General features: G+C 69.4%; 53 protein-coding genes and 2 tRNA genes (2 of these 55 only partly in view). 21 read left to right on the top strand and 34 right to left on the bottom strand.

The genetic code is table 11. From position 1 onward, the window contains the following. The 5 genes from MFF06_RS08970 to MFF06_RS08950 all read left to right on the top strand — a co-directional run. On the top strand, positions 1-293 hold the end of the coding sequence (locus tag MFF06_RS08970) for a TetR/AcrR family transcriptional regulator (protein ID WP_238202993.1). The gene continues 346 nt to the left of window position 1, outside the view; only the last 293 of its 639 coding nucleotides appear in the window; the start codon falls outside the window, past its left edge; it ends in the stop codon at positions 291-293. 78 nt (positions 294-371) lie between these two features. Continuing rightward, entirely contained in the window at positions 372-833 is a 462-nt protein-coding gene (locus tag MFF06_RS08965) for a DUF2852 domain-containing protein (protein WP_238202992.1), read from the top strand. A gap of 148 nt (positions 834-981) precedes the next feature. Further along, positions 982-1,617, top strand: coding sequence for a uracil phosphoribosyltransferase (upp, locus tag MFF06_RS08960; RefSeq protein WP_238202991.1), 636 nt, complete (start codon positions 982-984; stop codon positions 1,615-1,617). Positions 1,618-1,707: 90 nt separating this feature from the next. Further along, a complete protein-coding gene (locus tag MFF06_RS08955; protein WP_238202988.1) occupies positions 1,708-2,724 on the top strand; it encodes an NAD(P)H-quinone oxidoreductase in 1,017 nt (338 codons plus the stop codon). Between the two features lie 110 nt (positions 2,725-2,834). Then, the gene (locus MFF06_RS08950; protein ID WP_238202986.1) at positions 2,835-3,134 is read left to right on the top strand and encodes a hypothetical protein; all 300 of its coding nucleotides are present in this window, start codon (positions 2,835-2,837) and stop codon (positions 3,132-3,134) included. A 117-nt stretch (positions 3,135-3,251) separates the two neighbouring features. Here the strand turns inward: MFF06_RS08950 and MFF06_RS08945 are convergent, their stop codons facing one another. From MFF06_RS08945 to MFF06_RS08915, 7 genes are all read right to left on the bottom strand, one after another. Continuing rightward, complete coding sequence (locus MFF06_RS08945) at positions 3,252-4,133, bottom strand: 3-hydroxybutyryl-CoA dehydrogenase (RefSeq protein ID WP_238202985.1); 882 nt, start codon at positions 4,131-4,133, stop codon at positions 3,252-3,254. Between the two features lie 211 nt (positions 4,134-4,344). Further along, positions 4,345-5,289 carry an electron transfer flavoprotein subunit alpha/FixB family protein gene (locus MFF06_RS08940; protein WP_238202984.1) on the bottom strand — a complete coding sequence of 315 codons (945 nt, stop codon included), beginning with the start codon at positions 5,287-5,289 and terminating at the stop codon, positions 4,345-4,347. A 73-nt stretch (positions 5,290-5,362) separates the two neighbouring features. Next, positions 5,363-6,112, bottom strand: coding sequence for an electron transfer flavoprotein subunit beta/FixA family protein (locus MFF06_RS08935; protein WP_238202983.1), 750 nt, complete (start codon positions 6,110-6,112; stop codon positions 5,363-5,365). A gap of 161 nt (positions 6,113-6,273) precedes the next feature. Beyond that, the gene (locus MFF06_RS08930; RefSeq protein ID WP_238203092.1) at positions 6,274-6,846 is read right to left on the bottom strand and encodes a cob(I)yrinic acid a,c-diamide adenosyltransferase; all 573 of its coding nucleotides are present in this window, start codon (positions 6,844-6,846) and stop codon (positions 6,274-6,276) included. A gap of 107 nt (positions 6,847-6,953) precedes the next feature. Further along, positions 6,954-7,586, bottom strand: a complete 633-nt coding sequence (locus tag MFF06_RS08925) for an acyloxyacyl hydrolase (RefSeq protein WP_238202982.1) — start codon at positions 7,584-7,586, stop codon at positions 6,954-6,956. A gap of 137 nt (positions 7,587-7,723) precedes the next feature. Then, positions 7,724-7,909: a twin transmembrane helix small protein gene (locus MFF06_RS08920; protein WP_238202981.1), complete on the bottom strand. Its 186-nt coding sequence runs from the start codon at positions 7,907-7,909 to the stop codon at positions 7,724-7,726. Positions 7,910-8,036: 127 nt separating this feature from the next. Beyond that, positions 8,037-8,861 carry a zinc-ribbon domain-containing protein gene (locus MFF06_RS08915; protein ID WP_238202980.1) on the bottom strand — a complete coding sequence of 275 codons (825 nt, stop codon included), beginning with the start codon at positions 8,859-8,861 and terminating at the stop codon, positions 8,037-8,039. A 289-nt stretch (positions 8,862-9,150) separates the two neighbouring features. Here MFF06_RS08915 and ftsE point away from each other — a divergent pair, with 289 nt between their 5' ends. The 3 genes from ftsE (at position 9,151) to MFF06_RS08900 (ending at position 11,912) form a co-directional block, all read left to right on the top strand. Beyond that, positions 9,151-9,861: a cell division ATP-binding protein FtsE gene (ftsE, locus tag MFF06_RS08910; RefSeq protein ID WP_283207254.1), complete on the top strand. Its 711-nt coding sequence runs from the start codon at positions 9,151-9,153 to the stop codon at positions 9,859-9,861. Continuing rightward, entirely contained in the window at positions 9,858-10,820 is a 963-nt protein-coding gene (locus MFF06_RS08905; protein WP_238202978.1) for a cell division protein FtsX, read from the top strand. Before ftsE ends, MFF06_RS08905 begins: the two co-directional genes overlap by 4 nt. 318 nt (positions 10,821-11,138) lie before the next feature. After that, the gene (locus tag MFF06_RS08900) at positions 11,139-11,912 is read left to right on the top strand and encodes a YdcF family protein (protein WP_238202976.1); all 774 of its coding nucleotides are present in this window, start codon (positions 11,139-11,141) and stop codon (positions 11,910-11,912) included. Between the two features lie 35 nt (positions 11,913-11,947). Here the strand turns inward: MFF06_RS08900 and MFF06_RS08895 are convergent, their stop codons facing one another. The 3 genes from MFF06_RS08895 to MFF06_RS08885 all read right to left on the bottom strand — a co-directional run bounded on the left by MFF06_RS08895 (position 11,948) and on the right by MFF06_RS08885 (position 13,487). Continuing rightward, the gene (locus tag MFF06_RS08895) at positions 11,948-12,277 is read right to left on the bottom strand and encodes a hypothetical protein (RefSeq protein WP_238202974.1); all 330 of its coding nucleotides are present in this window, start codon (positions 12,275-12,277) and stop codon (positions 11,948-11,950) included. Next, positions 12,278-12,745 (bottom strand): PTS IIA-like nitrogen regulatory protein PtsN, encoded by a 468-nt coding sequence (gene ptsN, locus MFF06_RS08890; RefSeq protein WP_238202972.1) that lies wholly within the window; start codon positions 12,743-12,745, stop codon positions 12,278-12,280. A 142-nt stretch (positions 12,746-12,887) separates the two neighbouring features. Beyond that, positions 12,888-13,487: a ribosome hibernation promotion factor gene (locus MFF06_RS08885; RefSeq protein WP_238202970.1), complete on the bottom strand. Its 600-nt coding sequence runs from the start codon at positions 13,485-13,487 to the stop codon at positions 12,888-12,890. Positions 13,488-13,653: 166 nt separating this feature from the next. Between MFF06_RS08885 and MFF06_RS08880 the strand changes: the two genes are divergently transcribed. Further along, positions 13,654-13,818: a hypothetical protein gene (locus tag MFF06_RS08880; protein ID WP_238202968.1), complete on the top strand. Its 165-nt coding sequence runs from the start codon at positions 13,654-13,656 to the stop codon at positions 13,816-13,818. Between the two features lie 15 nt (positions 13,819-13,833). Here MFF06_RS08880 and MFF06_RS08875 read toward each other — a convergent pair whose 3' ends face one another. The 4 genes from MFF06_RS08875 to MFF06_RS08860 form a co-directional block, all read right to left on the bottom strand. Continuing rightward, the gene (locus tag MFF06_RS08875) at positions 13,834-14,115 is read right to left on the bottom strand and encodes a hypothetical protein (protein WP_238202966.1); all 282 of its coding nucleotides are present in this window, start codon (positions 14,113-14,115) and stop codon (positions 13,834-13,836) included. A 261-nt stretch (positions 14,116-14,376) separates the two neighbouring features. Further along, a complete protein-coding gene (locus MFF06_RS08870) occupies positions 14,377-14,934 on the bottom strand; it encodes a hypothetical protein (protein WP_238202965.1) in 558 nt (185 codons plus the stop codon). Positions 14,935-15,414: 480 nt separating this feature from the next. Next, a tRNA-Pro gene (locus tag MFF06_RS08865) sits at positions 15,415-15,491 on the bottom strand. Between the two features lie 79 nt (positions 15,492-15,570). Beyond that, positions 15,571-16,278, bottom strand: a complete 708-nt coding sequence (locus tag MFF06_RS08860; RefSeq protein WP_238202964.1) for a 4'-phosphopantetheinyl transferase family protein — start codon at positions 16,276-16,278, stop codon at positions 15,571-15,573. Between the two features lie 86 nt (positions 16,279-16,364). On the opposite strand from MFF06_RS08860, the gene ligA reads away from it, so the two are divergent. Continuing rightward, positions 16,365-18,782, top strand: a complete 2,418-nt coding sequence (ligA, locus tag MFF06_RS08855) for an NAD-dependent DNA ligase LigA (protein WP_238202963.1) — start codon at positions 16,365-16,367, stop codon at positions 18,780-18,782. Positions 18,783-18,837: 55 nt separating this feature from the next. Next, positions 18,838-19,674, top strand: a complete 837-nt coding sequence (locus MFF06_RS08850; protein ID WP_238202962.1) for a 3'-5' exonuclease — start codon at positions 18,838-18,840, stop codon at positions 19,672-19,674. A 4-nt stretch (positions 19,675-19,678) separates the two neighbouring features. On the opposite strand, the gene MFF06_RS08845 is transcribed toward MFF06_RS08850, so the two are convergent. Continuing rightward, entirely contained in the window at positions 19,679-20,731 is a 1,053-nt protein-coding gene (locus tag MFF06_RS08845; RefSeq protein WP_238202961.1) for a threonine aldolase family protein, read from the bottom strand. Next, on the bottom strand, positions 20,728-21,600 hold the full coding sequence (locus MFF06_RS08840) for an amino acid ABC transporter substrate-binding protein (RefSeq protein ID WP_238202959.1): 873 nt from the start codon (positions 21,598-21,600) through the stop codon (positions 20,728-20,730). The genes MFF06_RS08845 and MFF06_RS08840 overlap by 4 nt, the downstream gene beginning before the upstream one ends. Positions 21,601-21,780: 180 nt before the next feature. Here MFF06_RS08840 and MFF06_RS08835 point away from each other — a divergent pair, with 180 nt between their 5' ends. Then, a complete protein-coding gene (locus MFF06_RS08835; protein ID WP_238202957.1) occupies positions 21,781-22,752 on the top strand; it encodes a LysR substrate-binding domain-containing protein in 972 nt (323 codons plus the stop codon). Here MFF06_RS08835 and MFF06_RS08830 read toward each other — a convergent pair. From MFF06_RS08830 to rpsT, 5 genes are all read right to left on the bottom strand, one after another. Beyond that, entirely contained in the window at positions 22,725-24,923 is a 2,199-nt protein-coding gene (locus MFF06_RS08830) for an FAD-dependent oxidoreductase (RefSeq protein WP_238202955.1), read from the bottom strand. The genes MFF06_RS08835 and MFF06_RS08830 overlap by 28 nt on opposite strands. 103 nt (positions 24,924-25,026) lie before the next feature. After that, entirely contained in the window at positions 25,027-25,530 is a 504-nt protein-coding gene (locus MFF06_RS08825; protein ID WP_238202953.1) for a hypothetical protein, read from the bottom strand. Positions 25,531-25,583: 53 nt separating this feature from the next. Continuing rightward, positions 25,584-26,792, bottom strand: a complete 1,209-nt coding sequence (locus tag MFF06_RS08820; RefSeq protein WP_238202951.1) for an acetyl-CoA C-acetyltransferase — start codon at positions 26,790-26,792, stop codon at positions 25,584-25,586. A gap of 221 nt (positions 26,793-27,013) precedes the next feature. After that, complete coding sequence (gene dnaA / locus MFF06_RS08815; RefSeq protein ID WP_238202949.1) at positions 27,014-28,534, bottom strand: chromosomal replication initiator protein DnaA; 1,521 nt, start codon at positions 28,532-28,534, stop codon at positions 27,014-27,016. A gap of 884 nt (positions 28,535-29,418) precedes the next feature. Then, a complete protein-coding gene (gene rpsT, locus MFF06_RS08810) occupies positions 29,419-29,685 on the bottom strand; it encodes a 30S ribosomal protein S20 (protein ID WP_238202947.1) in 267 nt (88 codons plus the stop codon). Positions 29,686-29,956: 271 nt separating this feature from the next. Here rpsT and MFF06_RS08805 point away from each other — a divergent pair, with 271 nt between their 5' ends. Together MFF06_RS08805 and MFF06_RS08800 are read left to right on the top strand one after the other, a co-directional pair. Then, entirely contained in the window at positions 29,957-31,012 is a 1,056-nt protein-coding gene (locus tag MFF06_RS08805; RefSeq protein ID WP_238202945.1) for a hypothetical protein, read from the top strand. A 123-nt stretch (positions 31,013-31,135) separates the two neighbouring features. Continuing rightward, positions 31,136-31,720: a hypothetical protein gene (locus MFF06_RS08800; RefSeq protein WP_238202943.1), complete on the top strand. Its 585-nt coding sequence runs from the start codon at positions 31,136-31,138 to the stop codon at positions 31,718-31,720. Positions 31,721-32,178: 458 nt separating this feature from the next. Here the strand turns inward: MFF06_RS08800 and ccmB are convergent, their stop codons facing one another. Further along, entirely contained in the window at positions 32,179-32,847 is a 669-nt protein-coding gene (gene ccmB / locus MFF06_RS08795; RefSeq protein ID WP_238202942.1) for a heme exporter protein CcmB, read from the bottom strand. Continuing rightward, a complete protein-coding gene (gene ccmA, locus MFF06_RS08790; RefSeq protein ID WP_238202940.1) occupies positions 32,844-33,491 on the bottom strand; it encodes a heme ABC exporter ATP-binding protein CcmA in 648 nt (215 codons plus the stop codon). Before ccmA ends, ccmB begins: the two co-directional genes overlap by 4 nt. 120 nt (positions 33,492-33,611) lie before the next feature. Here ccmA and MFF06_RS08785 point away from each other — a divergent pair, with 120 nt between their 5' ends. Further along, the gene (locus MFF06_RS08785) at positions 33,612-33,794 is read left to right on the top strand and encodes a hypothetical protein (protein ID WP_238202938.1); all 183 of its coding nucleotides are present in this window, start codon (positions 33,612-33,614) and stop codon (positions 33,792-33,794) included. Between the two features lie 186 nt (positions 33,795-33,980). On the opposite strand, the gene MFF06_RS08780 is transcribed toward MFF06_RS08785, so the two are convergent. Then, positions 33,981-34,754: an RNA methyltransferase gene (locus MFF06_RS08780; RefSeq protein ID WP_238202936.1), complete on the bottom strand. Its 774-nt coding sequence runs from the start codon at positions 34,752-34,754 to the stop codon at positions 33,981-33,983. Between the two features lie 173 nt (positions 34,755-34,927). Between MFF06_RS08780 and MFF06_RS08775 the strand changes: the two genes are divergently transcribed. Continuing rightward, on the top strand, positions 34,928-36,142 hold the full coding sequence (locus tag MFF06_RS08775; protein WP_238202934.1) for an NADP-dependent isocitrate dehydrogenase: 1,215 nt from the start codon (positions 34,928-34,930) through the stop codon (positions 36,140-36,142). Between the two features lie 97 nt (positions 36,143-36,239). Here the strand turns inward: MFF06_RS08775 and MFF06_RS08770 are convergent, their stop codons facing one another. Both MFF06_RS08770 and MFF06_RS08765 read right to left on the bottom strand, forming a co-directional pair. Beyond that, the gene (locus MFF06_RS08770) at positions 36,240-36,677 is read right to left on the bottom strand and encodes a DUF3429 domain-containing protein (RefSeq protein ID WP_238202932.1); all 438 of its coding nucleotides are present in this window, start codon (positions 36,675-36,677) and stop codon (positions 36,240-36,242) included. Positions 36,678-36,852: 175 nt separating this feature from the next. Next, positions 36,853-40,359 carry a tetratricopeptide repeat protein gene (locus MFF06_RS08765; RefSeq protein WP_238202931.1) on the bottom strand — a complete coding sequence of 1,169 codons (3,507 nt, stop codon included), beginning with the start codon at positions 40,357-40,359 and terminating at the stop codon, positions 36,853-36,855. A 375-nt stretch (positions 40,360-40,734) separates the two neighbouring features. Between MFF06_RS08765 and MFF06_RS08760 the strand changes: the two genes are divergently transcribed. Next, a complete protein-coding gene (locus MFF06_RS08760) occupies positions 40,735-42,525 on the top strand; it encodes an acyl-CoA dehydrogenase C-terminal domain-containing protein (protein WP_238202929.1) in 1,791 nt (596 codons plus the stop codon). A 345-nt stretch (positions 42,526-42,870) separates the two neighbouring features. On the opposite strand, the gene MFF06_RS08755 is transcribed toward MFF06_RS08760, so the two are convergent. From MFF06_RS08755 to MFF06_RS08740, 4 genes are all read right to left on the bottom strand, one after another. Then, a tRNA-Gln gene (locus MFF06_RS08755) sits at positions 42,871-42,944 on the bottom strand. Positions 42,945-43,111: 167 nt separating this feature from the next. Continuing rightward, the gene (locus MFF06_RS08750) at positions 43,112-43,345 is read right to left on the bottom strand and encodes a hypothetical protein (RefSeq protein ID WP_238202928.1); all 234 of its coding nucleotides are present in this window, start codon (positions 43,343-43,345) and stop codon (positions 43,112-43,114) included. A gap of 87 nt (positions 43,346-43,432) precedes the next feature. Beyond that, a complete protein-coding gene (locus tag MFF06_RS08745; RefSeq protein ID WP_238202926.1) occupies positions 43,433-46,666 on the bottom strand; it encodes a PAS domain-containing protein in 3,234 nt (1,077 codons plus the stop codon). Between the two features lie 217 nt (positions 46,667-46,883). After that, complete coding sequence (locus MFF06_RS08740; protein WP_370876631.1) at positions 46,884-47,966, bottom strand: YeiH family protein; 1,083 nt, start codon at positions 47,964-47,966, stop codon at positions 46,884-46,886. 129 nt (positions 47,967-48,095) lie between these two features. Between MFF06_RS08740 and MFF06_RS08735 the strand changes: the two genes are divergently transcribed. Both MFF06_RS08735 and MFF06_RS08730 read left to right on the top strand, forming a co-directional pair. Continuing rightward, positions 48,096-48,350 carry a hypothetical protein gene (locus MFF06_RS08735; RefSeq protein ID WP_238202924.1) on the top strand — a complete coding sequence of 85 codons (255 nt, stop codon included), beginning with the start codon at positions 48,096-48,098 and terminating at the stop codon, positions 48,348-48,350. Between the two features lie 105 nt (positions 48,351-48,455). Then, positions 48,456-49,106, top strand: a complete 651-nt coding sequence (locus MFF06_RS08730; protein WP_238202922.1) for an SOS response-associated peptidase — start codon at positions 48,456-48,458, stop codon at positions 49,104-49,106. 217 nt (positions 49,107-49,323) lie between these two features. Here the strand turns inward: MFF06_RS08730 and MFF06_RS08725 are convergent, their stop codons facing one another. The 3 genes from MFF06_RS08725 to MFF06_RS08715 form a co-directional block, all read right to left on the bottom strand. Continuing rightward, the gene (locus MFF06_RS08725) at positions 49,324-49,854 is read right to left on the bottom strand and encodes a hypothetical protein (protein ID WP_238202920.1); all 531 of its coding nucleotides are present in this window, start codon (positions 49,852-49,854) and stop codon (positions 49,324-49,326) included. Positions 49,855-50,119: 265 nt separating this feature from the next. Next, positions 50,120-51,469, bottom strand: a complete 1,350-nt coding sequence (locus MFF06_RS08720; protein WP_238202918.1) for an adenylate/guanylate cyclase domain-containing protein — start codon at positions 51,467-51,469, stop codon at positions 50,120-50,122. A 185-nt stretch (positions 51,470-51,654) separates the two neighbouring features. Further along, positions 51,655-52,935: an O-acetylhomoserine aminocarboxypropyltransferase gene (locus MFF06_RS08715; protein ID WP_238202917.1), complete on the bottom strand. Its 1,281-nt coding sequence runs from the start codon at positions 52,933-52,935 to the stop codon at positions 51,655-51,657. Positions 52,936-53,213: 278 nt separating this feature from the next. Between MFF06_RS08715 and MFF06_RS08710 the strand changes: the two genes are divergently transcribed. After that, the gene (locus tag MFF06_RS08710; protein WP_238202915.1) at positions 53,214-53,903 is read left to right on the top strand and encodes a collagen-like protein; all 690 of its coding nucleotides are present in this window, start codon (positions 53,214-53,216) and stop codon (positions 53,901-53,903) included. 107 nt (positions 53,904-54,010) lie between these two features. Beyond that, complete coding sequence (locus MFF06_RS08705; protein ID WP_238202913.1) at positions 54,011-54,553, top strand: cupin domain-containing protein; 543 nt, start codon at positions 54,011-54,013, stop codon at positions 54,551-54,553. A gap of 15 nt (positions 54,554-54,568) precedes the next feature. Here MFF06_RS08705 and selB read toward each other — a convergent pair whose 3' ends face one another. Further along, positions 54,569-56,000 carry the 3' portion of a selenocysteine-specific translation elongation factor gene (gene selB, locus MFF06_RS08700; protein WP_238202911.1) on the bottom strand. 476 nt of this gene lie beyond the right edge of the window, so 1,432 of the gene's 1,908 nt are visible here — the last part of the coding sequence; its start codon lies off the right edge, out of view; its stop codon occupies positions 54,569-54,571.

Genomic DNA, 56,000 nt, shown 5'->3' with positions numbered 1-56,000 from the left:
TCTTCGAGACGCGGGGGGTCCACGCCGCGCCCGAATCGACGGACCGGCCCAGCCCGTTCGATTTGCTGGTCGAGGCCCTTCAGGCGACCTTCACCGAGGGGTTCGCGGGTGTGACGCCGCGCTTCATCGCCCTGGAGGTCTGGGCATTGGCCCACGGCATCGCGACCCTCGCATCGGCGGGACATCTCCCCTCCGGCCCCGGCATCCCGGACAAATACGAGTTGCTGCGCGCGGGCGTTCTCGCCCTGGTTCACGGGGCGGCCCCCCGCGAGAGGTCCGCCCCCCGGGATTGAGAAGCCCGGCGGCCGCCCTTGAAAGCTGCTCGCGCCGTTCGCATGTTAACGCTGTTCACATGAACGCGGAGCTTGCCCGTGAACACGACCACGACCCCTCCTTTCGCCACCGGCCGCGCCTGCCGCTCCGGTCCCTTCCCCCGCCGGTCCTTCGAGATCGGCGCCATCGTCGTCGGCTTCATCTACTGGTGGCCGATTGGCTTGGCGCTCCTCGCCTGGAAGTTCGCAGGCTATCCGGCCTTCAACGAGTTGCGTGACAGTGCCCGCCGGGGCTTCGGCGGTTTCGAGAATGCCCGGCCCGTCTCGCGCTTCGCCCGCGCCTTCGAGGCCGCCAACCGCGGAAGCGGGAACGCCGCCTTCGACGAGTACCGCCGCACCGAACTCGACCGGCTCGAAGCCCAACGTCGGGCCCTCGAAGAGGAAAGCCGCGCCTTCGCCGCCTTCGTCGAGGAGCTGAAGCGGGCCAAGGACCGCGAGCAGTTCGATGCGTTCATGGCCCAGCGCCGGGCCTCCGGCCAGGACGGCACCCGCTCCGTCTGACGCCCGCGAGTACCTTCGCGACGATGACGGATCCTCCCACCGCGCCGGGCCCCACGGGTCCGGCGCGGTTTTTTCGTACGGCCGTCGCGAATCGTTGCGCCCCGGCGTCGCCTCCGGCAAAGCTGCGCCATCCGGATGGGGAGGGGCGATGTCGGCGGATCGGGTGACGGTGGTCGGGCATCCCCTGGTGCAGCACAAGCTGACCCTGATGCGGGACAAGGAGCGCTCGACCCAGGGGTTCCGGCGGCTTCTCAACGAGATCGGGATGCTGCTCGCCTACGAGGTGACCCGCGACCTCCCCCTCGAACCCGTCGAGATCGAGACGCCGATCGGGCCGATGAGCGGCCGCCAGATCCAGGGCAAGAAGCTCGTCCTCGCCCCCATCCTGCGGGCCGGGGTCGGCTTTCTGGATGGGATGCTCTCCCTCGTGCCCTCGGCGCGCGTGGCGCATATCGGCCTCTACCGCGACCCCGAGAGCCTGGAGGCGGTGGAATACTACTTCAAGGCTCCGTCCGACCTCGCGGACCGGACGGTTCTCGTGCTCGATCCGATGCTCGCCACCGCCAATTCCGCCATCGCCGCCCTCGATCGGCTGAAGGCCCGGGGTGCCGTGGATCTGCGCTTCGTCTGTCTGCTCGCCGCCCCCGAGGGGCTCGCGAAGCTGGGGCAGGCCCACCCCGATGTGCCCGTCTGGACCGCGTCCATCGACAGCCATCTGAACGACCACGGCTACATCGTCCCGGGCCTGGGCGATGCCGGCGACCGGATGTACGGCACCCGCTGAGCGGCCGCCGCGCTTGCCGCCGCGGTTGAAGCGCGCATCTACCCCCAGGAAACGACGGCCCCGGACGATGGGGCGAACGGGAGATCCCACATGGCCGCCAGTCCGAGCTTGCCCGAATCCATGCGCCGCATCCGCTACGACGGCACCGGCGCTCCGGACGTGATCGGGATCGAACAGGCGCCGGTGCCTTCCCCGAGCGCGGGCCAGGTGCTCATCGAGGTGGTCGCGGCGGGCGTGAACCGGCCGGATGTCGCCCAGCGCCAGGGGGCCTATCCGCCGCCGCCCGGCGCCACGGAGATCCCGGGCCTCGAAGTGTCGGGGCGGATCGTCGCCCTCGGCGAGGGTGTCCAGGGCTTGTCTCTGGGGGACGAGGTTTGCGCCCTCGTCATCAGCGGCGGCTATGCCGAATACGCGGTTGCCGAGGCGGGCCATTGCCTGCCGCGACCGGACGCCGTCTCCCTCGTGGATGCCGGCGGCCTGCCCGAGACCTTCTTCACCGTCTATTCGAACGTGATTCAGCGGGGCCGCCTCGCCTCCGGGGAGACGTTCCTGGTCCATGGCGGATCGAGCGGCATCGGCGCCACCGCGATTCAGATCGCCAAGCTCTTCGGCGCGACCGTCTTCGCCACGGCGGGCTCGGCCGACAAGTGCCGCTTCTGCGAGGACCTCGGGGCCCACGCCGCCATCGACTACAAGCAAGCGGATTTCGTGGAGGAGGTGAAGCGCCTGACAGACAAGCGAGGCGTGGACGTGATCCTCGACATGATCGGCGCGGCCTACCTCGCCCGCAACCTCAAGTCCCTCGCCCAGGACGGGCGCCTCGTGATGATCGCGCTGATGGGCGGGTACAAGGTCGATGGCCTGAACATTTCGACCATCATGACGAATCGCCTGACCTTCACGGGCTCCACCCTCCGGCCCCGGCCAAAGGCCGCGAAGGCCGCCATCGCCGACGGCCTGCGCAAGGACGTGTGGCCGCACCTTGCCAGCGGCCGCATCCGCACGGTGACCCACGCAACCTTTTCGCTGGAGGAGGCGAAAAGGGCGCACGAACTCATGGAATCGAGCGCGCATCTCGGAAAGATCCTGCTGACCACCGGGCGCTGAGCGTCCTTGCCAACCGGAACCGCCCCAGCGACCGCCGCGTTGGCGGCGGTAACGAGATTGTGTCGCGGCCGGCTGATGGCATGTCGCGTCAAGACAGCAAGGAGCGACCGATGGCCGAGAAACTGACCACGACGGAGGGCCGTCAGGGCGAGCGCAACAGCAAGCCGGTCCTGTGGGTGCTGCTGGGAAGCCTCGCGCTTATGGCCGTCGCCACGATCGGGCTGCTGACCTGGAACGGCGCCAATTCCCCGAAGGATTGGGCGTCTCAGAGCCAGGATGCGTCCCGCAAAGAGATCACCGGCTCCGTGACCGGTACGGGCGGCACGTCCACCTCGAACTCGACCGCGGTGCCGGGTGGCAACCCGTCCTATCCCCAGCCCGCGCAGAAGAGCGCGAACGACGCGAAGTAAGCTCTGAAAAAGGCCGGGTGCGCCGAGTACCCGGCCTTTTGCGTGCCGAGACTACGGCCCGTGCTCAGGTCGTCCGCCGTCGCTGCGCTACAGGTGTCGTGCTGGCCGGGATAACCCTCAGCGCGTCGGAACCGGGTTCGGACCGCGATAATCGTAGAAGCCGCGCTTCGTCTTCCGCCCGAGCCAGCCGGCCTCGACGTACTTCACTAGCAGCGGACAGGGCCGGTACTTCGAATCGGCCAGTCCCTCGTAGAGCACCTGCATCACCGAAAGACAGGTATCGAGGCCGATGAAGTCGGCGAGCTGCAACGGCCCCATTGGATGGTTGGCGCCGAGCTTCATCGCCGTATCGATGGACTCCACGGAGCCGACGCCCTCGTAGAGCGTGTAGATCGCCTCGTTGATCATCGGCAGCAGGATGCGGTTGACGATGAAGGCCGGAAAATCCTCCGACATCGTCGCGGTCTTGCCGAGCTTGCCGATGAACCCCTTGGCCGCCTCGTAGGTCGTGTCCTCGGTGGCGATGCCGCGGATCAGCTCCACGAGCTGCATCACCGGCACCGGGTTCATGAAGTGAATGCCGATGAACCGTTCCGGCCGGTCCGTCGCCGCCGCGAGGCGGGTGATGGAGATGGACGAGGTGTTGGTTGCCACCAGCGCCTCGGGCGAAAGGTGCTGGCAGAGGTTCGTGAAGATGTCGCGCTTGGTCGCCTCGTGCTCCGTGGCGGCCTCGATGACGAGATCGCAGGGCGATAGCTCCCCGAAGGTCGCCGCGCTCGTGATCCGCTCCCGGGCGGCGTGGCTCTCGGCCTCGTCCAGCGAGCCCTTCGAGACGAGGCGGGAATAGCCCTTCTCGATCGAGTCGATGCCCGCCGCGAGGCGGGCGGGATCGCGGTCGTTCAGCACAACGTCGAGACCCGCCGCCGCGCAGACCTGCGCGATGCCGCTGCCCATCTGGCCCGCGCCGATGATGCCGACCCGCTTGATCTCGATGACCATTTGAAGACCTTTTGCCCCCGATCCGCGCCCGTCGCACCGTCGGCCTGCGGAGGGGCCGGACGGTGTGCTGGCGCGAGCAACGAAACGCCGTCCGGCTATCTAGCCCAATCTCATGCCGCGAAGGAACCCGGCTGGCCCGTGCGGTGCAACAAACCCGGCAAAAGACCGTGCGGTCCCCGCCCCGCATCGGGGCGAGGACGAATTGGCGATGCTACTTGGCCTTGCCGATCTCGGACTGGAGTTCCGGCACGACCTGGAACAGGTCGCCGACGAGTCCGTAATCCGCCACTTGGAAGATCGGCGCATCCTCGTCCTTATTGATGGCGACGATGACCTTCGAGTCCTTCATCCCGGCGAGGTGCTGGATGGCGCCGGAAATGCCGACGGCAACGTAGAGATCGGGGGCGACCACCTTGCCGGTCTGGCCGACCTGCCAGTCGTTGGGAGCGTAGCCCGCGTCCACCGCCGCGCGCGAGGCGCCTACGGCCGCGCCGAGGCTGTCGGCCAGGGGCTCGATGAGCTCGTGGAACTTCTCGGAGGAGCCGAGGGACCGGCCGCCGGACACGATAATCCGCGCCCCCGCCAGCTCCGGCCGGTCGGACTTCGCGATCTCCTCGCTCTTGAAGGTCGAGCCTGCCGCCGCGCCCGCGCCGGAGGCCGCCTCGACCGGGGCCGCCGACCCACCTTCGCCCGTCGGCTTGAAGGCGGCGGCGCGGACCGTGACGACCCGCTTGGGTCCCGGTGCCTGGACAGTCTGGATGGCGTTGCCGGCGTAGATCGGCCGCTCGAAGGTGTCGGCCGAGACGACCTTGATGATGTCCGAGACCTGGGCGACATCGAGGAGCGCCGCCACGCGGGGCAGCACGTTCTTGCCCGTGGTCGTCGCCGCCGCCACGATGGTGTCGTAGGGGCCGGCCACAGCCGCGATCAGCGCGGAGACCGGCTCGGCGAGGTCGTGGTCGTAGGCGGCGTCCTCGGCCAGCAGCACCTTCTCGACCCCGTCGAGCTTGCCGGCGGCCTCGGCGGCGGCCTTGGCGGTGCTGCCCGCAACGAGGGCGTGGATCGGCGCGCCGATGTCCTTGGCGGCGCTGAGCGCCTTGAGCGTGCCGTCCTTTACCTGTCCGTCGGCGTGCTCGACAAAAAGAAGCGTGGTCATGTGTGGGGAACCCCGTATGCGGTGGGCCGCGCTCGACCGCCGGAGCGGGAGCGCGGGCGAGGGATCGTCAGGCTCAGATTACTCCGGCCTCGGTCTTCAACTTCTGGACGAGTTCCGCAGCGGACCCGACCTTGATGCCCGCGGAGCGCCCGGCGGGCTCCACCGTCTTCAGCACCGTGAGCTTGGGCGACACGTCGACGCCGAGCGCCTCCGGGTTCAACTCGTCGAGGGGCTTCTTCTTCGCCTTCATGATGTTGGGCAGCGAGGCGTAGCGCGGCTCGTTGAGGCGCAGGTCCGTCGTGACGATGGCCGGGAGGTTGAGTGTCACGGTCTGCAGGCCGCCGTCCACCTCGCGGGTCACGTCCAGGCTGCCCTCGCCCATCTCCACCTTGAAGGCGAAGGTGCCCTGCGGCCAGCCGAGGAGGGCGCCGAGCATCTGGCCCGTCTGGTTCGAATCGTCGTCGATGGCCTGCTTGCCGAGGATGACGAGCTGCGGGCTCTCCTTCTCGACAACGGCCTTGAGCAGCTTGGCGACGGCCAGCGGTTCGCAGGTAACGTCGGTCTTGATCAGGATGGCGCGGTCGGCGCCCATCGCCAGGGCCGTGCGCAGGGTCTCCTGGGCCTGCTGCGGGCCGATCGAGACGGCCACGATCTCGGTCGCCTTGCCCTTCTCCTTCAGGCGGATCGCCTCCTCGACGGCGATCTCGTCGAACGGGTTCATCGACATCTTCACGTTGGCGAGTTCGACGCCCGAGCCATCCGGCTTCACCCGGATCTTCACGTTGTAGTCGACGACCCGCTTCACGGGCACCAGAACCTTCATGGCGCTCTCGATCCTTCCCGTTGATCTTCTCGTCCGGGGCGGGGTCCGTCGCGCAGGGCGCGCGTCACCGGCCGCCTCGAAAGGCGGCGGGACCGTAGCGGCCACATTTCTGCCTTGTCAACGCAGGGCTGCAAGGCGCGTCGCCGCTGGCCCGCGTGCGGTCAGCGATTCGCGCCCGGAACCCAGAGGACGTCGTCCTCGCCGTTGCGGTTCGCGGCCCGGCTGGCCACGAAGAGGAAGTCGGACAGGCGGTTCAGGTAGCGCACCGCCTCGGGCGAGATGACCTCGCCCTCCGTCTCGGACAGCCGCACGGCGAGGCGTTCCGCCCGGCGGCACACGGTGCGGGCGAGGTGGAGCGCGGCGGCGCAGGGCGAGCCGCCGGGCAGCACGAAGGACTTGATCGGCGGAATCGTGGCGTTGAGGGCGTCGATGTCGCGCTCCAGCCGCTCGACCTGGGAGGGAACGATCCGCAGGGGTTCGTAGGGCAGCTTCTCCGGCCCCTCGGGCGTCGCAAGATCGGCACCGAGATCGAAAAGGTCGTTCTGGACGGCGCCGAGCATCCGGTCGAGGTGCTCGTCCGCATGGAGGCGGGCGAGGCCGATGCAGGAGTTGGTCTCGTCCACCGTGCCGTAGGTCTCGACCCGGAGGTCGCCCTTCGAGCGGCGCTGTCCGTCGGCCAGGGCGGTGGTGCCCTTGTCGCCGGTGCGCGTGTAGATCCGGTTCAGCGTGACCAAGACTGCCCCCAAGCGGTCCACGCCCCGGTCCGGGCGCGGCGCGCCGTCAGGGGGCTCGTACCGGTCGTCTCACGTCCGACGCCCGCTTGTCCACTCCGGCCGCGGCCTCAGAACGTGTAGCCGATCTTCCCGCCGTAATTCGTCAGGCCGCGGTTGTTCGCGCACAGGCCGGCGTTCGACATGTGCTCGATCGTGGCCATGATGCTCCAGTGCTCGGTGATGCGGTAGCCCAGCGCCGCCGCCTCGCGGAACAGCGGGGAGCAGCCGAGCGTGTTGAAGCCGTAGGGTGTCTGAGCCTTCGGACCGGTGTAGCCGTTATGGGCCGCGCCGCCGAAGAAGCCGTCGATGAAGACCTTGCGGCCCAGCGTCTCCGGGAAGACCTCGAGCGTCCAGGTGGCGCCGAGGTATGCGTAGCTCGTCCGGCCACCGGTGTTGTAGCTGCCGCCCACCGTCGGGCGCGGGATGAACGCCTGCCAGAACGGATCCTGGAACACGAGCGGCTTGGCGAACAGGATCTCGCCGTTAATGTTCTCCTTGGCGAAGCCCCGGGCCTTGCCCTCGGCGCTGCCGGGATCCTGCACCGCGCCGCCGAGGCGGAGTTCCGACACGATGCTCAGGGGCTGGACCGGCGCGTAGTAGGCGGCGGGCGCCGGGGCCGCGCCGAGGTCGGCCGCCTGGGCCGAGACGAACGACGCGCCGAAGACGAGGCCGATGACGGAGACGCGGGAGAGGGCGGTCATGCGAACCCGAGAGATCGACGGAACGGAAAGCGAAGTGCGCAACCGTAACATGAACATCTCGGCCGCAATGGGCCGTCATCCCGCAACGGCCCGAAAAACCCCGGCCTGCGGCTCCGGGGTCACACCTTCCGCCGCGTTCAGGCGGAGCGCCACCAGACGACGCCCATGATCACGACGATCGCTACGAACTGAAGGATCACCCGCAGGCGCATCAGCCGCTGGGAGATGTTGGGGCTCCCGCCGCGCATCATGTTGGCGAGGCCGAGAACGAGGACCACCGCGACGGCGATGCAGGCGAGGAGGACGACGGTGTTCGACGACATCAGGAGGATCCCGGGCGGCGCCTCTTAGGCAAGCGCAGGCGCAGCTATAACTCCCGGCGGCGCGGCGCGCAGCCCACCCCGCCATCCGCGATGTCGCGGGGTGGGCTGCGCAGCGGGATCAGGAGGCTCATTCCTCGCCGGACCGAGCGGGCCCCTTGGGCGCGGCGTTCGCGAAACGGAGGGTCACGACCCGGCCTTGCGTCGGCGGGTCGGCGAGTTTGGCGCGGAAGCGGGCGGATTCACCCGCGCCGAGGACGCTTCGGGGCGCCGGTGCGGAGAAGGTCGTCACGGATTTGCCGGCGGCGTCGCTCACCGTCACCGCGATCGGCGGCATCGGCACGACGCCCCGCCCGACGCCGACCACGTCGCCCTCGACGACGAGTTCCCGGGGCTGCTCGTCCTCGGCGGAGCTCTGGTAGGCCACGACGTCGCGGATCTCGAGGCCGCGCCGGTTCACGGGCAACCCGATGGCGCCGAAGAGCGCCGCGCTGCGCGGTATGACGCCCACGATCTGCGCGCGGGCGAGGCAGGCCACCGGCAGGCTGGCGAGGAGGCCGAGGCCGAGGAAGGCCGCGGGCGTCAGCGGCAGGGATTTGGCGCCCCGCGACGGGCGCTTGCCGCCGGCCCGCTTCGTCGGCTTCCGGGACGTGGCCGACTTCGTCCGCCGGATCGTGGCCGGCGCCCCGGCGGCGGCCTCTGCGGCGGCCTCTTGGGCCATCGCCGATTCGCGCACGGACGAGGCCGCCTCGGCCCAGGCCGCCTCCGACACGGGGTCGCCGGAGGCGGCGCCCGCGAGGACCTCCGCGGGCTCCTCGCCCTCGGCGAGGGCATCGGTGGGCGACAGGAACCACGTTTCCCGGCAGGCGGCGCAGCGCACGGACCGGCCTTCCGGCCCGATCTTCGCCGCGTTGATGCGGTAACTGCTGGCGCAGGTCGGACAGGTGATCAACATCGGCGGAGCACCCGGCGCGTCGGCCCCGGCAAATGAGCACGGGGCGAACGAAAAAATCTTGAGGAAGCGTGGCAGGACACGGTTAACCTGCCGTGAATCGCCCGCGGCGGCGGCGGGCCTTGAAAATCTCGGCCCGTCCGGCGAAGGCGGGACGACATTCACCCGATCGTCCGTGCGGCCCCCTCGGCGCCGTGCGGGCCATCGATCGAAGTTCGTGAAACGCGCCCCCCGGCGCGGGACCGGCTCCGGGCCCGGTTGAGGGCGGGGGCGGCGAAGCGGCGGGACGGCGTTGAACGTTCAGGCAAACACGAAGAGCCTGTTGCCGGGGGCCGAGCGGCCCGTGGTGCAGTTCGAGCACGTGGGGATGCGCTACGGCCTCGGGCCCGAGGTGCTGTCCGACGTGAGCTTCCGGATCGCACCGCGCTCCTTCCAATTCCTCACCGGCCCCTCGGGCGCGGGCAAGACGACTTTGCTGCGCCTCATCCTCCTCTCCGCCCGGCCGACCCGCGGCACTGTCGCGATCTTCGGCGAGGAGGTCTCCGGGATCTCCAGCGACAAGCTCACCGCCCTGCGGCGGCGGATGGGTGTGGTGTTCCAGGATTTCCGCCTGCTCGACCACCTCACCACCTACGAGAACGTGGCGCTGCCCCTGCGCGTGCAGGGCCGGTCGGAGACGAGCTATCGCGCGGAGGTGGTGGAGTTGCTCCGCTGGGTCGGCCTCGGCGAGCGGATGCACGCCCTGCCCCCGCTGTTGTCGGGCGGGGAGAAGCAGCGCGCGGCCATCGCCCGCGCCCTCATCGCCCGGCCGGACCTGCTCCTCGCCGACGAGCCCACCGGCAACGTCGATCCCGCCCTCGGGCGGCGCCTGCTCCGCCTCTTCCTCGAACTGAACAAGCTCGGGACTTCCGTGATCATCGCCACACACGATTTCGGCATCATGGATGCCGTCGATGCCCGGCGCATGGTGCTCGACAGCGGCCGCCTGCGGATCGAGGAATGAATATCGCTGCCAAGGCACGGGCCCGCGCCGGCGCGGCGGGCTCCCCCGATCCCACGCTGCCCGTCAACCTCCGGCGCAATGCGCCGCTGGTTCCGACGGACACGGCCGCCAGCCGTTCGCTGGCAGCGGTCATTGCGATCCTGACCTTTTTGGCCGGGCTTTGCGCGGGGGCGGCGGAACTCGTCGCGTCCAACGCGACGCAATGGCAGACCAGCGTGGCGCAGGAGGTGACGATCCAGGTGCGGCCCGGGGCCGGGCGCAACGTGGAGGCCGACGTCGCCCGCGCCGAGGCCCTGGCGAAGGAGGAGCCGAGCGTCTCCCAGACGCGGATCTTCTCCAAGGCGGAATCCGAGCGCCTGCTGGAGCCGTGGCTCGGCTCCGGGCTCGACCTCACCGACCTGCCCGTGCCCCGGCTGATCGCCCTGCGCATCGTCGGCGACAGGGCCGATCTCGGGCGCCTGCGGACGAAGATCGCCGCGGCGCTGCCCGGAGTCGCCACGCTGGATGACCATGGGCTCTGGCTCCAGCGCCTGTCGACGGCGGCGAACGCCTTCGTCGGCGTCGGCATCGGTATGGTGATCCTCGTGCTCATCGCCACGGGGCTGGCTGTCACCTTCGCCACGCGGGGCGCCATGGCGGGGAACCGGGAGGTGGTGGAGGTGCTGCACTTCGTCGGCGCCGGCGACGACTACATCGCCAAGGCTTTCCAGGCGCGCTTCTTCGGCCTTGGCCTGCGCGGCGGCGGCATCGGTGCAGGCTGCGCCATCCTGGCCTTCATCGTGGTGGGCTTGGTGATCCGTGCGACGCAATCGGGGCCGGCGGGGCAGGAGATCGAGGCCCTTTTCGGCGCCTTCCAGATCGGCCTGCGCGGCTATGTCTTCATCGCCCTCATCGGAGTGATCGCCTCGCTGGTCACGGGGGTCGTCTCGCGAATCACCGTGCGGCGCTACCTGGCCTGAAGGGCCTCACCATTCCGGCCCTGCACCGCCCGCCGGGGCGGTGTGGATTCGGAGGATATCCGCCGGACCCAGGCTCGTGCGGCCGGAGCGGGATCGCGGCTCCGCGAATCGACCGGATCGGCCCTCGCCCTAGATCGTCCAGCGGGAAGCGAGAATTCCGGCTCGCGAAGAGGTTGCGTCGATGGGGGCCGCACGGAGCGAAAGCGGCAAGAGACTTAACGAATTGGCAAGGGAATGGGTGAGTGATCTGTGGGCAGCCGGGGCGGCTGCCTCCACGGCGCCGCATTCGGCGCTAAGCTCCGGAGGATGAACCCGCGGATGACGCGCGCTCCCGTCTCCTTCACCGCCGATGCCATCGGCTGGACTTGGCACGGATGCGCGGCATCGCCCCGGTCCCGCGCGGTCCGCCATCCTTTGCGGACGCTGATCCTGGGCCTCGGCGCCGTCGTCGGCGGTCTGTGCTGCCTCGCATTCGCGGCCGGCTTCTTCCTCTTTGTCGCCGCCCTCGCCCGGCAGGAGCGTTCGCCCGACGGGCGGACGGACGGGATCGTCGCCCTGACCGGAGGGGCCCAGCGCATCGGCGACGCCATCAACCTCCTCGCCGCCGGCTACGGCCGCCGCCTGCTCATAACCGGCGTCAACGAGCGGACGAGCCGGGAGGAACTGGCCCGCCTGAACCCGACCCAGCGCGACCTGATCGCCTGCTGCGTCGATCTCGACTACCGGGCGCGCAACACGATCGGCAACGCCATCGAGACCCGACGCTGGATGCGGATGCACCACTTCAACACCGTCGCCGTCGTGACCTCGAACTACCACATGCCGCGGACCCTGATCGAACTCGATCATGCCCTGCAGGACAGCGACCGTATCGTCCCCCACCCGGTGGTGACGGACGGCTTCGATGCGGACACGTGGTGGCACAATCCGCCGACGGCACGGCTGGTGGCCTCGGAGTATCTGAAGTTCCTGGCCAGCTGGGTGCGCACCCGCTTCGAGACCGACCCGGAACGCTCCCGTGCCGCGATCCTGATCGGGCGCCGGAAGCCGGTGAAGATGGTCGCCGAACCGCTGATGCGCGGCGTGAACTGAGGCGCGCGGGCCCGGCTAGGGGTCCGGGGGGGGTATCACTCGCCCTTGCAGCGCTCGCGGATCGCCTGCGCGAATTCCTTCTCGGAAGTCTGGACCTGGGCGAGGCCCGTGGTCCGGTCGCTGCCGGAAAGGCAACGGCCGTAGACGGCCGCCACGCGGCGCATCGTGTCCACATGGCGCCGCCAAACGCGGCAGCTCTTGGCTTGGTCGGACAGGTCGGCCTGTTCGAGCTGGTCGATGGCTTGCCGCTGCATCGATTGAGCCACCACTACGTCGCGCGCGCAGGTGCCGTCGCCGCCCTGCGCGGCGGCGCCCACGACGGACGAGAGCAGGGCCACGACGAGGAGGGTCGGCCGTATCGGCATTCAGGCAGCCTCGGAGGCGGCGTTGCGGGTGAGGAGGGCGTAAAGCGCCCCCGCATCGCGGGCCGCGCGGATGCTGGCGAGCATTCCCGGCACGCGCAGGACGCGGGCGACCTGCGCCAGGGCCTTGAGGTGGTCCGCCCCCGCGCCCTCCGGCGCGAGGAGAAGGAAGGCGAGGTCCACCGGCTGACCGTCCAGCGCCTCGAAGTCCACCGGCCGGTCGAACCGGGCGAAGAGCCCGTGCAGGCGATCCAGCCCCGGCAGCTTACCGTGCGGGATCGCCACGCCGTCACCGATCCCGGTGGAGCCGAGCCGTTCGCGTTGGAGCAGCGTCTCGAAGACGGACCGGTCCGAGAGGGCGGGCAGGCGCCGTGCGGCCTGCCCGGCGAGGTCCTGCAACACCTGCTTCTTGGAGCGGGCACGCAGAGACGGGATCACCGCATCGGGATCCAGAAACTCGAGAAGTGGCATGGAGACCGTTGCCCCGTCGCCTGGCTCCAGTGGAGCCAGCCCCCTTCCAGACCGATAGGCAAGCCGAGAGGCCGGCATATCCCGTGTCCAATGGTCGGATGCAGGCGCCGGTTCCGGCTCTGTTCCGTCTGAGCCTGTGGGCTCAGGCTCCGGCGCCTGGGGGATCGACCCAACCGATGGCTCCGTCGCTCCGCCGGTATACGATGTTGACGCGCCCCGTGCCAGCATGGACGAAAACAATGACGGGCGATCCTGTCAGGTCCAGGGCCGTGACCGCCTCGCCGACGGTGCGGCGCTGCAGGGCCTTCGTGCTCTCGGCCACGATCGGCGGATGGGCGTCGCCCTCCACCTCGGGCTCGGCCTCGGGTTCATCGTCCTCCGGCGGGGCGAGGACCGCGTAGGCGGCTTCGAGGGCGCCATCCTTCGGCGAGTTGGCGTGCTCCTTCAGGCGGTGCTTGTAGCGCCGCAGCCGGGTCTCCAGCCGGTCGGCGGTCTGCTCGAAGCTGGCGCGGGGATCGTGGGCGCTGCCCACGGCTTCCATCGTCAGGCCGGAGACGAGGTGAAGCACGCAATCGGTGCGGAAGGCCGTGCCATCGCGGCGCAGTGTGACGTGGCCGGTGCATCCGTCCTGCATGTGGGTGTCGAGGTACTTCGACAGCGTCGCCGCCATCCTCTCCTCGACCCTGCTGCGGAGGCTCTCACCCAGGTCGACGCCGTGACCGGTGACGCGCAACGACCGCATGCTTCCTCCTCAGTTTTAGACCGCTCCGCGAATTAGAGAGCCGACTTCCGGCAAGTCAAATGATTCCGGGCCTGTCCGCGGGAGATCGGACCGTTTCGGGGACCCGCTGACCATCCGTTAACCATTGCGCCGCTAGCGTCGTGCCCGTTCCGCAGAGAGGTGTGCGATGACCGTTCTCCTCGTCCTGGCCGTCATTCCCCTGACGGTGGCGATCGTCCTGGCTCGTGGCGAGCCGGTTCGCACCATCAGTTGCCTATGCGCGATGAGCGTCGGGTGCTTCATCGCCTGCACCGGCCTCCTCGGCCTACTGCGCAACAGCCACCGGACCTGATTCCGGCCCCGCGGTTCAGCGCGCCCGCCTCGCGCCGAGGCGGGCATAGGCCGAGCGGTTGTTGCCATCGCAGCCGATGCAGATCCCCGGGTTCCACGGCCTGTCCACGCGCAGCAATCCCACGCTGAGCCGCTCCAGCGTCACCGATGCCGTGGCCTCCACGTCCCGGTCGCCGGGCTCGCGGCCATGCCTCGCCGGCTCGGCCGACGCACCTTGCGAAAGGGCGAGGACGATCAGGACAGGGGTGCAGCGCCGCGCACGAATGGCGCGCGCCGTCAGGGGATGTCGTCCGGGCATCGTGGTCTTCCGCGCGGGCCGCGGGCTTTGCCGTAATCGCAGGGAGAAGGGAAGCGGGCCTCATCCAGTTCCCGAGACTTCTGCAATCGGTGAGACAGGATCGCAACAGCGACTTATACGTACGATCATACCGGTGGATCGGTGATCCTCCACGGATAGACTTCGAGGAATCGGGCGGCGATGTCGCCGCCGCGGCACGGGCCGTGTCCAAGAGCCCTCCTCGCTCAGGACACAAGACGCAAGACGCGCGTTCGGCGGGTGTCAGACGTTCTCGTCCCCGGCGACGCCGGGCGACGCCTCGATGTCGGCTTGCTCCGGAGCGCTCGGGGCGTCCGGCGCGCGGGCGAGGCGCTGCGCGCAATCCCGCATGGCCTCCCGCGCATCGATGAGCGCATGTTCCAGATCGAGGACCCGCTGCCGCAATGCGACCATCGCGGCCTCGGACGAGTCGCTGGCCTGTCCCTGGGACTTCAGCGAGGTCAGGACGGCCTGGGCCGCGGAACGCGCCTCGTTGCGCTCCTCGATCAGCCGGTCGATCTTGCCTTCGGCGGATTCGGCCCGGCGCTTCCAGCCGTCCCGCGCGGCGGCGGCCTCGGCGGCTCGCAGGCGACGCTCGGTTTCGTCCAGCCGGGTGCGGAGAGCGGTCGCGTCCGCCTCGGCGTCGGACGCCCGGATCTCCTCGATTTCGAGGCGGTCCAGCGCGTCGCGGATGTTGCGGGCATCGTCCACGATGCCGTCATCGGCGAAGCAGTCGGCCAGGATGCGGAGCGCCCGGCGCTGTTCGTCGGTGAGTTCGGGCCGCTCTGCCGAAGCCGCCATGCGACGGGGATGAGTCACGCTGCCACCGCGATGTCGAGCCGTCCCATCAGGTTTAGCGACGCCGACGCGGCGATCCTACCGCCAACAGCCCCGGTTTGCGCGTCTCAGCCACGCCCTTGCTCCGTGGTTGTGCTTCGCTTCGTCCCGCTTGTCATAGGCCGAACCGGTTAACGGCGCGACCTCGCGGCGACAGCCTGCGCGTGCAGATGCGGCTTGAGCAAGGCACTTCGACGATCGGCTGCAGGCTGTGTGGGCAACGCGCACGCGATTGGTCAGCGGCTGGCGTGAGCAGACAACATGCCTAGCCGCCGCCACGGCTGCTCTTGTGTCCGTCCACCTCACCCTGCGGTCACAATCCGTAATGTCTGCGGACGACGCGCCTTCGGCGGTACCGAGCAACGGATCGGACACGCGGAACTGAACGCATTGAGGGGGCGAGGGACTCGGCGGCTTCGGGACCCAGCCAAGTCGTAGTTAGTGTGGTCGGAGTGGCAGGATTTGAACCTGCGACCCCCACGTCCCGAACGTGGTGCGCTACCAGACTGCGCTACACTCCGAAGGCCGGTGGGCGAGTTCGTCTCCGACCGGCGAGGCGGCTTATAGCGACGCCCTCACCGGGCCGCAAGCGCCCTGACGTCATTTCTCGGCGATGGTGTCCGCCCAGCCCGGTGCGAGGTGTTCGACCGTGATGCGCGCCGCCTCCGTGGTCACGGCCACCGTGGCCTCCGTCCCGGGCGGCGCGGAGATCTCCGCGAGGGTCCAGCCCGTCCCGATTCCTACCTGCCGCAGCATGAGCGGCGGCTTCGGTGGGACGGAGACGGAAAAGCGGGAGAGCGGGAGGGAAAGCCCCGTGCCGAGCGCCTTCACCACGGCCTCCTTCCGCGTCCATAGTCCGAAAAAAGAAGCCTCGACGGCGGGAGGGGGCAACGCCGCCAGCGCCGCCGTCTCGTCGGCGGCGAAATGGCTGCCGGCAATGCGCAGGGCATCCGCCAACGGTCGCCGCGCCTCGATATCGACACCGATCCTCGTCCCCCGTACGAAACCGATGACCGCGTGATCGCCGGAATGGGACAGGCTGAAATCGAGCAGCCCCTCCCCCGGTCCGACGAGGAAGGGGCGGCCGCCCTCTTCCCGGGCGAAGGCGAGGATCGACGGGGAGGCCGCCAGCGCCTGTCCCAGGATCATCCGCATCGCGGCGTGGCTCGCGATGAAGCGCCAACGGTCGGCCTCCCGCAGGAATCGCCCGGCGCGCTGCCTTTCCTCGCCGTCGAGGACGGCCTCGCAGGCGGGAAGGGAGGCCGGATCGATCCGCAGATCCACCACCACGACGGTCGCGTGCGTCATGCCGCCCTCCGGTTCTGGCCTCGAAGGTGTGAACGGATCGACGGTCCCTCCCTCCCCGGCCCGCGCCGATGCGCTAGAAGCGCCCCATGAGCGCCGCGCAGCCCGACCTGTCCCGCCTGACCCCCGACGAGGCCCGCGAGGAGCACGCCCGGCTCTCCGAGCAGATCGCGGAGGCCGACCGGCTCTACCACCAGGAGGACGCGCCGGAGATCTCCGACGCCGAGTACGATCAGTTGCGGCGGCGGCTGGAAGTCATCGAGGCCGCCTTTCCCGATCTCGCCGGGACTGGCGCGGCGAGCGCCTCGGTGGGCGCCAAGCCCTCGGAGAAGTTCGCCAAGGTCCGCCACGCCGTGCCGATGCTGTCCCTCGGCAACGCCTTCGCCCCCGAGGAGGTGGAGGATTTCGTCACGCGGGTCCGCCGCTTCCTCGGATGGCCCGACGACAAGCCCCTCGCCTTCACCGCCGAGCCGAAGATCGACGGCCTGTCCCTGTCGCTGCGCTACGAGAAGGGCCGCCTCGTCACCGCCGCCACCCGGGGCGACGGCGAGGTGGGCGAGAACGTCACGGCGAACGCCGCCACCGTCCACGACATCCCGCAGACGCTCGGCGGCAGCGGCTGGCCGGATGTCTGCGAGGTTCGGGGCGAAGTCTATCTGTCGCATGGGGATTTCGCCGCGATCAATGCCCGCCAGGAGGCCGCCGGCAAGCCCCTCTTCGCCAACCCGCGCAACGCGGCCGCGGGATCGCTGCGCCAACTCGATCCGGCGGTGACGGCCTCCCGCCCCCTGCGGTTCTTCGCCTATGCCTGGGGCGAGGTCTCCGACGCGATCGCCGGCACGCAATCCGGCGTGCTGGAAAGGTTCGCGGCCTGGGGCCTCCCGGTGAACCCGCGCACGCGCACCTTCACCGACACCGGGGGAATGCTCGCCCATTACGCCGCCATCGCCACGGACCGGGCTCATCTCGGCTACGACATCGACGGCGTGGTCTACAAGGTCGATGACATCGCCCTGCAGAAGCGGCTCGGATTCGTCTCGCGCTCGCCCCGCTGGGCTCTGGCGCACAAGTTCGCCGCCGAGGAGGCGACGACGGTGCTGGAGGACATCGTCATCAATGTCGGGCGCACCGGCTCCCTCAACCCGTTGGCCAAGCTGCGCCCGGTCACGGTGGGCGGCGTCGTGGTGTCGAACGCGACGCTCCACAACGAGGGGTACGTGAAGGGCGTCGGCGCCGACGGCGAGCCCATCCGCGAGGGCCGGGACATCCGCGTCGGCGACACGGTGACGGTGGTCCGCGCCGGGGACGTGATCCCCAAGGTGAGGGATGTCGACCTCGCCAAGCGCCCGGCCGATGCCAAGCCCTTCGCCTTTCCCGACCATTGCCCCGCCTGCGGCAGCCGCGCAGCGCGGGCGATCAATCCGCGCACGGGCAAGCTCGACGCGGTCCGGCGCTGCACCGGCGGCCTGATCTGCCCGGCGCAGGGGGTGGAGCGGCTGAAGCATTTCGTCTCCCGCAACGGCTTCGACATCGAGGGCTTCGGCGAGACCTATATCGAGGTGCTGTTCGAGGCGGGGCTCGTGCGCCAGCCGGCGGACCTGTTCCGGCTCGATTTCGAGAAGCTGAAGGCCGCCGTGGTGGCCCGGCGGGAAGCCCTGTCCGCCGAGCGGCGGGCCGGCGCCGAACCGCCGAAGAAGGCCACGAAGAAGAAGGGCGACGACGAGGACAAGGCGATCAAGAATCTCCTCGCGGGCGTCGAGGCCCGCCGCACGATCCCCCTCAACCGGCTGCTCTTCGCGTTGGGCATTCCGCAGATCGGCGAGGCGACCGCCAAGGCGCTGGCGAAGCGCTACGACGACATGCCCGCCCTCATCGCGGGAATCGAGGCGGCCGCGGAGGGTCAGGGCGGGCCGGACTGGATCGAGCTCACGACCGTACCCCGGATCGGCCCGACGACCCGCGACAAGCTGCTCGAGGCGCCCCCTCCCCCCGCCGAGGGTGAGGCTCCGGGTGAGCCGGTCCGTCTGACGGCGAGCCAGCGGGACGCCCTCGTGGCGCATTACGGCGACGAGGACACGGCCCGCGCGGCGATAGGCCGGGCGGCCGGCCAGATCCCGAAGGACGCCTACCGCGTCTTCGCCGACGACGGCGAGATCGGCCCCGTGGCCACCGACGCCCTGATTCAGTTCTTCGCCGAACCGCACAACGCGGACGCGGTGGGCGAACTCCTCGGGCAGGTCCGCACCGAGCCGATGGAGCGCGCGGGTGCCTCCAGCGCCTTCGCCGGCAAGACGGTGGTCTTCACCGGCTCCCTTGAGCGCATGACCCGCAACGAGGCAAAGGCCATCGCCGAACGCCTCGGGGCCAAGGTCTCCGGCTCCGTCTCGGCCAAAACCGACCTCGTCGTGGCGGGTCCCGGCGCCGGCTCGAAGCTGAAGGACGCCGAGAAGCACGGCGTGAAGGTCGTGAGCGAGGCGGATTGGCTCACGATGGTCGAGCAGGGTTGAAGCGGGAGTCGCCGGCGGCGTAAACCGGGAGCTACAGCCCGCCGCCCCTCGCCCCATGATCACCCTCGCCCTCGACTTCGAGACCGCCAACGAACGGCGCGACAGCGCCTGCGCCGTCGGCCTCGCCTGGATCGAGGGCGGTCACGTCGTGCGGCGGGTGAGCCACCTCATCCGGCCGCCGGAGATGCGGTTCTCGCCCGGCAACATCCGCGTCCACGGCATCCTGCCGGCGGATGTGGCGAACGAGCCCGGCTTCGGGGAGGTGATGGCGCCCTACCTCTCGGACCTGTCGAGTGGGGTGATCCTCGCCCACAACGCCACCTTCGACATCGGCGTGCTGCGGTCCGGCCTGCGGCGGGCGGGCCTCGCCATCCCGAACCTGTCCTACCTCTGCACCGTGCAGATCGCCCGGCGGGTCTTCCCCGCACCGGAGGGGTGCGGCCTCGGCAAGGTCGCCCGCCGACTCGGGATCGCCTTCGAGCACCACGATGCCGGCGAGGACGCCTATGCCTGCGCGCGCATCGCCCTCGCCGCCATGGCGGAGACCGGGACGGGGGATATCCACGACCTCGCCGACGCGATCGGCGTGCCCGTCACCCCCGTTCCGGGGTGGCTCGCGGACCGGGCGCCGGTGATCGAGCGGACAGCGTCGCCGAAGCCGTCCTCGGCCGCCCTGAGCTTCCTCATGCGCGGCTCCACCGGCAACCGCTACACCGTCACGTTGGAGGAGCGCACCAGCGGCGCGGTCCTGCGCTGCACCTGCATGGCGGGGCGCTTCGGCCAGCGCTGCCGCCACGTGAAGGCCCTGGAAATCGGCGACATCACCGATCTTCTCTCCGACAACCACACCGACCTCGCCGTGCTGGCGACGCGGATCGCCGGGGCGGCATGAGGCGTCAGGCGGCCCCGCCGTCGAGGCAGAGCCGGAAGGCGTCGAGCGCGCGGGGCACGTCGGCGGGTTCGATGTGCCGGTGGGTCACGAGGCGGAGGTGGGTCGTGCCGAGCGGGCGGACGCGCAGGCCCGCCGCATCGAGGTCCGCCACCCAGCGCTCGGCATCGCGCCCCGTGGCGGACACGTCCACCTGCACGATGTTGGTCCGCGGAATCGCCGCCGAGATCGGACCGCCGAGCGCGTTGAGGCCGTCGGACAGGTCGCGGGCGCGGGCGTGGTCCTCGCCCAGGCGATCGCCCATGGTCGTCAACGCCTCGAGACCGGCGGAGGCCATGAGGCCGACCTGCCGCTGTGTCCCGCCGATCATCTTGCGCAGGCGCCGCGCCGCCTCGATCACCGCCCGGTCACCGGCCAGCACCGCGCCGACCGGGGCACTGAGCCCCTTCGACAGGCACAGGGCCACGGTGTCCGTGTACCGCGCAAGCGCCGCCGGCTTCTCGCCGAGGGCAATGGCCGCGTTCGGCAGCCTCGCCCCGTCGAGATGGACGCGGGCGCCCCTCGCCCGCGCCAGGTCGGCCACGGCCTGCATATGCGCCAGCGGGGGCACCGTCCCGCCCGCCGCGTTGTGCGTGGTCTCCATCGCCACCATGGCCGTCCGCAGGGGGCTCGACGAGGGTCGCAGCGCCTCCGACAGCCGGTCGAGATCCATCGCGCCGTCCCGGCCCGGAAGTCCCAGCAGGAAGGCGCCGGTCAGCGTCGCCGCCCCGCGCTCGGTGGTGACCATGTGGGCCGAGGCTTCCAGCAACACCTGCTCGCTGCGCTGGACCTGCGCCAGCACCGCCAGGAGGTTGGCCATGGTGCAGGTCGGCACGAGCAGCGCGGCGTCCTTGCCGAGGATCGAGGCCGCGACCTCCTCCAGTTCCCGCGCCGTCGGATCGCCTTCCAGGCCGTCGTCGCCGAGTTTCGCCCGGCGCATCCGTTCATGCATCGCGGCCGTCGGGCGCGTGACGGTGTCGCTGCGCAGGTCGACCCGGTCGTCGCCGTCGAACTCGATCATCGATAGGCCGCCTCGTCACCGGAATCGGTGGGATTGGCGAGGGCGCGTTTCAGGACGTCGTTCATCGGCAATTCCAGGTTGATCCCCTTGGGCGGGATCGGCTGCTCGAAGTACTTGCGGTAGAGGCCCGCCACGGTGCCGTCCTTGATGAGTTCCACCACCGCCGTGTCCACCGCCGCCTTGAAGGCCGGATCGTTCTTCGGTTCGAGGATGCCGTAGGGCGCGAATTCCAGCCCTTTCGTCCCGATCACGAAGTCCTTCGGCTGCTTGGCGCCGGCGACGGAGGCATGGGCCAGGGCGTCGTCGTTGGCGGAACCCGCGGCGCGGCCGGTTTCGAGGAGCAGGAACGCTTCCGCCGTGTCCTTGGCCGGCAGGACCTGGATGTCGAGCTTGTCGCGGGCGCTCTCGCGCACCACGACACGCTGGGTCTGGCCCCCCGCCTGCGCCGAGATCGCCTTGCCCCGGAAGGTCGAGAGGTCGTTCACGTCCACCGTGCTGTCCTTGCGGGCGACGAGCACCACCTGCGTCACGAAGGTCGTCGGCGCGAAGCTCACCAGCTTATGCCGCTCCGGCAGATTGGTCGCGGTCCCGCATTCGAGGTCGATGGTCCCGTTGTCGATGAGCGGGATCCGGGTCGCCGACATGACCGGCGTGTACCGTACGTCGAGGGCCTTCAGGCCCAGGGCGGCCTTGAGCTTCTGCGCGACATGCTCGCATATCTCAAGGGTATAACCCACCGGCTTGGCATCGCCATCGAGGAAGGCGAAGGGCGGCGAGGCATCCGGGAAGCCAAGGGTGATGCGGCCCGTCTCGCGAATCCTGTCCAAACGACCGCTGCCTTCCGCCGAGGCGGGAGCAGTATTGAGCATTCCCAATCCGCAGACCACAACTGCAGTAAGGATTTTCTTCACCGCTCCACCTCCGGTTGCTCGACGGCGGCCCGTCTTCGACGGGGAATACGGTCGTCCGAGAGCTTGACGGTGCGATGGTAAGCTGGCTGCGAAACCGGCGTCCAATTCCGATTCACCACCCGCCCATACGGAAATGATATGACCTCCCGGCGCATGAGCTTCCGCCATATCGAGGCGTTCCGGGCGGTGATGGCCACCGGGTCGATGACGGAGGCGAGCCGGCGGCTGCACACGTCGCAGCCTCAGGTCAGCCGTCTGATCGGGCAGCTCGAAGGGATCACCGGTCTGCCGCTGTTCGACCGGGGCGGCAGTCGCCTGATCCCGACGCTCGACGGAACGCGGTTCCATGCGGAGGTCGAGCGTGCCTTCGTCGGCCTCGCCAGTCTGGAGGCGGCCGCCGGCCGCATCCGGGCCTTCGGCGCCGAGCGTCTCCGGGTCGCCGCCATGCCCCGGCTCGCGGGCGGCCTGCTGGCGCGGGCGGTCGCCCGCTTCCAGCTAGACCATCCCGGCGTCGTGGTCGCGATCCATTCGGGCGACGACGAAGCGGTGAACGAATGGATCGCCACGGGCTTCTGCGATGCGGCGATGACCATGGTCTACGGGGCCATGCCCGCGGCGGACCTCGACCACGTTCTGACACTCGATTGCGTGGCCGTCCTACCCCTGGGCCATCCGCTCGCAAATCGCCCATTGCTGACGGTGACGGACCTGCGGGGAGAGCCCTTCATCGCCGCCTCCCTCGGCAGCGCCCTGCGCGACCGGATCGATGGGATGCTGGCGGCGGCCAGAACCGAGGTGAGCGTCACGGCCGAGGCCGGTCTCGGCTCGGCGATCTGCGCCCTCGTGGCGGCGGGCCTCGGGATCAGCGTGATGAACCCCTTGGCCGCCTACGAGGAGGCGCTGGTCTCGCCCATCGCCATCCGACCCATCGCGCCGGCCCTGCCGGTGCACTTCGCCCTGCTCTTCCCGCCGGATCCCACGCGAAGCCGTCTGGCGCAGGCGTTCAGTGCCTGCGCGCGGACGGTCATGCTGGAGCAACTCACGCGGCTGCCGCAGGACGACGCCGCCGGCATCCGCCCGGGTCAGGCGGCCTGCTTGCCCGCCCCGTAGAACGTTCCCCCCGAAGCAGCCATCGCCGTCAGGCTGTCCGGTACCGCGAAGCGGGCGCCGTGCCGCGCCTCCAACTGCCGGGCCAAACCGATGAAGGCCGACGGGCCCATGAAGTCGATGTAGGAGAGCACGCCTCCGGTAAACGGGGCGAAGCCGAAGCCGAGGATCGAGCCGACATCCGCCTCGCGCGGGTCGGTGACGACCCCCTCGCCCACGGTGCGGGCGGCCTCCAGTGCCTGCACCACGAGGAGCCGGTGCTTCAGTTCGGTGAAGTCCACATCCTCGGGGGCGAGCCGGTCCGGCTGCAACTCCGCGAGGCCCGGCCAGAGGCGCTTCGGCGCGCCTTCGGGATAATCATAGAAGCCCTTGCGGTTCTTGCGGCCGAGGCGGCCCTCGCCCTCGACCATCCGCGTCAGGATGGTCTTCTGAGCGGGATCGACGGCCTGCGGGCCGACCTGCGCCTCCGTCGCCCGGGCGATCTTCAGGATCAGGTCGAGGGCCACCTCGTCTGTGAGGGAGAGCGGGCCGACCGGCATCCCCGCCTGCCGCCCTGCGCTCTCGATCATCGCCGGCGGCACGCCCTCGGCCAGCATCTTGTGGCCCTCCAGGAGGTAGGCGCCCACGCAGCGGTTGGCGAAGAAGCCGCGCGAGTCGTTGACCACGATGGGCGTCTTCTTGATCGCGCGCACGTAGTCGAGCGCCACGGCCACCGCCGCGTCGCCGGTGGCGCCGCCGCGGATGATCTCGACCAGCATCATCTTCTCGACGGGCGAGAAGAAGTGGATGCCCACGAACTGCTCCGGCCGCCGCGAATGCCGGGCGAGGCCGGTGATCGGCAGCGTCGAGGTGTTGGAGGCGAAGACGGTCTGCGGCCCGATCACCGCCTCGATCCGGCCGATCACCTCGGCCTTGACCCGCGGGTCCTCGAAGACCGCCTCGATGACGAGGTCGCAGCCCGCCAGCGCGCCGTAATCCGCCGTGGCGGTGATCCGGGACAGCAGCGCGTCCCGGTCGGCGGTCTTGGCGCGGCCCCGGTTGATCTGGCCGGTGATGAGGCCGTGCGCGTGGGCCTTGCCCTTCTCGGCCGCCTCGGCCGACTGATCGATCAGCACCACCTCGAAGCCCGCCTGGGCGGTGACGTAGGCGACACCCGCGCCCATGAAGCCGGCGCCGACGACGCCGACCTTGCGCAGCTGCGCCGGCGGCACGTCCTTCGGGCGGCGGGCGCCCTTGTTGAGTTCGCCCATGGAGAGGAACAGCGTGCGGATCATCGCCGCCGCCTCCTTGGTGCGGAGGATATGCGCGAAGTACCGGCTCTCGACCTTGAGGGCGAGGTCCATCGGCAGTTGCAGGCCCTCGTAGACGGATTGCAGGATCGCCTTGGCGGCCGGATAGTTGTCGTGGGTCTCGCGCCGGTAGATCGCGTTGGCCGGGGGCCAGATCATCATGCCGGCGGGCGAGTGGACGCGGCCGGACGGCGCCTTGAACTTCGGCACGTCCCAGGGCGCCACCGCCGAGCCGCCTTCGCGGATCCAGGCCCTGGCCCGCTCCACGATCTCGGCCGTCGGCGCCACGGCGTGGACGAGGCCCATGCCCTTGGCCATCGGCGCGCGGATCTGCTCGCCCTTGAACAGCATCTGGAGCGCGTCAGCGGTCTGCATCAGCCGGGCGACGCGCTGGGTGCCGCCGCCGCCGGGGAAGAGGCCGACCTTGATCTCGGGCAGGCCGACGCGGGTGCGCGGATCGTCCGACGCGATCCGGAAATGGCACGAGAGCGCCAGTTCGAAGGCGCCGCCGAGGCATAGGCCGGTGATCGCGGCGGCGAAGGGCTTGCCGCAGGTCTCGAGCCGCCGGAACAGCAGCGACAGGCGGCGCGATTCCTCGAAGAACCGGCGCATGGCCGCCTCTTCGCCCTCCTCGGCCTTCAACCGCTCGTAGGCGGCCCGCAGGCCCTGAAGCATGGTGAGGTCGGCGCCGCCGGAAAAGTTCTCCTTGCCCGAGGCGATGACGCAGCCCTTGATCGCCGGGTCGGAGGCGACATGCTCCACGATGGCCGCCAGCTCGTCCATCACGGCTTCGGTGATGACGTTCATGGAGCGGCCGGGCATGTCCCAGGTCGCCAGGGCGATGCCGTCGGCGTCGGTCTCGAAACGGAAGCTCTGTGCGGTCATCGCGTCATTCCCTGTCGAGGGGCATGGCCCCGGCGCGCCGCCTGCGTCGCCACAGAAAACCTGAGGAGTGGGGCCGGACGGGCCGGCCCCACCCAATCTCGGCTTATTTCGGCGCGGGAGCCGGCACGGGCACCGGCGGCGCGGCGGGCGTGCCGGGCGGCTGGTTCTCGGTGGCGGCGGCCACCGCCAGCATGTTGAGGAGCTTCGTCACGGAGTTCTGGGAGATCGCCGTGACCGAGGAGTTCGGGTCGGCGTTCATGGTCTGGAACTTCTCGTAGACAGGGTCCGAGTAGATCTCATCGAGATGGTTCAGCTCGGAGAGGCTGAACTTCTGCGCGTATTCCTTCGACAGTCCTTCGACCATCAGGGCGCGCTGCTTCTCGAACTCGGCATTGAGCTCCTTACGCACGGATTCGGCGCGGGCCTCCGGCATGGGCGCGGTGGTCTTCTCCAACGCCACGTTGAACCCGTTTTGCAGGTTCTTGATGAGGGTGCGGTTCACGAGCTTCGTCGCGGCGGCGACCTTGTCGCTCATCTCGTCGGCATGGGCCGCGAGGGGAGCGGCGAGGGCCGCGCCGAGGCAGAGGGTGGCGATCAGTCGATTCAAAGGGTGTCCTCCCGTGTTGAACTGAATTGCGAGCTGGGTGCGGCCCGATCGAGTCAGACCCGCTCGATGATTGTGGCGGTGCCCATGCCGGCACCAATGCAGAGGGTGACGAGGGCGCGCTCCTTGCCGGTGCGCTCCAACTCGTCGAGGGCGGTACCGAGGATCATTGCCCCCGTCGCGCCGAGCGGATGGCCGAGGGCGATGGCGCCGCCGTTGACGTTGACCGCCTCCGGGTCGAGGTCGAACGCTTGGCAGAAGCGCAGCACCACGGCGGCGAACGCCTCGTTGACCTCGATCAGGTCGATGTCGTCGAGCGTCATGCCGGCCCGGTCGAGGACCTTGCGCGTCACGTCGATGGGCCCCGTGAGCATCAAGGCCGGATCGGAGCCGATGTTGGCGAAGGCGCGGATCCGCGCCCTCGGCTTCAGCCCGGCCGCCTCGCCCGCATCCTTCGAGCCGATGAGGATGGCGGCAGCGCCGTCCACGATGCCGGAGGAGTTGCCCGCGTGGTGGACGTGCTCCACGAACTCGACATCCGGGTGCGCGTCTGTGGCGACGGCATCGAAGCCGCCCATCTGCCCCATCTGAACGAAGGAGGGTTTCAGCGCGGCCAGCGACTGCATGTCGGTGCCCGGGCGCGGGTGCTCGTCACGGTCGAGAAGGCTGATGCCGTTCACGTCCCGCACCGGCACCACCGAGCGGTCGAACAGCCCGTTCGCCCAGGAGGCGGCGGCGCGCTCCTGTGAGCGCACGGCGTAGGCGTCGCACTCGTCGCGGCTGAAGCCGTACTTGGTGGCGATCAGATCGGCCGAGATGCCCTGGGGCATGAAATACGACTTGATCGCGATGGCCGGGTCCACCGGCCAGGCGCCGCCCGACGCGCCGATGCCGATGCGGCTCATGGATTCGACGCCGCCACCGACGGTCATGCCGTGCTGCCCCGCCATCACCTGCGCGGCGGCGAAGTTCACCGCGTCGAGGCCTGAGGCGCAGAAGCGGTTGATCTGCACGCCGGGGACGTGGGTGCCGTAATCGGCGACCAGAGCGGCGGCGCGGGCGATGTCGCCCCCCGCCTCCCCCACCGGATCGACGCAGCCGAGGATCACGTCGTCCACGAGGGCCGTATCGAGGCCGGTTCGGTCCCTCAGGGCGCGCAGCGCCGTCTCCGCGAGGCGGAGGGCGGTGACCTCGTGCAGGGCGCCGTCGGCCTTGCCCCGTCCGCGCGGGGTGCGGACGTGGTCATAGATGAAGGCTTTCGGCATGGCGTATCCCTCGGCTCTCCCCGCCTTGCGGCGACGCGGCCTTACATGGCCGTCCGGTTCTACGCCAGTGTGTCATGCCGCGCGGGCCCTGACAGCCCCGGGCCAAAAAGAAGGATCCCAAAGGACTTGTCCTTCGGAGGGTGCAGGGCTTCAGCCCTGCCGCAGCAGGGACGTCGCCCCTGGACCCCACCAAATGACCTGTCCTTTGGGATCCGAACGTCTCAGTCCTGAAGCATCCGCTTCAGGAGCTCGACCTCGTCGCCCAGCACGGCGTCCTCGCCGATCTGCTTCTCGATCTTGCGGACGGCGTGCAGCACCGTGGTGTGGTCCCGCCCGCCGAAGCGGCGGCCGATCTCGGGGAGCGAGCGCAGGGTCAGCACCTTCGACAGGTACATGGCGATCTGCCGCGGCTTCACCACCGCCGCCGTGCGCCGCTCGGACAGGATGTCCGACCGGGAGACGTTGTAGCGGCTGGCCACCAACTTCTGGATGTCCTCGATCTTGATCCGCTTCGGCTCGCGGTTCTTCACGAGGTCGCGGATCGCCGTCTCGGCGGTTTCCAGGGTGACGGCGGTGCCGGTGAGCGTCGCGTGGGCGAGGAGCCGGTTCACGGCACCCTCGAGGTCGCGCCCGTTGGCCGTGATGGCCCGGGCCACGTAGTTCACCACCTGCGGCGAGACATCGAATCCGGGGTGGGAGGTCCGCACTGAGGCCAGCCGGGCGGAGAGGATGGAGATGCGCAGCTGCTCGTCGAGGGAGCCGATCTCCACCACGAGGCCGCCGGCCAAGCGGGAGCGGACCCGCTCCTCCAGGGCCTCCAGTTCCGTCGGCGGACGGTCGGAGGCCACGACGACCTGCCGGCCGGCATCGATGAGCGCATTGATCGTGTGGCCGAACTCGGCCTGGATCGACTTGCCCTGGATGAACTGCACGTCATCGAGGATGAGCAGGTCGATGCCGCGCAGGCGCTCCTTGTAGGCCAGCGCCGACTGGGTCTTCAGGGCATTCACGAAGCCGTACATGAACCGGTCGGCCGTGAGATAGATGACCCGGCGACCGCTCTCCCGCGCCGCGTGGCCGATGCCGTGCAGCAGGTGCGTCTTGCCGAGGCCGACTCCGGCATGGAGGTAGAGCGGGTTGTAGAGGGCGCCCTCCCCCTGGTGGCGGGCGATGCGCTCGGCCGCCGCATGGGCCAGGGCGTTGGACCGGCCGACGACGAAACTCGTAAAGGTCAGGCGGGCGTCGAGCGGCGTGCCGTTGAAGTCGCCGCTGGCCTCGGCGGAGACGCGGGATTCCGCCGCCGGAAGGGCCGGCGCCACGGGAGCCTGACTGCCGACCGCATGGAGGCGGGCCAGCGGGCCGCTTGTCGCCGTCACCGGCTTGGCGGGAGCCGGCACCACCGGGCGGGCCGGGGCGACCGTGCCGCGCACGCCCACCTCGATGCGGGCGACATCACCCGCTTCCGCCTTGAAGGTCGCCAGCACACGGTCGAGATAGTGGGACTCGATCCAGCTCTTCAGGAAGCGGGTCGGGACGGTGAGCTTGCCGGTGCCGCCGGAGACGCAGTCGAGTTCCAGGCGGGCGAACCAGCTGGCGAAGACGTCTTCCCCCAGTTCGGCGCGCAGGCGGCGCTTCACGCGCGACCACGCCGCGCCGTAATCCGGGGCCGCATTTTCGTGGCTGTCGCCTTCGGAGGCGCGGCCATCCTCGTCGCCATTCGCGACCGTTCCGTCGACACGCATCACAGGCTCTCCCCGTGCCGCCGGCGGACACCGCCCGGCTGCACGTACGCACGCTTCACGCTTTCAGCGCCTCGCACCACGGCGCGAGGACGATTCCCAGTTGCGAGTCAAGACCCGCACAAGGAGCAATTGCCGATTTGAAGAGCCTATCAACAAAGACCTGCGGTTCCCTTAACAGTGGGACTTATGGGGATGGCGCCGATTCCCCTCGGCAAGTGTTCCAACGGCGCCGAGCCACAAGAGTTAGAGTCTTGCGCCGCCACGATGATTCGCGAGAGTGCCGAATCCGCCAAAAACAGCTTCATCGCGGTGACGTTTTGTTAAGCTACACGGGCGCGGTGGACTCGGCAATGCAGCAAATTCTGGGGCAGGGTTAACGCCCCGTTTGCGAGGCCAGCGTCGCGCGCGGCCTCCGCTCGCCGCACGACGCTGGCCTCGCAAGTTTCGAAAGCCGTGGCCGATCGGGTCGAGCCGCACCCATCGAGGGGTCGCCGGTCGTCACCGCGAGCGAGGCCGCGATCCGGAGACCTCGACCACCGCGGTGGAACGGCGGCCGATGGGGTTGAAGCCACACCCGTCATGGCCGCGCGAGCCGACGCAATCCAGGGACCCGCCCCGTTCGAGGTCGCGGCCGGAGAGGTTCTAGCGGCCCATGAAGCCCTCGCGTCTTTAACGAGCGCGAGCCGAAGCCATCCAAGGCAACGGGCCGTTTTCGGGCGGGGCGCATCCCGGGATCGCTTCGGCGCGCGCTGGCCATGACGGCGGTGCGTCAGCCGGCGTGGCGGGACCCGGCTATGGCTCCGCGCGCGAACCCGGACGCGCGCAACAAAAAAGCCCGGCGCGAAGCCGGGCTTTCAACCGTGCGGAACGGTGAAATCAGACGATCAGGCGGCCAGCGACTTCACGCGGGCGGCGAGGCGCGAGATCTTGCGCGAGGCGTTGTTCTTGTGAACGATACCCTTCTGCGCGGCGCGCATCACCTCCGGCTCGGCGGCCTTGAGGGCGGCCAGCGCGTCCTGCTGGTTGCCGGACTCGATCGCCTCCTCGACCTTGCGCACGAAGGTGCGCATGCGGGAGCGGCGGGACTTGTTGATCGCCGTGCGCTTGGCGATCTTGCGGGTCATTTTCCTGGCCGAGGCAGTGTTGGCCATGTGCGTCCTCGTGTTTCTCGTCGGGCGATGCCGACGGGCCGGCACGGCCGGGGATCGGTCAACGCATCAGTTGTGTGGCGATAGCCGAGACGCAGCGCACGCGAAAGCGCGGCGTTCCGGCGAAGCGCCTCCTATAAGCGCGGGGGCCGTTGCCGTCAATGAATGCCTCGGCTGCGATCGCCTATGCAATGATAGGTTGTAAATCCTAAAATTCTTGCTTTCGTTCCCATTATGTTCTAGTCCAGACCTCGCTTGAAGACGGGGTGATGACGTGGACTGGCAGAGACGCTCGCAATCCGATTTGCGGATCGCCCAGGGGCTGCTGGCGGGGGCCGCCCTGGATCGAGCCCTCATCGGACTCCGACGCGAAGCCAGGCAAACGAAGGATTGGCGGGCGCAGCCACGCGCTCCAGCCGGTCAGTCCGACGGCGGGCAGTGGGTTTCGTCGCCCGGGGAAGCCGGTAGCGGCAGCGCATCCACCCTCGCATCGACCGACAGCCAGACCCTCGAAGACGGCACCCGCGTCCTGTCGATCCGCATCCACGCGGGTCAGAAGGATTTCGATGAACAGCACGCGGTCATCGCGCCCGATGGCGAGAGCCGGATCTTCGAGACCTCCGGTGCCACTCAGACGATCCGCGACGGTGAAACCGGCGAGGTGTTGTCGCGGACGACGTTCACGCCAACCGAGCTCGTTAGCGAGCCATTTGCGCAAACAACATTCGCCCCCGCTGTGCCGTTCGCGATCGAGGCGGCGATCGAAGCCATTCAAGCGGCGCGAACAATTGAGCTTACGCTTTCGCTGTTCACCGTCCTCTCGGCGAGGAAGGATGGGTTCGGGACGGTCTTAGGCTTAACCGCACACGAATTTACACCCGGCGAGGCGTCATCAGCGAGAATGACGGCCTGGGTCGGACAGTTGAATCAACAGCAACTGGACGCCGCCTGCCCACGCAACGGCGAGGTTCGCGCTATCACGAACGATGTCACCCGTGCCGTCCGTGCCTCCGGACAATACCGGAATAGGACCGAATTCGGAAACAAGGTGCATATTGGTATCGCGAATGTTGTCAGGCACCAGCAAGATCAAAATTTTCGCGCGGAACTTCTTCTAGATCCCAGCGGCGAACTTGCAAGGGCCACAAGCAAAGGCAATGTCCGCTTGGACCTTCTCGAAAACGTTACCGCAACTAGAACGCTCTGTATTTACGACTATAAGACAGGCGAATCAGACCTGTCGATGGCTCGCGCGATGCAATTAGCAAAAATTGCATCGGAGAATTTCAAAAAACCACACACGAATAATCATCATTCAAATGAGGCCTGAATTATGAGCTATCGAGCTGCCGTTCGTAAAGTGATCTCTGGTTTAAGGGCGAGACATCCACGTTTCGTTCCGCTTACTCCGCGTGTCCTCCTCTACGCACCTACGGAGCATTGCAGCAAACTGGTGGTTCTCGAGAATCGAGACAGACAAGGCTACTTCTGCGTGGAGTGGCGGATCAACATCATGTGCGAGCCCGATAGGCGTTCCGGTATTGGCCTAGGGCGATCCTGGGGCTTGGTGGGTCGCTCGACGCGTTTCAAACCCAAAGGTCAAGGCGGGTTGTTCGAAGTTGATGATCCAACGATGGCGGAGGATTTCGCAGATCAGATTGAAGCGGAGGTCATACCCCTTTTCGACTCCCTCGACACCTTCGAGAAGACGATCGAGTTCGTGTTTAATCACGAGTATTTTCCGATTGCAGCATGGGTGCCTTGGCGAGCCCTGATGACGGCGGCGTGCGGTGACATACCCGAGGCGCAGAGGCTTTGGCGATCCTGTGATACCGACCAAGTTCAACGTCGAGTTCCGCATATATGGCCGGACCACCCTTGTTACGATGAATGGTGCCGGGTCGAGGATCCGCTCATGGGTGGGGACCGCGCGACTCTCGCAAAGCTCCTGCACGAATGGGAACAGCGCGAGGTGATAGGAACGAAGCTCGAGCGCTACTGGACTTCGACGCCGTTTCCCCTTGAGACCATGCCCTAAACCGATCCTCCCGATACGGATACAAGCGAAGGCTGGGTGTCATTTCGAGCCGCTGAGGAATTCATGACGCAGAAGTCTACAATTTTTGAAGTAATCGGAGCACTTGAACGGGCGAGAATCTCTTTCAGGCTGGCAAGGGATCGGCCTGATACGATCAGGGTCGACGCAACGTTGGTCGGGATGCGTTTGGAAATCGAGTGTTTCGAAGACGGGCGCGTCGAGATATCGAGGTTCACGGGGACCGAAGACATCGAGGAAGGATATGAAGACTTGCTACAAATCCTCCGTGAGTCTGCTTTCGATCGAGCATCCGATGAGACGACGTCGTCGTGCTAAGGCCGCCGGCCTGACTGCATCAGACCGGCGCCTCTAAATGCTTGTTGTCACTTGCAGTCCTGCGACGAACCGGCCTTACCTTCGCCGGAATACGCTTTGGGATGCCCCCCAGCGGCTGGGTCTTATTCCGGCCACCGCAACGCCGCCGCCGCGGCCACCGTTCCGACGACGGCGGCGATGAGGGTCAGCCCCGCCAGCACCGCCAGCGGCACGAGGAACGGCACCGTTCCCCCGGTGGCCGCCTGGGCGGCGGAGACGCCGAAGATCAGCGTCGGGATCATCAGCGGCAGCACCAGCACCGCGAGAATCAGCCCGCCCCGGCGGATTGAGGCGGTCAGCGCGGCGCCCACGGCGCCGATGAAGCTCAGGGCCGGCGTGCCTACGGCGAGCGTCGCGGCGGTGGAGGCCATGGCCGTGCCGTCCAGGGCGACGAGGAGGCCAAACAGGGGCGAGGCCAGCGTGAGCGGCAGGCCCGTCGTCAGCCAGTGGGCGACGACCTTGGCGAGCACCACGCCTTCGAGGGGCACGGGCGCGGCGGTCATCAGGTCGAGGGAGCCGTCCTCCTCGTCGGCCTGAAAAAGCCGGTCGAGGCCGATCAGCGTCGCGAGCACGGCGGACAGCCAGAGAATCGCCGGGCCGATCCGCGACAGCAGGTTGAGGTCGGGCCCCAGCGCGAAGGGCACGAGCGCGACGATCATCAGGAAGAACACGAGCGACAGGGCGCCCGAGCCTCCGACGCGGGAGGCGAGCCGTAGGTCGCGGGCGAGCAGGGCGAGGATGGCGCGCGTCACGTCCAATCCTCCAGGCCCTCGTCGGCAGGGGGCGCGGGTTCACCGCCGCTCGGCTCGATCCGCAGTTCCATCGCGTCGGTGAGCCCGAGGGCTTGGTGGGTCGCGGCGATGACGAGCCCGCCCCCGGCCCGGTGCTCGGCCATCAGCCTGGCCAGCACCTCCTGCGAGGCGACATCGAGGGCCGCCGTCGGCTCGTCGAGGAGCCAGAGCGGACGGGCGCAGACGAGGAGGCGGGCCAGCGCCACGCGCCGCCGCTGCCCCGCCGAGAGATACGCCACCGGCAGATCGTGGGCGTGGCCCAGCCCCATGCGCTCCAGGGCATCCCGCGGCGTCAGGCGCGCCGCGCCGAGGAGGTCGCGGGCGAAGGTCAGGTTCTCGCCCGCCGTCAGCGCGGATTTCAGCCCGTCACGATGGCCGACCGCATGCAGGCACTCCGGCAGGGTCGCCTCGCCGACACCCACGACGGTGATCCGCCCCGCATCCGGCCGCAGGCGACCGCACAGGATGGCGAGGAGGCTGGACTTGCCCGCGCCGTTCCGTCCCGTCACGGCCAGCGCGCCCCCGGGCTCCAGCGCGAAAGTCAGCCCGGCGAAGATGCGGCGGCCGGAGCGGCGGCAGGCCAGATTGTCGACGTCGAGCCGCACACATCCCCCGTTGGATCCCGCCGGTCGGCGGAGCGGCCGGCGCGCTTCCATGCCCGATTGTGCGGCCGGACGGAACAGCCGCGCCGTCTCACGCGCTTGTTCGACGAGGGAGGATGACCGATGGACGACAACGATCGCAGGGTCACGCCGACCGAGGACGAGGTCGCCGCCAGCGCCGATGCGGTGGCCGGGCTGGCCATGGTCCGTGCCCGCGTCGAGCGCTGCACGCAGGAGGAGCAGGACGCCTTCTGGGAAGCCGTCGGCCGATGCTTCGGCGGCGGCAAGCCGCCGGAGATGGGCTAGAACCCTGGCCGCCGACGCTCACTCACGCGCCTGCGTCCTCGCCAGCGCGAGCCGAACCCATCCGGGCCCGCGGGACGCCTCCGAACGGTGCGCGCTTCTGGATCGCTTCGCCCGTCATGACGACCGGGATCCGTCGACGGGTGGGGCTCGAGCCGATCGGCCACGGATCCAGCGGACGACGACGCCTCATCCCGCGCCACCGGTCTTCATCGCCCGGCTCACGGCCTTCAGGGCGCCCTGGAACGTGCGGACGTCCTGCTCGGTCATGGCCATGCGGTGGAGCATGTCGCGCATGTTCCGGGCGATGCCGTCGCGCTTCTCGGGCGGGTAGAAGCCGGCGGCGTCGAGGGCCGCCTCCAGCTTGCCGAACAGGGCGATCAGCGCCTCCCGGCTGGCCGGGGGCGTCTGCATCTCGCCCGCGAAGGGAAGCAGGGCCCGGCCGCTCGCCCGCCGCCACTCGTAGCCGACGAGGAGCACGGCCTGCGCGAGATTGAGGGACGGAAAGTCCGGCGAGACGGGGAAGGTGACGATGGCGTCGGCGAGCGACACCTCGTCGTTTGACAGCCCGACCCTCTCCCGCCCGAACATCACTCCGATTCGCTGGCCGGGCCGGGCGCAGACCTCGGCCATGCCTTCCTCCGGCGAGAACACGCGCTTCATCTGCCCGCGCTCGCGGGCGGTGGTGGCCAGCACGAAGTTCAGGTCGGCGAGGGCCTCCGCCACTGTCGGGAAGACCGTCGCCCCGTCGAGGACATGGGTCGCGCCCGAGGCCGCCTCGCGTACACCCTTCTTCGGCCAGCCGTTCTTCGGATTGACCAAGCGCAGCTCGGACAGCCCGAAATTGGCCATGGCCCGGGCGGTCATGCCGATATTCTCGGCAAGTTGCGGCTCGACCAGGATGACGGCGGGGGCGATGCCCGCCGGCAATTCCAGGGCCTTCTCATCGGATTCGCGCGCCATGCCGCCCTCTGGCACGGCGGCGCCCGCCGCGTCGAGGGGGGCGTTACGACCGGAGGCGGATGACAGGCTGAGCCTTCCGCCGCGCGCAACCCCTTGCTATGTCGCCGGGCGCGTCCGCACGGCCCTTGCATGCCGTGCCCCCGAGGACAGCACGCGATAAAGGCACACGGCCCATGGCGAAGATCAAGGTAGCGAACCCGGTCGTCGAACTCGACGGCGACGAGATGACCCGGATCATCTGGGCCGAGATCAAGAACAAGCTGATCCACCCCTACCTCGACGTGGATCTCGAGTATTACGACCTCGGTGTCGAGCACCGTGACGCCACGGCCGACAAGGTGACGGTGGATGCCGCCGAGGCGATCAAGCGCCACGGCGTCGGCGTGAAGTGCGCCACCATCACGCCGGACGAGGCTCGCGTCGAGGAGTTCAAGCTCAAGGAGATGTGGCGCTCGCCCAACGGCACCATCCGCAACATCCTCGGCGGCGTGATCTTCCGCGAGCCGATCATCTGCAAGAACGTGCCGCGCCTCGTCCCCGGCTGGACGCAGCCCTTCGTCATCGGCCGCCATGCCTACGGCGACCAGTACCGCGCCACCGACTTCAAGGTGCCCGGCAAGGGCCGCCTCACCATCAAGTTCGAGGGTGACGACGGCACGGTCATCGAGAAGGAGGTGTTCAAGTTCCCCGAGGCCGGCGTCGCCATGTCGATGTACAACCTCGACCAGTCGATCATCGACTTCGCCCGCGCCTCGATGAATTACGGCCTCGCGCGCAAGTACCCGGTGTACCTGTCCACCAAGAACACCATCCTCAAGGCCTATGACGGCCGCTTCAAGGACCTGTTCCAGAAAGTGTACGAGGAGGAGTTCGAGGGCAAGTTCAAGGCCCTCGGCCTGACTTACGAGCACCGCCTGATCGACGACATGGTCGCCTCCTGCCTGAAGTGGTCGGGCGGCTATGTCTGGGCTTGCAAGAACTACGACGGCGACGTGCAGTCCGACACGGCCGCGCAGGGGTTCGGCTCGCTGGGCCTGATGACCTCCGTGCTCATGACGCCGGACGGCAATACCGTGGAGGCCGAGGCCGCCCACGGCACCGTGACGCGCCACTTCCGCGAGCACCAGAAGGGCCGTGAGACCTCCACGAACTCCATCGCCTCGATCTTCGCCTGGACCCGCGGCCTGACCCACCGCGCCAAGCTCGACGGCAACGACGAGTTGGCGAAGTTCTCGGCCACGCTGGAGAAGGTCTGCGTCGACACGGTCGAGGCCGGTCACATGACCAAGGACCTCGCCCTCCTCGTCGGGCCGGACCAGAAGTGGCTCTCCACCACCGGCTTCCTCGACAAGGTGGACCAGAACCTGAAGGCGGCGATGGCCGTCTGATCGCCGGGCGCCCCTCGGCGGGGCGCCCCTTCGATCCGGGTCATCCGGGGGCGTCGCCCCCGGGTCCCAGCGCCGGGCCGGGATACGCGGCGCCGGCTCAGGCGGCGACGAGCAGGGCGGCCCCGGCGACGCCCGAGAGCACGAGGCGGAGCTTCGCGAGCCACGACGGCGCTAATCCGCGCCGGGTCAGATCCTGGTCGATCAATCCCCAGGCCAGCACCAGCACGCCCAGGATGCGCAGGTCCCAGGGGGCCGGGAACGCCATGGCGGCCCAGGCGACGAGGGACGGGACGATGGCGATGAAATAGTCGCCGTTGCCGGTGCCACGGGCGGCGGCGGCGCCCCAGCGGATTCCCCCGAGGAACGACGCGATCACGGCGCCGTAGGCCGACAGCATCGTGCGCGGCGACAGACCAATATTGCCGAGGCCGCCATCGCTTCCCGAGACGGACAGGGCGGCAAATCCCAGGAAGGGGATCAACCCCGCGACACCGAGGACGATGGCGCTCCGCGGGACCGTGTGAAGGCGTGCCATCCGACCTCCGGATTCGCGCGCGACCACAGGACCGCGACTTCCGGACCGGACCGACCGCACAAGGCCTGGAGGCGTCTCGCATCCGGCGCGTGCGGTCAAGGTCAGATCGCCGGGCGCGGCGCTGTGCCTCCCCGGTCTCCTCCGGCGAGGGCGCCGGGGAGCCGGGAAGCGCCGATCAGATCGCCTTGCGGCCCGGCTGGACGAAGCCGGCTGTGCTCGGCGCGGGCGCCCCCATGAGGGACATCGCCGCTGAACCGTCCGGGAACGCCAGGGGCTCGTTCACGAAGGGATCGAGCTTGCGGGGCTTGAAGGACGCCGCGAGGCTCTTGGCGCGGGCGAGATCGGGCGCGCTCAGCTTCGAGCCGACGTCGTCGCGCTTCTTCCCCGCGTCGTCGTCGCCCTGCGCCGCGGCGGCATTGAACCACGCGTAGGACTGGACGAGATCCTGGGTCAGGCCGAGGCCGCGGGCGTAGAGCACGGCGATGTTGTACTGGCTGTCCTTCACGCCGTGCTCGGCACCCTGGCGGAACCACGTCGCCGCGGAGACGAAATCGGGCTTGCCGTTGGGTCCGGGATTCTCGGCGTAGATCACGCCGAGATTGTGCATGGCGCGGGCATGGCCCTGCTCGGCCGCCCGGCCGTACCACAGCTTGGCCTGGGCGAGGTCGCGGGTGAGGCCGGTGCCCTTCTCGTAGAGGGCGCCGAGCTTGTACTGGGCAGGGGCGTAGCCGGCGGTGGCGATGCGCTCGAACACCTTGGCGGCGAGGGCGAGATCGCGGGGCATCCCCCGTCCGTCGCCGAGGCGCACGGCGAGTTCCCACACCGCATTGCCTTCGCCCGCCAGGGCCGCCTGCTTCAGCCGCTCGTAGGCCGGCGGCAGGTTGGCGAGGTCCCCCGCGAGGCCGGACATCCCGGCGATCGAGGGAAGCGAGACCTTGGCCGGGGCCGGAGGAGCCTCGGGGGCCTTGGCGGCGGGCGCTTGGCCGGCGTTCTGATCCGTCGGCGCCGTGTTCCCGGCGGTCTTCTGCATGTCGGTGGCGGCAGGGGCGGCGGGCGCCTCGGCCGCACGCTGCGCCTCCTGGATCTTCTCGGGCTGCGCCGTCTGCTGGGGAGCCGATTCGGGGGCCGCGGCGAGCTGCGGCAGCGGATCGTCGCCGCTGGAGCGCAGGCCGATGGCACCGAGGCTCAGCACGACGGCGGCGAGGCCGAGAAGGAGCGGCTTGCGGTTGCGCTCGGCACCGCTGCGGGCAGTACGGGCCTCAGCGACCTTGACGTCCGCAATCCTCGCGTCGGCGGCCTTGGTGTCCGTGATCTTGATGTCGAAGGCTGAGTCCATCGTCTTCACGGTGACGGACTTGGGCTCGGCACCCTTGGCCGACTTGCCGGCGGCACCCTTGCCGACAGGAGTCTTGGCAGTCACGCCCTTGGCGCCGATCGCCTTGTCGAGCCACGACTTTTCGGGCCACGCGTCGTCGCCGGACGAAGCCTTGTCGGTGGGCGCGACCGCGGCGGACTTCGCCACGGCGACCTTGATCTCCTCGCCCCTGTCCGCTTGGCCGACGGATGGCCGGGTGCGGGACTGACCATCCGCGGAACCCTCGGCGGCGAGTTCGGCCTGGGCGGCCTGGGCGGCCCGGCGGGCTGCGGCGATGAAGCTCGTCTTGATGTCGGCGTCGGTGGCGGCGGGCTCGGCCTTCTTCGGCGGAGCCGGGGCCGCGACGGAGGCCGGCGCGGGAGCCGGAGCGGGCTCGCCGGGGCTCGACACCAGCAGCGCCTCGACGAAGGGATCGGTCCGCGGCGTATCCCCGACGTCGGGCATCGTCGCCCGAAGGGCGGGACGGGCCGCCTCGACGCTCGTCGAAGCCATCAATCGCTCGTCGAGGGACGGAGCCGTGGACGCGGCGGCGCGCTCGCTCGATCCGAGGCGGTCGGCCAAGCGATCGAGGGCGGATTGCACGCCCTCCAGCTTCAGGCCGAGGCGCTCGTCGGAGGCGATCTGCCGGGCCTGCATGTCCGCGAGGCTGTCGCGGAGCAGGCCGACATCGCCGCCGCCGGATCCGCCCGCGTTAAAGGACACCGATTTGAGCGTCTCGGTGACGGCCGTGCGAGTCGCACGCTCAATGGATTCCTCGTTCGGGGCCACCGCCCGCAGCGCTTCGACCTGCTGCGTCAGGTCGGCCATCGTCCGCTCAAGACTGGTCAGGGCCGGGTCGAGGGCGTGCGGCGTCTCGATCTTGTGAACAAGGGTCATGACCTGGCGCTCGAGGGCATCGAGGCCCTCGTTGCCGACGCGCTCGCCGACGCGGTCCACCTTCTCCGCGAGATTGTGCAGCATCTCATGCAGGGTGGCGACGTCGTTCGCGCCGAACTCCGTCGCGGGCGTCGCTGCTGCGGCGAGTGAGGCGGCAGCGGCCTCGGCAGCTGCGGCGGCCGCGAACTCGGCAGCAGCCTGCGCCTCGGCCCGGAGGCTGCGGATCCGCGCGACGGCGCCCTCGATGTCCCGGCAGACGGCGTCGACTGCAATGTGGGCCTCAGGCGCTTCCGCTCCGTCGAGGAGCGCCCGGACCTCGTCCTGATCGACCGCGAAGGTCGGCGCCACCGTGTACCGCAGTCCCTGGACCGTGGGGACGAGGCGGTTCAGGCGCTCCGGCGCGGCAAGGAGAGCGGCCTTCGCCTGGATCTCCGCATGGGCCTTCGTCAGCGTGTGCAACGCCGTACCCTCGACGCTCGCGTCGTCGAAGGCGGCGGCCACGTCGAGGCGACCGGCGAGGTGGCGGAGATCGGCCAGCACGTCATCGTATGTGGAGGTTTCCGCGACGATCCGCTCGATGCGGGTGCCGATAGTCTCGATCGGCGTCGCGAGGCTGGCGAGGTCGATACCGGCCACATCCGCCCGTTGCGCGTCGATCTCGTGGGAGAGGGCGGCGACGGCCTTCTCCAGGGCGGCGGCCTCGCTCGCCGTCGGCAGCGCGCTCACGGCGTCGCTCAGGCGGGCACACTCCCGCTGAAGCTCTTCGGCCACGTAGTTCGGTAGGCCGATGGCGCGGCGCGGCGCGGCCACGGTGCCGAACGACTGCGCGAGATTGTGATGCAGCGAGGCGACGGTGCCGGCCGGCGCCGTCTGGCCGGCGAGCTCCCGCTGACGCTGCCGGATCTCATCGACCGCCTCACGCATCTCCTCGGCGGCGACCTTGCCGCGCTTGCCCGGCGGGCGCGGGGTCGTCACCTGATCGCCGAGCTGGGCAACGCGGCGCTCGATGTCGCTGAGGCGCTCGGTGACCTGCTGGGCCGGGCCCTCGTGCAGGGCGCGGTCGATGCGTGCCTCGATCTCCTCCAGGCGGCGCTGCTCGGCGCGGCGCTCAACTTCGATCGAGCGGCCCAGGCCGTCGAGCCGGTCGACGATGGCCGTGAAGCCCTGATTCAAGGTGGCATCCGTCTCCGCCGCGGCCGTGCGTGCGATCTCCCGGGCGGCGGCGGACCGGCCGGTCGGGGACGGCGAGCGCGAACGGGGCGGGGACGTGTCGAACAGGCGGCCCTCTCCGACGGTCGCGACGTTGGACTGCGGCACCACCGAGGCAATCCATGCCTCGAGGGGAACGCCGGCACGGTTCGCGACGTCGCGGGCGGCCTCGATCACCTCGGGATCGAAACCATCGAACTGCGAAGACGCTTTGCGGGTCATCGTCGGCCTGTCGTCTGCATCGAGTGGCAGTGCGCCCCGAACCGGGGAACCGGGCTTCAGCCCCGGATCCGCGAGCCGCGGGTGGTGTTGCCATAACCATTTATTTTGTTGGTAAACATCACGTTAAGAGGCTCTGGCTCCGCAAGGAATTCGTTTCGAATATCGTGCTGTGACCGGTCGACTGTACAATTCGTGAGATTTCGGCCGATGCCGGGGAGGCCCGTGGCAGCAATGGCTTAGGCGAACCGCCCTCCCCTCGGCGACGCCCCCTGCGGCGCAGTGCAACCGTTGCTGACGGTCTATGCGGACGTTTACAATCGAGCGGTACAGGCGGCCCGGAAAACGGCCGCGCATGGGCGAGCGAGGACGATTCGAATGCCGCAGTATCGCGCTCCGGTGGACGACACGCTGTTCCTCCTGTCCGACGTGCTGGGCTTCCACGCCAGGGCCAACCTCACGGGCTTCGCCGACGCGACCCCTGATGTGGTCGAGGCCGTCCTGCGGGAGGGCGGCAAGCTCGCCGACGAGGTGCTCGCACCGCTCAATCAGGTGGGCGACCAGGAGGGCTGCACGCGGCAGACCGATGGCCGCGTCACAACGCCCACGGGCTTCAAGGCGGCTTACGAGGCCTTCGCCGGCGGCGGCTGGATGGGGCTTTCCGTCCCGGAGGAGTTCGGCGGCCAGGGACTTCCGAGCACGCTGAACACCGCCATCCAGGATTTCGCCTCCGGCGCGAATCTGGCGCTCAGCATGTATCCGGGACTGACGCAGGGAGCCGTCGCCGCGCTCCTGGTGCATGGCTCGCAGGAGCAGAAGGAGCGCTACCTGCCGAAGATGGTGGAGGGCGCCTGGACCGGCACCATGAACCTCACCGAGCCGCATTGCGGCACGGATCTCGGCCTGCTCCGCACGAAGGCGGTGCCGAACCCCGACGGCTCCTATGCGATCTCCGGCACCAAGATCTTCATCTCCGCCGGAGAGCACGACCTGGCCGAGAATATCGTCCATCTCGTCCTTGCGCGCATCGAGGGCGCGCCGGCCGGGACGAAAGGCATCTCGCTCTTCCTCGTTCCCAAGTTCCTCTTGGGCGAGGGTGGCTCGCTCGGCGCCCGCAACGGCGTGTCCTGCGGCTCCATCGAGCACAAGATGGGCATCCACGGCAATGCCACCTGCGTGATGAACTACGACGGCGCCACCGGCTGGCTCGTCGGCGAGGCGAATCGCGGGCTCAACGCGATGTTCGTGATGATGAACGAGGCCCGCCTCGCCGTCGGCGTGCAGGGACTCGGCCAATCCGAGGCCGCCTATCAGAACGCCGTCGCCTACGCGAAGGACCGCCTCCAGGGCCGCGCGCTCACCGGCGCCAAGGCACCCGACAAGGCGGCCGACCCGATCATCGTGCATCCGGACATCCGCCGGACACTGATGCAGATCCGCGCCTTCAACGAGGCGGCGCGCGCGCTGGTGCTGTGGACGGCGCTCCAGGGCGACATTCTCCACCGCTCCGAGGATGCGAAGGAGCGCCAGACGGCCGACGACCTCATGGGGCTGATGACGCCCGTGGTGAAGGGCGTGCTCACCGACCGCGGCTTCGCCAACGCCGTCGAGGCCCAGCAGGTCTTTGGCGGCCACGGCTACGTCGAGGAATGGGGGATGTCCCAGTTCGTCCGCGATGCCCGTATCGCCATGATCTACGAGGGCGCCAACGGAATCCAGGCGATGGACCTCATCGGCCGAAAGCTGCCCAAGGACGGCGGCCGGGCGATGATGGCCTTCCTCGGGGAGGTGCAGACGCTCCTGAAAGACCACGGCGAGGATGCCGCCATGAAGCCCTTCGTCGCGCCGCTCGGAGCAGCGGTGAACGACCTGCAGCAGGCGACGATGTGGCTGATGCAGAACGCGATGGGCAAGCCCGACCATGCCGGTGCCGGCGCCACCGACTACATGCACCTGCTCGGTCTGGTGGCACTGGGCGTGATGTGGCTGCGGATCGCCAAGGCATCCCTGGCCCGGAGGGCCGAGGGCGGCGACACGGCTCGCTGGGACGACAAGCTCGTCACCGGCCGGTTTTTCATGGAGCGGATGCTCCCGGAGACCGGCCTGCGCCTCGCCCGGATCAAGGCCGGCGCCGAGACGACGATGGCGCTCCGGGTCGAGGCGTTCTGACGGGCGGACGCCCTCAGCTTTCGGCCGGAGGGATCGCTTCCCTCTCCGTCTTTGCGAGCGCAGCGAAGCAATCCAGGGCAGCGGGCCGTTTCCGAACGTGGCGGATCCCTGGATTGCTTCGCTGCGCTCGCAAAGACGAGGGGGGGCTCATGGGTTGCCGGGGGCCTTTCGCATCCGCTTCGGTGAACGAGCGAGGGCAGGCCGTCACGCGCGACGGTCATCGCGGATGGAAAGCCGAGCTATGAAAGCGGCTTCGTCCCATCGACCGGCGGTCGATTTATCATCGAGCCGGCATCGCGCTGAGGCGGGCGGCGAATCTAAAAGATCAGGCTGAGACGAACGAGGTGGCTGGGGGACCTGGATTCGAACCAGGACTAGAGGAGTCAGAGTCCACCGTTCTACCGTTAAACTATCCCCCAAGAGGCCGTTCGTTCGGCCTGTGTCCTGCTCCGGGAAGGCCGGAGGGACGGTGCAGCGGCGTGGCGCCGTGCAGGCCGCCGTCAGATAGGGGGAAAGCTCGGGCGGGTCAACAGGCCGGACCGATCCTTTCGACAGGCAAAGCTCCGAACGTGCGGTGCGCCGCCGGTCAACGCCCCATGCTGGCCCACAGCAAGGTGAGGATGGCCGCGCCGACGAGGTTATAAAGGGCGACCCAAAGCCAGACCCCCTGGAAGGCGCGCGTCGGAAGTTTCGGACGGTGCGGGCCGGTCTGCGGCCGGTGACGATCCTCGGGCGTCGGCCAGATCGCGTTCTCGGGATGGCGCAGATGGCCGGTGAGGCTCTCCGGCAAGCGGCGTTCGGGCGGGTCGGGCGGTGTCATCGGGTCATGCCTCGTGCCGGTCTCCCTGCCTGCGTCGGATCGGACGATGCCCGGCACCTCCGGCCGGGACGAGCCCCTTCTCGCAACTCACTCCGTCCGCCGGGTCAGGCCCCGCAGGGTGACCTTGCGGAACGCCTCCGCGACCTGTTCGGCGGAATAGGGCTTCCGGACCAGCTCGAAGCCGTGGGCATCGTCCCGGGCGAGCACGTCGCTGTAGCCGGAGGTCAGGATGACCGGCAGTTCCGGATGGCTCGACTGAAGCCGGCGCGCCAGGGCGATCCCACCCATGCCGGGCATCACCACGTCGGAGAACACCGCCTCGAACCGGAACGGAACGCGCTCGATTTCGGCAAGCGCCTCCTCGGCATTGTGCGCCCAGACGGTCGAATGGCCGAGATCCTCCAGGATCTGCGTGCAGAAGCGGCCCACGTCGAGGTTGTCCTCCACCACGAGCACGCAGAGGCTCCGCCCCTCGGCCAGCCGGTCGTCCGTGGGGAGAGCCGTCCTGGCTTCGCGGGGAGCCTCCGCCTCCGGGAGGTACAGGGTGAAGGTCGTGCCGCTGCCGACCTCGCTCGCCACCTCGACGTCGCCGCCGGATTGCTTGGCGAAGCCGATCACTTGGCTCAAGCCCAGTCCCGTGCCCTTGCCGACTTCCTTCGTGGTGAAGAACGGTTCGAAGATCCGCGAGAGGTGGTCCGCCGGAATACCGCAGCCCTGATCCACCACCGCGACGGCGACGAACGGCCCCTGCGAGCCCGCATGGCCGCGGATCGGCGGCAACGTCTGGTTGCGATCCACGCGGATGACGAGTTCGCCCTCCCCGCGCATGGCGTCGCGGGCGTTCACCGCCATGTTCACCAGGGCGGTCTCGAACTGGCTGGTGTCGGCCCGGACATGGCACCGCGCCTCCGGCTGCTCGGTGCGCACGCGGATGCGGGCGCCCGTCACCGAGTTCAGCATGTCGGCCACCTCGTCGAGGCGGGCGCCGACATCGAACACCTCCGGCGTGAGGGCCTGGCGGCGGGCGAAGGCCAGAAGCTGGCCCGTGAGCTTGGCCGCCCGGTCCACCGTGTCCGACATCGCGTCCATGTACCGGGCACGGCGCTCCTCCGGCAGGTTGGGACGGCGCAGGAAATCCACCGACGAGCGGATGATGGTCAGGAGATTGTTGAAGTCGTGGGCGACCCCGCCGGTCAACTGGCCCACTGCCTCCATCTTCTGCGCCTGCCGCAGGGCCTCCTCGGCATGGGCGAGGGCCTGGGCCTGCTCCTTCATGGCGGTGACGTCGCGCACCGTCGCGTAGATCTTGCCCTCGTTGGGCACCGCGTTCCACGAGAGCCACCGATAGGATCCGTCCCGGTGGCGATAGCGGTTCTCGAAGGTCGGCTTCTTGATGCCCCTGGCGAGTTCCGAGGCGGCGGCGACCGTCGCCGGCACATCATCCGGATGAACGAAGTCGAGGAACGGTTTCGCCCGCATTTCGTCGGGGCTCCAGCCGAGGGTGGTGGTCCAGGCCGGGTTGAGGCTGGTGATGTAGCCGTCGTGGTTGGCGACGCAGAGGAGATCGGTGGACGCCTGCCAGATCTGGTCGCGCTCGGCGGTGCGCTCGGCGACCTGTTGCTCCAGCGTGGCGTTGAGGTCGCGCAACGCCTGCTCGGCGGCGCGTAGCTCCGTGATGTCGGTGTTGGTCGCGAACCACCGGTCCACGGCGCCGGCCTCGTCGCGGATCGGCACCATCCGGGTCAGGAAAGGGCGGAACCGTCCGTCCTTGGCGCGCAGCGGGAAGGTCATCTCGAAGGGCTCGCCCGTGACCAGGGAGCGGTTCCAGCGGGCCAGCACCTCAGGCAGGATCGCGGGATCGTGGGCGGTGGTCCATCCCCAGCCGAGCAGGGCGCCGGGCTCCGCGCCCGTGTAGTCGTACCAGCGGCGGCTGCACCAGTAGACATGCCCGTCCGCACGGCTCATCCAGCACAGGATCGGGATGTTGTCGGCCAGCGCCCCGAATTCCAGCGCCTGCTCGCGCAGGGCCGCGCTCACGAGGTCCCGTTCGGCGACGAGGGCCTGCCGCTCGTCCGTGTCGATGAGGACTCCCGGGAAGTACAGGGGTTCGCCGTCGGCATCGAGGTCGACGCGGCCGTTCGCCTCCAGCCAGTAGTAGTGCCCGTCGGCGCGCCGCACGCGGTGCTGGTGCGCGTAGCTGCCGCCGCGGGCGATCGCCTCGGCGATGGCGGCGGAAAGGGCGGCCTTGTCCTCGGGATGGACGTTCGCGACGACGCGATCGATGTCGGTGCCCTCGCGGCCGAGGGCGGGGTCGAGGCCGAAACTGTAGGCGAAGGCTTCGTCGAAGGTGAAGCGGCCGGTCTTCAGATCCCAGAACCACGTCCCGATGATCGCCCCGGCCGAGAGGGCGAGTTGCACGCGCTCGATATTCTCGCGGGCGAGGGCCTCACTCGCCTCGAGCCGCGTGTGCTGCGCCCGTCGCGCGGTGATGTCGCGGTAGAAGAGCGCGAGGCCGTCGTTCACCGGATAGGCGCGGATGTCGATCCACGTGGTCGTGCCGTCCGGCTGCGGAACGCCGTGTTCCAGGCTTAAGGGACGCCCCTCCTCGATCGCGCGCCGGTAGGCGGCGGGCAGTTCCGGTGAAGCCCCCGGGAAAACCTCCGCGTAGGGCCTCCCCACCACGGCGTGGCGGGGCCGCCCGTCCATGCGCAGCCCCTCGGCGTTCATGTCCGCGATCCGCAGATCGCGTTCGAGGAGGGCGAAGGCTTCGCCCATGTTGTCGAGGACGTTGTGGGCGCGGTCGCGCTCGGCGCGGAGGGCGGCCTCGAAATCCCGCTGGCGCCGCTCGGCCTTCACCCGCTCCGTGGTCTCGTTCGTCAGGATGAACAGCCCGGCGGGCCGGCCCTCCTTGTCGAGGATGCGCGAGTAGGAGAAGGTCCACCACGTCTCCGCCTCGCCGCGATCCGTGTCGAGCTTCCACGGCAGGTCGGTGAAGCGCCGGGCGCGGCCGGCGAAAGCATCCTCGACGATGGGACGCGCCTGCTCCCAGGCATCCGCCCAGACTCTGTCGAAGCGTTCGCCCATGGCCCAGGACACGCGCGGGCCGAGGAGCGGGACGTAGGTGTCGTTGAAGAAGAAGCTCAGCTCCGGTCCCCACGCGAGAATCATGCTCTCGGGGGAGTTGAGGACGAGGCTGAGCGCCGAGCGCAGCTCCGGCGACCAATCCCCCGGCGGGCCGAGGGGGTGGCCGGTCCAGTCGCGGTCGCGGATCATCCGGGCCGCCTCTCCCCCGCCGTAGAGGAAGGCGAGCGCGTCACTCACCGCAGCGATCCCGGTCGAGCAATCACAGGCTGTGTGGTCCGAAGCCTCATGCAGCGGGCTATGGCCAAGGCCGGTCGTGCGTGCAAGCGTTCCCCTCGGTGTTCGCCCGTGGCTTCCCTGCCGCACGGCCTGATCCGCGGCGGACTGACCCCGCCAGGCACACAACTATGCGTTGAATCAACTTCCGATCGGACGGAACGGATGCATCGGCGCGCGCTCAGCCGATACCGAGGCCGCGGATCAGAAGCAGGCTGATGCCGATCAGCACGGCGAGCGATCCCGTGACCGCCAGGGTCACGCGCCCGCCGACCCGTGCCAGCACGCGTACATCGACGCCGAGGCCCAGCGCCGCCATCGAGACGACCGTGAGGAGGCCGGCGATCCGGGCGATCGGCGCCGTGGCCATGTCAGGCACGGCACCGAGGGAGCGCAGGGTCGCGAGGGCGAGGAAGCCGAGGATGAACCACGGCACGAGCTTGGTGAAGCCGAGGCGCCCGGCAGCGGGCGCGGTGCCCCCTTCCGCCCTGGCAAGGCGGGGGGCGATGAGGGAAAAGGCCACGACGACCGGCCCCAGCATCAGCACGCGGACCAGCTTCACCAGCGTTCCGACCTGGGTGGAGAGCAGGCTGACCGGCACGGTGGCGGCGAGCACCTGCGGCACGGCGTAGACCGTGAGCCCGGCGAGCACACCGTATTGGTGGTCGGTCAGGCCGGCGAGGGGCACGAACAGGGGGAGGCCGAGCACCATCAGAACGCCGAGCACGGCGGTGAAGGCGATGGAGGCGGCGATGTCTTTCGCTTCGGCGCCGATCACCGGCGCGACGGCGGCGATGGCAGAGTTACCGCAGATCGCGTTCCCGCAGGCGACGAGGATCGCCATGCGTGCGGGCAGGCCGAGGAGACGGCAGATCCCGTAGCTGGCCCCGATCCCCACCGCCACGACGGCAACGATCCCGAGGATCAGGGCCGGCCCCGAGGCGACGATGGCCGTCAGGCTCAAGGAGGCGCCGAGCAGCGTCACCGCCACTTCGAGCAGTTGCTTCGCGGAGAAGGCGATACCAGTGCGGAAGCGGGGTCCCGGCGTCCAGGCGGTCCGCACGGCGATTCCGAGGAGGATCGCGACGACGAGGGCTTCAACGTACGGATGCGAGAAGACGTGCTCCTCGATAGCCTGAGCTGCGAGGGCGACCACGGTGATGGCGAGGCAGAGGCCGATCCCCGGCAGGAGCGCGGTGAAGGCGGAGGTGCGGTTGCGCCCCTCGGCGCCGGCTTTGGCAGCAGTCCGGTCGCTCACAGGCAAGACTTTCGAGGGTCGAGAAAGAATCGCTCTGCCATCGGGCGAGAAGGGAGAATGACTCTCTCCGTCCGGCCAAAACAACGGAAATCCCGTCCATTGCGACAGAGGCCGTCCGGCGCGACATACGTGAGCATGCGCAACCCGTCCGCCATGGCGTCTTCCACCGTTCCCGAACCGGCCTCCTTCGACCCGTTCGGGGAGCCGGTGACCGCCGCGCTGGCGCGCGAGTGCCCCTCGTCGAGCACCGACCGCACCGCGCGCCGGATCGGTGGCCTCGTGTTCTGGAGCCTCGCGCTGTTGATCCTCGCGGGTCGCATCTACACCTCCGACATCCCGGTCACGCAGACCGTGATGTCCGCCGTCACGCAGATCGCCTCCCTGCGCTGAGCGTCCGGCAGGGGCTTCACGCCCTCCTTACGACGCCTTTCCGTCCGTCGCGATAGCCTTTGCCTGACACTCGGCGCACAATGCCGGGGGTGTCGGGCATCGCGAATGTGCAATCTCTACAGTCTCGGGCGGCAGGGGCCTGACGCGCTGCGGGCGTTCTTCGGCGCGGCGCGGGACGAGACGGGCAACCTGCCCGAGCTGACGGCGATCTTTCCCGACCAGATGGCGCCGGTGGTCGTCGTCGCGGAGGGTGAGCGCGTCCTCACCCGGATGCGGTGGGGCATTCCCGGCCCAAAGGTGTTCGGCGAGCATCCCGTCACGAATGTGCGGAACGCCGCCTCCCCCCATTGGCGGCCGTGGCTGAAGCCGGCCTACCGGTGTCTCGTGCCGTTCACGGCCTTCTCGGAATATGCCGACACCAAACCGCGCAAGACGCCGGTCTGGTTCGCGCGGGACGACGATCGCCCGCTCTGCGCCTTCGCCGGCATCTGGCGCCCCTGGACGGGGGTGCGGGGAACGAAGGCAGAGAACCCCGACCGGGTTGAGGCCGAACACCGCCTGTTCTCGTTCCTCACCACGGAGGCGAATGGCGTCGTCGGCCCGGTCCATCCCAAGGCGATGCCGGTCGTCCTGACGACGCCGGAGGAGTGGGCGACATGGCTCGACGCGCCGACCGCCGAGGCCCTGCGCCTGCAACGCCCCCTGCCGGACGAGGACCTCCGCGAGGTCTCGCGGGGCCCGAGGCACGATCCCTGAGGTAGGGACCGGTCCGCGCGTCGAAACCCTTGGCCGGTCGGGTCGGGCCAACCCCGTCGCTGGATCTCTGGTCGTCGACGCTCGCAACGACGGAGCTGCGTGGGGCGGCCCGGTCGGCCTCTGCCCTCAGCGGCGGCGGTCGAGATCGACCCTGCCGAGGCCCGCCGCGGGCACGCTGCAATGCCTGCGCCGTGCCTGTCGATGGTGAGGGATGGCCTCAGCACCCCTCGCAGATCATACCCGTCTTGAAGCGGCCGCTCTCGATGAGCCGCTGCATCGCCGCTTCCCGGTCGTACAGGTCGTCTTGGCGCGGGCGCTTCACGACCTTCTTCGGTGCCGGTTCGGAGGCGTGGACAGAGCCCGTCTGCACGTCCGTGCGGCCGATCCCGGCGAGCGCCTGGATCAGGCGGCTTTCCAGCAGGGGGGGACGGGTGAGTTCGCCCGGCCGCAGGGTCGCCCAGTGGCTGCGGGCCTGCGCCGATGCCTTCAGGGACGCCACGGGATCGGCGGCGCCCTTCCGCGGCGGGGCGGTCGGTCCGATCAGGTCGCCGGGCATGACCTCGCGGGGGGCCGGCGTCACGGGACCGAAACCGGCCGTCCGTGAGACGCTCCGCGTCTGGGCGACGGCGGCGGACGATTCGTTGGCAGCAGGAGGGGAGCTATAGGCCGTGGGGGTGCCGAGGGGGTTCAGCGAACAGGCCCCCGCAAGCAGCCCGATGCCGGCGACGGCAATCAGCTTCAATGTCATGATGCCCGTGAATGCCCAACTGACGGATGTGCCGACAGCTTAGCTTCCACGTATGATATGTCCATGGGCACAGCCCAGGGTGGCCTTGCGTTTTACGCACGGGACCGCGCCGCCAAGAGCGTAACCCGTCAAAGGTTAAATTAATCTTACCGGCGATTGCGGCAAATCGATCACACGGTTTGCGGGCAAAACAGTGGCGGATGCTGTCCTGCGGACACGCGGTTAGCCTCGCACAGCCCGCCGACCTCGGGCCGTTGCGGACACCTCACGCCGTGATGGATTCGGCCGTGGTCGGTGCGGCAGCCACGCTCCGCGCCGGCTCCACCGCATAGAATGGCATGGCCTCCCGCCGGCCGCGTAGGGGCTCGCGGCTCACCTCGCGCCATGTGACGCCCGCCTGACCGGCCGCGCGCCGGACCGCCTCCGAGGCCAGGACCGGGACCCCGGCGGCCTTCGTCGCCTGCTCCAGCCGGGCGGCGACGTTCACCGTGTCGCCGAGCACGGTGAATTCGTAGCGCGCCTCCTCGCCGATGATGCCGCTGAAGACCTCGCCGCCATGCAGGCCGATGCCGATGCGCACGAACGCGCCGTGCTCCGCCTCGGCGTTCCACGCGGCGATGTCGTCCACGAGGGCGCAGGCGAAGCGGACCGCCCGCTCCGCATCGTCCGGACGGGGCTCCGGCAGGCCGAAGACCAGCAGCGCCCCGTCGCCGATGAACTTGTCGACCACGCCGCCATGGGTCCGCGACAGCCGCATCACGCGCTGGCGGTAGGAGGACAGGAAGGCAGACAGCGCCTTCGGATCGAGCTGCTCGGCGATGGCGGTGGAGCCGCGCATGTCGACGAAGGCGATCACCGCCTGCTGCCGCCGCCCGTTCTTGAGGCTGTCGTCGTCGTCCGCGAGGCGCGTCACGAGTTCGGAGGGCAGGAACCGGGCGAGGCGCCCCCGCCGGGCCGCCTCACGGGCAGCGGTCATGCCGAATACGACCAGGGCGACGGCGAGGGCAGCCAGCGCCCCCCAGATCAACAGGGCGACCTTCGACAGGGTCGCCTGACGCCGCTCCATCGTGGCGCTCTCGCGGTCCACCATCGCCTGCACGATGGTCCGGATCTCGTCCATCAGGTGCCTGCCGCCGCCCTGCTGGACCATGGTGTGGCTGGTGGCGATGTCACCCGACCGGTGCAGATCCACCGTCGCGCCGAGCTCGTCGAGCTTGCTGCGGATCAGGCGGATCAGACGATCCAGCTCCTGGCGCTGGGCGTCGTCCTCGCTCATCAGGTCGTGGAGCTTGGTCACCTCGCGGTTGACCTTGATCCGGCCCTCCCGGAACGGGCGCAGGAACTCTTCGTCGCCGGTGAGAAGATAGCCGCGCTGGCCCGTCTCGGCGTCCTGCACCGCCGACAGGACGCGGCTCAGCACGCCGTCCACCGCCAGGGCATGGCGCACCGCTTCCGTGCCGCGCTGCTGGTAGGTGAAGGCCCCCGCCGCCACGGCGAGCATCGCCAGGATCACGGCGAAGCCGACCACGATCGGGTTCAGCGCCCGGGAGCGGGTGTCGAAACGGGCGGCGGGCTCGATGGCCGCGCCGGGCTTCATGGCGCTACCTGCTGCCATCTCCAGAGACGTCGTATCCAGGGTACCGCGGAGACCGGGATCACGCGGCCACCGCCGGACGCGCGGGCGGGCCCGCGCGGCACGCAGGACCGGCGCCCGGTCCCCGCACAAGGGCCGAGGCCGGCGTTTGTTCCATGGCCGTGCCGCCCCGGCGGGTCGCCACCGGCCGGGGAGAACGGGGCGGGTCAGCTGCGCAGGGCGCGGTCCAGATCCTCGATCAGGTCGGCCGGGTCTTCCAGACCGACGGAGAGGCGGACGACCTCCGGCCCGGCCCCGGCGGCGGTCTTCTGCGCGTCGGTGAGCTGGCGGTGGGTGGTCGAGGCCGGGTGGATGATGAGCGACCGCGTGTCGCCGATATTGGCGAGGTGCGAGAACAGCTCGAGGTTCGAGACCAGTTTCACGCCCGCCTCGTAGCCGCCCTTCAGCCCGAAGGTGAAGACGGCGCCCGCGCCATTCGGCGTGTAGCGCTGCGCCATGGCGTAGTATTTGTCGGTCTCGAGCCCCGGATAGCTCACCCACTCCACGGCCTCGTGCCGGGCGAGGAAGCCGGCCACGGTGAGGGCGTTGTCGGAGTGGCGCTGCATCCGCAAGGGCAGGGTCTCGATGCCGTTGAGGATCAGGAAGGCGTTGAACGGCGAGAGGGACGGGCCGAGGTCGCGCAGGCCGAGGACACGGCAGGCGATGGCGAAGCCGAAATTGCCGAAGGTCTCCGCCAGCACCATCCCGGCGTATTCCGGCCGCGGCTGGCTCATCATCGGATAGCGGGGGTCCCCCGCCCACTGGAAGGTACCGCCATCGACGATGAGGCCGCCGATGGAATTGCCGTGTCCGCCCAGGAACTTGGTGGCCGAATGCACCACGATGTCGGCGCCGTGCTCGAAGGGGCGGATCAGGTACGGCGTCGCCATGGTGTTGTCGACGACGAGGGGGATGTTGTGCCTCTTGGCGATCTGCGCCAGCGCCGCGATGTCGGTGACCACCCCACCGGGGTTGGCGATGGATTCGCAGAAGATCGCCTTCGTGCGCGGCGTGATCGCCGCCTCGAAGGAAGCCGGGTTGTCCGTGTCGGCCCAGACCACCGACCAGCCGAAGTTCTTGTAGGAGTGGTTGAACTGGTTGATCGAGCCGCCGTACAGCTTATTGGCGGCGATGAACTCGTCGCCCGGCTGCATCAGCGCGTGCATGGTCAGGAACTCGGCCGCGTGGCCGGACGCCACGGCCAGCGCCGCCGTGCCGCCTTCCAACGCCGCGATCCGCTCTTCCAGCACCGCGTTGGTCGGGTTGGTGATGCGGGTGTAGATGTTCCCGAAGGCCTGCAGGCCGAACAGCGAGGCCGCGTGATCGACATCGTCGAACACGAAGCTCGTTGTCTGGTAGATCGGCGTCGCGCGCGCGCCGGTGGCCGCATCGGGTGCGGCTCCGGCGTGGATCGCGAGGGTGTTGAAGCCGGGTATCCGGTCGGTCATCGCGCTCTCGAACTCCGCGAGGGTATGACCACTGCCTCTACGCCCCCGGGACAGCCGGGCGCAAGGCGGGCCCGCCTTTCGGCGCCGTCCACGATCGTGGAGCGGTTTGCGGGGCCTTGGCGTTTCGGAGGGCGGGCGGTTCGCCCGGGCGGCCCGCCGCGCGCAACCCAGGAAGACGATCGCGGACGATCCCCAAGACAATTCAGGCCGCAAACGATCCGGCGTTGAAACCTTTAAGCTCATTAAGTATAACAACTTCAGCGTGGGCCGAGATATTTATGAGCCATCGAAGGTATTTGATACATCTTGGTGCCGCGTGCGCGTTGACGATGCTGTCCTCTTCGCCGTCCTTCGCCCGTATCCAGATCGAGGCGGCGCGGATTACAGGCGGTGAACTCTGGATTCTGGGCTCGACCGATGAGGCCGAGGCCGAGGTGAGCTTGGATCGCAAGTTCACCACAAAGGCAGACAAGCGCGGCAACTTCGAATTGCGGGTGGTCTACCATCCGGCGACCTGCATCGCGACGCTGCGGACCCCGCAGGAGGAGCGCAGCGTCGTCGTCGGGGAATGCGGCCAACAGGGAGCGCCGGGTCCCGCCGGTCCCATGGGGCCACGGGGCGAAAACGGACCGCCCGGCCTTTCCGGCCCGGCGGGCCCTGCCGGCCCGCAGGGGCCGCAGGGGATCGCGGGCATGGACGGCCGCGACGGCGCGCCGGGTCCCGCCGGCGAGACCGGTCCTGCGGGTCCCCAGGGGCCGCAGGGACAGCCGGGCCCGCCCGGTGCGCCCGGGCCGCGCGGTCAGACGGTGACGGTGCCCGCCGCCCCGAAACCCGCGCCCGCACCGGCCAGGACGGCGGCCCCCAAGCCGCAGCCGCGCGGCGAAGGCGCCCGCCGCGCCCCCGAACCTGCCGAACCGGACCTCAACTCGCAGGCCGGGGGTGGCCTCAACGAAGAGGATCGCAACTGAGTGGTCCGGGCCGTCGGGCCGATTTGCCCGCGCCGCACGACCTCCGGCCCGTGCCGCCTGCCCCCCACGGACCGCTTATGCGATGATGCGGCCATCGGAGGATTCGGATGCACGACCACGATCAGGACCAGCCGGACGCGCACCCGCATCCCGGTGCGCATCCCCACCCGCATGGATCCGAGGCACCGGGCCCGGACCGCTGGAAGCACGACGGCGTGCGGGTCATTCCGGGCGACAGGCTCGATGCCAACACCGCCCAGACCCCCGGCATGTACCGGCAGGCGGCCATCAACGCGGCCCGCGTGGGCGCGCAGAGAATCTGGGCGGGAACGGTGGCGATTCAGCCCGACGCCAAGACCGGCGTGCACCATCACGGCGCGCTGGAGAGCGTGATCTACGTGGTGTCCGGCCGGGCGCGGATGCGCTGGGGCGACCGGCTCGAATATGTCGCGGAGGCCGGGCCGGGGGACTTCATCTTCGTGCCGCCCTACGTGCCGCACCAGGAGATCAACGCCTCGACGGACGAGCCGCTGCACTGCGTCCTCGTGCGTTCCGACAACGAGGCCGTCGTGGTCAACATCCCGGATGTCGAGCCCGTCGAGAAGCCCGAGACGGTGCATTGGGTCGATCCGATCCACAAGGCGCCCTGAGGGCGGCGCCCGGGATCAGATCTCGCCGACCTCCGCCCTCACCGTGCGCCCGTCCGCGACGCGGACGGTGAGTCCGCAGGCATCGAAATAGGTGAGTAGCGGCATCGTGATGTTCCGGCTGATGCCGGTGGCCTCGCGGAAGCGTCCCACGGTCAGGAGCGCCTGGGGATGCTCCGCCGCCACCGCATGGGCGCGACGGGCGAGTTCGCCCAGCACCTCCGGCAGGACGTAGTAGTGGCTGGAGACCCGCCGCAGCCAGCCGATCCGCCCGCACTTGTCGAGGAGCGGGCGCAGGGTCTCCGCGTCGCAGGCCACCCGGGTCGCGAGGTCGGCGAGCCGGGGTTGGTCGAGGCCGGCACCCGCCAGGACCACGCGCACCGCGTCGTAGAGTTCGGCCTCCGGTCCGGCGAGACGGACGTCGTGCCCCGGCAGATGATGGAGCGGACCCCGCCGGGCGACGGCCCCGCCGCCGATGAGGCGGTCGAGGGCTGCCCGCAATACGGCGCGCCCGATCTTCGACAGCCGGTCACCGATCTCCTGCGCCGTGAGGCCGAGGGAGTCCGGCTCAATCCGGTGACTGTCCGCCAGCAGCGAGAGAATCGCGGCGCCCACCGCTTCGATCCGCGCCCGGGCGAAGCCGATCCGGGCCTTCGCCGTCGCGAGGACGACCGTCCCGGCCTTTTCCTCGAGAGTCGCGAGGGCGGGCCCTGGAATGTTGCGGGCACGGGCGAAGTGGTCGAGATCGACGCCTGTCTCCTCGAGCGCCAGGACCCCGGCGAGGGCGGCCGCATGGTCCGCTTCGTCGAGGGCCGCCACGACCGCACGCCGCCCCGGCGTCCAGCCCCCCCGGCGCGTGCCCGCAATGTCGATGATCCGCCCTCCCCCGAGGGTGCGGCTGGCGGAGATGTCGCGCAGAACGAAGCGGTCGCCGTGGAGGGCACCGATCCCGGCATCGAGGGTGATCTGCGCCATCCGCTCCCGGCCGGGCTCGATCACCGTGCCGGGCGGCAGGAGCACCCGCCCGGTGGCCGAGGCCGCGCCGAGATGGACATGGACGGGCGTACGGTGGCGCAGGGCTCGCTCCTCGCCCGGCAACAGGCGCAGGGCGACGTCGAGGTGGCGGACGGGGCGGTCGAGGTCTGGCGCGAGGATCCAGTCTCCCCGGTGGATCGCCTCCCGCGACAGGCGCGGCCCGGTGACGTTGAGGGCGCAACGCTGGCCGACACCCGCAGCCGCGACGGCCTCGTCCTCGGCGCGGATGCTCCGGACGCGCAGTTCGGCACCGCCGGGGGAAACGAGGAGGCGATCGCCGACGGCCACCGTGCCGGCATGGACGGCGCCGGTCACGACGAGCCCCGCCCCGGGGATGGTGAAGCACCGGTCCACGGCGAGGCGGAATCCGCCCTCCGCGGATCGCACGGCCGTTCCGGCGGCGGCCCGCTCCAAG

The sequence above is a fragment of the Methylobacterium aerolatum genome (assembly GCF_022179085.1).
In the GTDB taxonomy this organism is placed as follows: domain Bacteria; phylum Pseudomonadota; class Alphaproteobacteria; order Rhizobiales; family Beijerinckiaceae; genus Methylobacterium; species Methylobacterium aerolatum.
This window is presented reverse-complemented; position numbering and strand designations above follow the sequence as displayed.

Coding starts and splice junctions, on each gene's coding strand:
- upp (WP_238202991.1), top strand. CDS start 982: ATGTCGGCGGATCGGGTGACGGTGGTCGGGCATCCCCTGGTGCAGCAC.
- MFF06_RS08955 (WP_238202988.1), top strand. CDS start 1,708: ATGGCCGCCAGTCCGAGCTTGCCCGAATCCATGCGCCGCATCCGCTAC.
- MFF06_RS08950 (WP_238202986.1), top strand. CDS start 2,835: ATGGCCGAGAAACTGACCACGACGGAGGGCCGTCAGGGCGAGCGCAAC.
- MFF06_RS08945 (WP_238202985.1), bottom strand. CDS start 4,133: ATGGTCATCGAGATCAAGCGGGTCGGCATCATCGGCGCGGGCCAGATG.
- MFF06_RS08940 (WP_238202984.1), bottom strand. CDS start 5,289: ATGACCACGCTTCTTTTTGTCGAGCACGCCGACGGACAGGTAAAGGAC.
- MFF06_RS08935 (WP_238202983.1), bottom strand. CDS start 6,112: ATGAAGGTTCTGGTGCCCGTGAAGCGGGTCGTCGACTACAACGTGAAG.
- MFF06_RS08925 (WP_238202982.1), bottom strand. CDS start 7,586: ATGACCGCCCTCTCCCGCGTCTCCGTCATCGGCCTCGTCTTCGGCGCG.
- MFF06_RS08920 (WP_238202981.1), bottom strand. CDS start 7,909: ATGTCGTCGAACACCGTCGTCCTCCTCGCCTGCATCGCCGTCGCGGTG.
- MFF06_RS08915 (WP_238202980.1), bottom strand. CDS start 8,861: ATGTTGATCACCTGTCCGACCTGCGCCAGCAGTTACCGCATCAACGCG.
- MFF06_RS08905 (WP_238202978.1), top strand. CDS start 9,858: ATGAATATCGCTGCCAAGGCACGGGCCCGCGCCGGCGCGGCGGGCTCC.
- MFF06_RS08900 (WP_238202976.1), top strand. CDS start 11,139: ATGACGCGCGCTCCCGTCTCCTTCACCGCCGATGCCATCGGCTGGACT.
- MFF06_RS08895 (WP_238202974.1), bottom strand. CDS start 12,277: ATGCCGATACGGCCGACCCTCCTCGTCGTGGCCCTGCTCTCGTCCGTC.
- ptsN (WP_238202972.1), bottom strand. CDS start 12,745: ATGCCACTTCTCGAGTTTCTGGATCCCGATGCGGTGATCCCGTCTCTG.
- MFF06_RS08885 (WP_238202970.1), bottom strand. CDS start 13,487: ATGCGGTCGTTGCGCGTCACCGGTCACGGCGTCGACCTGGGTGAGAGC.
- MFF06_RS08880 (WP_238202968.1), top strand. CDS start 13,654: ATGACCGTTCTCCTCGTCCTGGCCGTCATTCCCCTGACGGTGGCGATC.
- MFF06_RS08875 (WP_238202966.1), bottom strand. CDS start 14,115: ATGCCCGGACGACATCCCCTGACGGCGCGCGCCATTCGTGCGCGGCGC.
- MFF06_RS08870 (WP_238202965.1), bottom strand. CDS start 14,934: ATGGCGGCTTCGGCAGAGCGGCCCGAACTCACCGACGAACAGCGCCGG.
- MFF06_RS08860 (WP_238202964.1), bottom strand. CDS start 16,278: ATGACGCACGCGACCGTCGTGGTGGTGGATCTGCGGATCGATCCGGCC.
- ligA (WP_238202963.1), top strand. CDS start 16,365: ATGAGCGCCGCGCAGCCCGACCTGTCCCGCCTGACCCCCGACGAGGCC.
- MFF06_RS08850 (WP_238202962.1), top strand. CDS start 18,838: ATGATCACCCTCGCCCTCGACTTCGAGACCGCCAACGAACGGCGCGAC.
- MFF06_RS08845 (WP_238202961.1), bottom strand. CDS start 20,731: ATGATCGAGTTCGACGGCGACGACCGGGTCGACCTGCGCAGCGACACC.
- MFF06_RS08840 (WP_238202959.1), bottom strand. CDS start 21,600: ATGCTCAATACTGCTCCCGCCTCGGCGGAAGGCAGCGGTCGTTTGGAC.
- MFF06_RS08835 (WP_238202957.1), top strand. CDS start 21,781: ATGACCTCCCGGCGCATGAGCTTCCGCCATATCGAGGCGTTCCGGGCG.
- MFF06_RS08830 (WP_238202955.1), bottom strand. CDS start 24,923: ATGACCGCACAGAGCTTCCGTTTCGAGACCGACGCCGACGGCATCGCC.
- MFF06_RS08820 (WP_238202951.1), bottom strand. CDS start 26,792: ATGCCGAAAGCCTTCATCTATGACCACGTCCGCACCCCGCGCGGACGG.
- dnaA (WP_238202949.1), bottom strand. CDS start 28,534: ATGCGTGTCGACGGAACGGTCGCGAATGGCGACGAGGATGGCCGCGCC.
- rpsT (WP_238202947.1), bottom strand. CDS start 29,685: ATGGCCAACACTGCCTCGGCCAGGAAAATGACCCGCAAGATCGCCAAG.
- MFF06_RS08785 (WP_238202938.1), top strand. CDS start 33,612: ATGGACGACAACGATCGCAGGGTCACGCCGACCGAGGACGAGGTCGCC.
- MFF06_RS08780 (WP_238202936.1), bottom strand. CDS start 34,754: ATGGCGCGCGAATCCGATGAGAAGGCCCTGGAATTGCCGGCGGGCATC.
- MFF06_RS08775 (WP_238202934.1), top strand. CDS start 34,928: ATGGCGAAGATCAAGGTAGCGAACCCGGTCGTCGAACTCGACGGCGAC.
- MFF06_RS08770 (WP_238202932.1), bottom strand. CDS start 36,677: ATGGCACGCCTTCACACGGTCCCGCGGAGCGCCATCGTCCTCGGTGTC.
- MFF06_RS08765 (WP_238202931.1), bottom strand. CDS start 40,359: ATGACCCGCAAAGCGTCTTCGCAGTTCGATGGTTTCGATCCCGAGGTG.
- MFF06_RS08760 (WP_238202929.1), top strand. CDS start 40,735: ATGCCGCAGTATCGCGCTCCGGTGGACGACACGCTGTTCCTCCTGTCC.
- MFF06_RS08750 (WP_238202928.1), bottom strand. CDS start 43,345: ATGACACCGCCCGACCCGCCCGAACGCCGCTTGCCGGAGAGCCTCACC.
- MFF06_RS08735 (WP_238202924.1), top strand. CDS start 48,096: ATGCGCAACCCGTCCGCCATGGCGTCTTCCACCGTTCCCGAACCGGCC.
- MFF06_RS08730 (WP_238202922.1), top strand. CDS start 48,456: ATGTGCAATCTCTACAGTCTCGGGCGGCAGGGGCCTGACGCGCTGCGG.
- MFF06_RS08725 (WP_238202920.1), bottom strand. CDS start 49,854: ATGACATTGAAGCTGATTGCCGTCGCCGGCATCGGGCTGCTTGCGGGG.
- MFF06_RS08720 (WP_238202918.1), bottom strand. CDS start 51,469: ATGGCAGCAGGTAGCGCCATGAAGCCCGGCGCGGCCATCGAGCCCGCC.
- MFF06_RS08715 (WP_238202917.1), bottom strand. CDS start 52,935: ATGACCGACCGGATACCCGGCTTCAACACCCTCGCGATCCACGCCGGA.
- MFF06_RS08710 (WP_238202915.1), top strand. CDS start 53,214: ATGAGCCATCGAAGGTATTTGATACATCTTGGTGCCGCGTGCGCGTTG.
- MFF06_RS08705 (WP_238202913.1), top strand. CDS start 54,011: ATGCACGACCACGATCAGGACCAGCCGGACGCGCACCCGCATCCCGGT.